The following is a 52,704-nucleotide window of genomic DNA, read 5'->3' as shown; positions in this document are numbered from 1 at the left end:
CAGATCAACAGGCTTTAACTCTCTCAAACGGTCTATCAGCGCATACGTTTGAACTCGTCTGACATTAAGAGAGCGGAAGCCTTTTTTAATATGTCCTTTTCTTGCTCCAAGCGTTTAACCCTGGCTTCCAGTTCCTGGATGCGCTTCTGCTCGGGCGTCATAGCTTTGCTTGCGGGCGTTTCCCCGTCACGTTCGGCACGTAACTGATCCACCCACCGACGCAGTGCGGTATCACCGATACCAAGTGACCGGCAGGCCTCAGCGATGGAATAGCCCTGATCCAGTACAAGACTAGCGGCTTCCAGCTTGAACTCGGGCGTAAAGGAACGACGTTGTTTTTTCATTGAACACCTCTTGGGTGGCAAGGTTACCACCTATCTGGGTGTCCGGAATCATTGAACCACTACAACCACTACAAGCATCGCAGACTTAAAGAAAAATAAGGGACAGGTTGTTTGAGTGACGAAGGAGCGAGTTTCCTGTCCCGCTCTTTCGGTCGAGAAGCACAGGGGAATCGGCGTAGCCGATCAAACTGAGGGGCGGTTTGGGATTGTTAAGGGACTTGTCCGCACAAGTCCCTTAACTCGCCACCCGGCGAAATGAGGGCCGACGAGCACCACGCCCGCCGGCGGAACAACAAAAAATCACTCCGTTGGGCAGCTTCCACTCAGCTCAAGCGCTCGCGCATACACTTCACGTCCCGGCAGGCCTTTCTCTTCCAGGCTATCCAGATAGGCTTCGGTGGCCTGATCCAGTACCGGTTTCCAGGCCGGGTTTTCGGCGCCGTTTTCCACTACGTAGATCTCATCCCCGGCGTCGATCGCCTGCTGGCGGCCGATTTTATCGGAGTTGTCGTAGTTAACACCGGCAATCTTCGCCCAGGTCTGACCGGAGGCGTTGTCGATAACGGCCTTGAGGTCTTCAGGCATCTGCTCGTATACGTCTTTGTTCATGGTGGTGATGAACGACAGCGAATAGAGGCCGCCGACTTCGGTATGATAAGGCGTCAGCTCGTTCAGGCGGAAGGAGAGTTGCCCCTCCCAGGGGAACATGATGCCGTTGATTACACCGCGCTGGGCCGAGGTGTAGGTCTCCGGTGCAGGCATACCCACCGGCTGGGCACCCAGGCGAGAGAGCATATCGCCCACCACGGTGGTGGGGCGGCGAATGCGCATGCCGGAGAGGTCTTCCGGGGTTTTCACCAGTTTGTCGGTGGAGTGCAGGTGGCCCTGACCGTGGGTGAAGAAAAACAACGGGTGGGTGTCTTCATATTCTGAGGCGATCAGGCCTTCATCATAGAGGCCCTGGATAACGCAGGAGCCTTGCACTGCTGTTTTGACAACGCCCGGTAGCTCGACCACCTGAGTCAGTGGGAAGCGGTTGGCGGAGTAGCCCTGAACGGTGGCGGTTACATCCATGATGCGGTTCTTGACCGCTTCATACTGAGCCGGCGGCTTTGACAGGGTGCCGGATGGATAGAGCTCCACTGCAATGCGGCCTCCCGACTCCTTCTCCACCTGGTCAGCCCAGGGCTGGAAGATATTTTTGTGGGTGCCGGCAACAGCGGGCCAGATATGACCAAAGCGTAGTGTGTACTCCGCTGCATTGGCTATGGGTTGGGCGCCGATCATCAGTGCGGCGGAGGTGGCGATTACACCGGTCAGCTTTTTAATCTTCATTGGGTTTTCCTGTCTTATTGTTATGGGTTGGTTTGAAGGTGTTGCTCAGATATCCAATACCAGTCGTTTACTTTTTGCGCGCGAACAGCAGGGTGCGAACTCATTGTTGGAGGCGTGCTCGTCCGGGGTCATGAACACATCGCGATGATCGGGTTCCCCCTCCAGTACGCGGGTCGCGCAGCTGCCACACACGCCCTCTTCACAGGCGAAGGGGATATCGATGTCATGATCCAGCAGCACCTCTAGCGCGGAGCGGTCAGCCGGGATTTCGATTACATCACCACTGCTGGCAAGCTGGATTTCGAAGCTGCTGTTTTCGCCTTCGCCGCTGTGGTCGGCGGCAAAGTACTCGCGGTGCAGGCGCTCCTCGGCCCAGCCTGCAGCTCGGGCGGTCTCCAGCACGTGGTCCATGAACGGGTTGGGTCCACAGACATACAGGTGCGTCCCAGCGGGCTGTTCAGCCAGTAAGGCGGCTGTGTCCATACGTGATGCAGGTTCGGTACGGCTGTAATGGAACTGGACCCGGTCACTGAATTCACTGGCGCTAATGCGGTTGCGAAAGGCGGTTTGCTCGGGCGTGCGCGCGCAGTAATGCATCTGAAAAGCAGCGCTCTGATGGCTGAGCCGCTCGGCCATGCACAGTATCGGGGTAATGCCGATACCGCCCGCGATCAGCAGGTGGTTCTGGGCGCTATGCTCCAGCGGGAACAGGTTACGGGGCTCGCTGATGGTGATCTGGTCACCCACGTTGAGCTGATCATGGATGGCGATGGAGCCGCCGCGGGAGTCGGGGTCGCGCAGCACGCCAATTTCGTAGGCGTGGGTATCGCCCGGATGGTTGCAGAGGGAGTATTGGCGTATCAGGCCACCGGGCAGGTGCAGGTCGATATGGGCTCCGGCACTGAAGGCCGGTAATGCACCGCCATCGGTTCGAACCAGCTCCAACAGGCAGATATCTTCGGTTTCGTACTCTTTGCGTACGATCTTTACGTCGATCACAGCATAGTCTCCCGGCCCCCACAGCGGGCCGTGTTGTTATTATTCGGCACATCCGTGTCACCCAACCCGGATGTGCCGATTGTTCAATCAGGGCGTTGATCAGGCGCTGACGCTTTTCAGGCTGATCTCCCCCGCTTCCTCTTTGAGAAGCTTGTCGATCATGCGCCGTGCCTGGACGCCGCCGGCGTCGATATCCAGCTTGAGCAGTTTACGCTCGGGGAACCGGGTCAGATTGGCCTGCTGGCACTCCAGCATCTCCAGATCCTCGGCAAAGATGCCCCCCTGACCTTCGCGAATTGCATCGGTCAGTGCTTCGTCTTGCGGATTGAAGTTTCGGGCCATACCCCAGAAATACCAGTGGCTGGTTTCGGTTTCCGGCGTAATAAAGTCCACCACGATACTGTTAACCCGCTTGTCGGCCGGGGCTTCGCGTCCGCCATGACCGGCGAGGGCGACACCCACATCGATCAGTACATGGCTGGGCGGTGTGAAACGGCAGATCTGCCACCGATCCACGGGCTGGTCATCCGGCAAGCCTTTGGTGCGCAGGTTGCCCTGCCAGAATGGCGGCGCGGTGACGTTATCCATAAAGCGCGAGGTGCGAACTTCGCCATCGACCACCTTGGTGCTGACCGGAGCTTCATCGATCTCTTTCTGGCCGATGCTGGTGGAGTGCACGTAGGTTTCATGGGTCAGGTCCATGAGGTTATCGATCATCAGCTTGTAGTCGCAATTGATGTGATACAGGCCACCACCGTAGGCCCATTCATCACTGACGGCCCACTCCAGATGGGGGATATCGTCCGGGTTGGCTTTTTCTGCATCGCCGGTCCATATCCAGACAAAGCCATAGCGCTCCGCCACCGGGTAGCTTTTCACGCAGGGGAAGCCACCAACACGCTGTTTGGGCATGGACGTGGTTTTGCCATCACGGCCCATTTTAAGGCCGTGGTAACCGCATACGAGCTGACCGTCTTCAACGTAACCCAGAGAAAGCGGAGCCCCGCGATGCGGGCAGAAATCTTCCACTGCGGCGACTTTGCCATCCTGGTCTCGGTAGAAGGCGATCTGCTCGCCGCAGATTTGGCGGCCCAAGGGCTTTTCGGCGAACTCATCGGGGGTGCAGGCGACGTACCAGCAGTTTTTCGGAAACATCTCAGACTCCTTGGCTTAAAATTCTTATTAATGGATCCAATTTGATATAAATATTGCCCTATATGGTCTTTAAAACTCCATACTGGATCCATTGTATTTTTTGACTGTCTTATGTGTGTCTGATTGGTATTGCCTATCAATTATGTATAAAGTCTTTTTAGAACAAAGATTTAATGATTGGGTGGGCTTGCGATTTTTCAGTCTGATGGTGCTGTGCCGAGATTGAACAGTCCTGAATCATTCCAATTGGATCCAATTTGGTACAATCTGCCGGAAACTGAATCCAATACGGTGAGCGGGTCATGAGCAAAGCGGGTCAGCGGGTACTGAGCACATTAAGGCAGATGATCATCTCCGGTGAGCTGGCAGCAGGGGAGCGTATCGCCGAGATACCGACCGCTGAGCGGCTGGGTGTTTCGCGCACACCGGTACGGATTGCGTTTCGGGCACTTGAGCAGGAGGGGTTGCTGATCAAGCTTGAGCGACGCGGCTACCGCGTGCGTCAGGTGACCCGGGAGGAGATCAGCGGGGCTGTTGAGGTGCGGGGGGCGTTAGAGGGGCTGGCCGCGCGCCAGGCCGCCGAGAACGGCTTAACCGAAGCGCAGCGTCAGGGCCTGGTCGAGTGTCTGGCGTGGGGGGATGAGCTGTTTGATAAAGGCTATGTCACCGAAGAGGATCTGGAGGCCTATCATGATCTTAACCGCCGTTTTCATTCGATTGTGATTGAGGCGAGTCGCAACCCGGCGATCAGTTCGGCCATGCAGCGCAATGAGCATATGCCGTTCGCGTCGGTCAGCTCGCTGGCGATCGACCGTACTCAGCTCAAGCAGGAGTACCGGCGTTTTAACTTCGCCCATATGCAGCATCATGCGGTTTTTGATGCAATCACCCGCCGCCAGGGCGCCCGTGCGGAATCGATCATGCGTGAACACGCCAACGCCACGCTGCGCTATGCCGAGATCTTCAATGAAAAGGGGATGCCGGATGACTGCGAGTCGTTACGGGTGATCGGTGTCGAGGATCTGTAAGGCGAATGCTTTTTAATCTGATAACTCAGGATAATCCATGAATCCCGATATCTTGCTTTTACCCGGTCTATTGTGTGATGCGGCGGTTTGGGAGCCGGTGATTCCGGGGCTCCCGGCGCAGCGCTGTCGTGTTGTGGATTATGGCGCTGCCGATTCTATCGAAGCGATGGCCCGGGCTGTTCTGAAAGACACGCCTGACTCATTCACGCTGATCGGGCACTCCATGGGAGGACGCGTGGCGATGGAAGTCTGTCGATACGCGCCGGAGCGGGTGCAAAGGCTTGTTCTGATGGATACCGGCTATACGGCGAGAGCGCCGGGAGACGCCGGTGACAGCGAGCGAGAGAAAAGGATGGCGTTGTTGTCGCTGGCCCGTGAACAGGGGATGCGTGCCATGGGGTGGACCTGGCTGCAGGGGATGGTCCATCCGGACCGGCTGGAAGATGCCCCGTTGGTCGAGTCGATTCTGCAGATGATCGAACGCAAAACGCCCGAGATATTCGAAGCGCAGATTCGTGCGCTGCTGAGCCGCCCGGATGCCACTCCGGTACTCGAAACGCTCCAATGTCCCACATTACTGGTCTGCGGACGTGAGGATGCCTGGAGCCCGGTTTCCCAGCATGAAGCGATGCAGGTGTTGGCACCGCAGGCGCAGCTGAGCGTGATTGAACAGTCCGGCCATATGAGCACCATGGAACAGCCGGAATCAGTGGCGACGGTGATCGGTTCCTGGTTGCAGGACAACAAGCAGGGGCAGGTTCAGACAGGGGTAGGTCCAGACGAAAAAAAGCCGACATCCTGTCGGCCTGAGTAGAGCAGGTCAGCCGACTCCACCTGAAGGGGGAAGGGGAGTCGGCTGGGCATCATTAGAACTTGATGCGCATACCGGCCAGGTAACCCATGTCAGAGTCGTCTTCGTCGGTATCGGCGATTTCAGCGATCAGGCTGACGTTCTTCTGGGTCGGGAACTTGTAAGTCACGTTGGCGTACCACTCGGTCACGTCATCACCGCTTTCCGGCTCGATGTTGGTCATACCCAGTGCAACTTTGGTGGTCTTGGCAGCAGCGAAGGTGGCAGCCAGGTTGTACTGGTCAGCGATATCTTCGGTGGTGCTGAAGTCAGCGGCGATGGTGGCGACACCGGCGTCGTAGGACGCGCTCACACCCCAGGTTTCTTCGGAGTCAGCACCGACAGACGGAGTCATGTCCTGGTAGGCTGCAGCCAGAGTCAGGCCAGAGATCTCGGTGGATGCGAACAGGTCGAAGTATTCGCCGTTTTCGCTCGCTTCACCTTCAGCTTCCATTTCGTAAGAAGCGACCAGGTAAACATTGCTCAGCTCAACGTCAACACGGATGGTGTCGTCACCGTCGGTGCCCATGGCGTCGAAGCGGTCTTCGTCCAGGGTGTTTTCGTACGCTTCTTCGATACCGAACTCGTCAGAAGCGAAGTTCTGCTTACCGAAAGACACAGATGTGTTGCCGAAAGCCAGACCCAGGTACGCTTCTTCCAGGTCGCTTCCGTCCTGCTTGTCTTCCGCAGCGTCTTTGAAGCCAAAGTCGACACGGCCGAAAGCGGTCAGAGTGTCGGACAGCTCGTAGCTCACGTAGTTTTTCAGTTCCAGGTCATCAAACTCGATTTCCGGGTTCTGGTCGTTACCCACGTCCTGACGCAGCTGAACCTGCAGGTCGCCGTTCAGTTTGTAGGTGAAGCCTTTACCTTCGTAGATGGTAGCAGCGCTGGCAGAACCGGCGGCAACGGAGATGGCTACGGCCAAAGTAAGCTTTTTCATGAATCGAACTCCATATTGGGACGCAATGATTGCAGGATTAATGAGTCTGATTTATCCAGGATTTAAAACGTTGCTGAGTCTGCTCGTCAGCTTTTTGATACCAGTATTCCAGCATCTGGCTGACGATTTTTTGATCAGCTTTTTCTTGTTGAACTATCTGACCATTAACAGATGACCCCTTATTACTTTCATTAAAGGTATAAGCGGGTTCTGATTGGTTTTCTTCGAGAGCAGCTTTCGATTCGGTTTGGTTATACGCTTGGATCTCTGCTATATAATTCCGGTCCAGCTGAAAGCCTTCCTTAATAAGCGTATCGATTTTAAGGTCTTTTTTATTGCCGTTGGCATCCAGTAGGTAAGCCTTTGGTTTACGATTGAACGTTTTAAGTTCATACCGGGTATCAACGGCTGGGGTTTCCAGGGTGAGCTGCTCATCGCTTGCATTAAACAGCAGGATCAACGCGTCGCTGCTATCCAGAAAAGATTCGTCCGCCGCATCGCGAAGACGCACAACCTTCTCGATAACCAGCTGATGCTCACCATTCGGGAGCTCAAGGCGTGCCTGCTGGGCGGACAGATACTGCTCTGCCGGCGCTTCATTCACCACATGAACCTTGATGGTCGGGTCCAGTTTAATTTGTACCTGAGCCTGCCCGATAACGGGGGTCATAACAGCCAGGAAAAAAAATACTAAACTTTTAGTCGACATTACCTGTCCAAACCGTTTCGTGTTTGATTTCGGGCGCATGTTAGTTTCGCTTTATGACATTCCTGTTTCGAAGCGATTAAATTTGTGACTACTTTCTGTAACAGGAATTTAACGTGGGTGTGGTAGTGCAGATTTGTTGGTTTATGTGATGAAAATTAGAGATGGGCGGTAGGTTTTTTATGAATATTCTCATAGCAATTTCCGTTTTTATTGTTTTGGATAGCAAGCCGGATTGGTGATGTTTTTAAATTCAGGTCACCTCAGCTGGTAATGACTTCATGCTAAAGACGTCATTTTCTATTCTGAAGTTTAAAGTCATTAATACCTTTAAAAATTTAACGCGCTTTTTGTGCGTTTTGATCATGAGGAGCGTTTTTCGATCGAAGAGTCAGAAAAGGTGTCAGAGAATGTAAGTCGATTTCGCATCTACAGGCGTCGCTGTACGACATGTGGTTTGCCCCGGTCACCCTGATAATCCCTGCAGTGTTTTTCCAGCAAAGGCCGGTTCGGTCGAGGTGTGTCATGGGTATTAGTGTTTTTGATCTGTTCAAGATTGGGGTGGGGCCTTCAAGTTCACATACAGTTGGCCCGATGCGTGCGGCTAACAGGTTCCTGGAGGAACTCGACGAAGCCGGCGTTACTGCATCCGTTACCCGTATCTCGATTGAACTGTTCGGATCACTCAGTGCCACGGGCGTAGGCCACGGCACCGATCTGGCCACGCTGGTGGGCTTGATGGGCGAGTCGCCCGAAACAGTGGATCCTCGCTCGGTCGGGCCCGCTGTTAAAGCGGTGATGGAGTCAGGCTACCTGCCGCTGCGCGGCGATATGGGCGTTGAATTCGACTGGGATCGCGACATGCTGTTCCTGGATGAAGTCTTGCCTTACCACCCCAATGCGATGACGCTGACGGCATGGGTGAGTGAAGAGATCGGCCTGAAACAGACCTACTACTCAATTGGCGGGGGGTTTGTTCTTAATGAAAGTGAAGCGACCAGCGAAGCACATCTGGTGCCTCAGGTTAAATTGCCTTACGACTTTAACAGTGCCCGTGAGCTGCTCGAAATCTGTCTCCGTGAAGGTTTTTCGATCAGTGAGTTGATGCTTGAGAACGAAAAAGTCTGGCGCCAGGAGTCTGAAATCAGAGCGGGTATCGATTCGCTCTGGAAAGCGATGCAGGAGTGTATCGCCAACGGGTTGGAAAACGAGGGGGTTCTTCCAGGCGGTCTGAATGTGCGCCGTCGTGCGCCCTCGCTGTATAAGTCTCTGAACCAGGCCTCTAACGCCAATGTGATCAGCTCCACGTTAAGTGCCATGGATTGGGTGAACCTCTATGCGCTTGCGGTGAATGAAGAGAATGCGGCCGGTGGTCGTATGGTTACTGCGCCCACTAATGGTGCGGCAGGCATTGTTCCGGCGGTATTGATGTATTACATGCGCTTCAAGGATCAGGCGTCCGACGACGATGTGATGCGCTTCCTGTTGGCAGCTGCGGCTATTGGTGCGCTGTGTAAGAAAAACGCTTCGATCTCAGGGGCCGAAGTAGGCTGCCAGGGTGAGGTGGGTTCTGCCTGTGCAATGGCGGCAGCGGGTCTGGCTGAGGTACTTGGTGGTACGCCAGCGCAGGTGGAAAACGCCGCAGAGATAGCCTTGGAGCACAACCTGGGGCTGACCTGTGATCCGGTTGCGGGTCTGGTTCAGGTGCCCTGCATCGAGCGTAATGCCATTGCCGCCATGAAGGCGATTAACGCCGCTCAGATGGCCCTGCGGGGTGATGGTGAGCATTTCATCTCGCTCGACAAGGTGATCCGTACCATGCGCGACACTGGCCGAGACATGCAGGACAAATATAAAGAGACTTCTCGGGGTGGTCTTGCGGTCAATGATATCGAGATTGCTGTTAACGCCGTTGAGTGTTGATTATACAGTTTTATTTCAAAATACCTGATCAAATGGTCCAGATGAGGCGCCCTCATTTGGACCGTTTGTGTAAAAAAAAGGTGCAAAAAACGACATCAGGGGGGTCGCTTTTAATACAGATTCAACTATAGTGCGCATGTCTGTAGTGCCCGTGAGAGCTGCTTTTCGCGTGATTTGGAGCTAATTGGGTCTAACCCGGCATCCGCATATCTATTTGCGACACGCCGACTCAGATACGACCAAATATAAATATAAAAGGCACAGCGGTTGCTAGTGCCCCAATAGGTAAACATGGGGTTAGCGTAAAATGTCTGAGAACAACTCTTCTTCTTTTCAGGGCTCAACTGCAAAGAACAAAACCCGCAGCATCGGTTTTCTGTTGCTGAACAACTTCACCATGATCGCTTTGGCGTCGGCGGTGGAGCCGTTGCGTATGGCGAATCAGCTAAGCGGGCAGGAGCTCTATAACTGGCACACCCTCACCGAAGACGGTGAAGCGGTTATGGCCAGTGACGGTATCCGGATCACACCGGATAGCTCAATGACCGAGTCTCCCGAGTTGGACACACTGATCGTTGTCGGCGGTGTTAACATCACACGTAGCTTTACCCGCCGTCAGGTCTCCTGGCTACAGGCGATGGCGCGCAAGCACATCCTGATTGGTGGTGTTTGTACAGGTCCCTACCTGTTGGCAGAAGCGGGCCTGCTGAACGGCTATGACTGCAGTGCGCACTGGGAGTGTATCGCGTCTCTGCAGGAAGCTTACCCCAAGGTTAACTGCACCAATCACCTGTTCGTGATCGATCGTGACCGTATGACCAGCAGCGGCGGCACCGTACCGATGGACATGATGCTGAACATGATCCGCCGTGACTTCGGTTACCAGCTGACTGCCGGTATCTCCGAGATGTTTATCTGTGATCGCGTTCGTAATGAATCCGATTACCAGCGTATTCCGCTGCGTCATGTACTGGGTACCACTCAGCCCAAACTGGTTGAAGCGGTTTCTTTGATGGAATCCAACATTGAGGAAGCGATCGAGCTGGATGAGCTGGCCGGGTATGTGGGGCTTTCGCGCCGTCAGCTGGAGCGTCTGTTCCAGAAGTATCTGCAGTGCTCACCGTCGAAGTACTACCTGAAGCTGCGCCTGTTCCGTGCGCGTCAGCTGCTTAAGCAGACCTCCATGTCGATCATCGAGATCGCGGCGGCCTGTGGCTTTGTCTCCACACCGCACTTCAGCAAATGCTACCGCGAACATATCGGTATTCCGCCACGTGAAGAGCGCAGTGGCATGCGTAGTCAGGAGCGGACACAGACGCTGACACCGCTGGTAACGACAGCTTTGCCGGGGCTCAACCAGAAGGGCGAGCGTCGCTCCAGCGAGCTGGCGATGCGCGCACTGAGCGAAGCGCAGTTTGAGCCGACTTACGGATCCGTAACCCTTCAGTAAGCGGGTTTAAAGGTCTTTCGAAACCGCCGTTACCCAGAGGTAGCGGCGGTTTTTTGCGTTATAGGATCCGGTCTTTTTCTGCTCTACCGTGACTAAATCCTGCCGGCTGTGGAAAACCTTTTTTGACGTCGCGAATCACTACGCTTTACGCCAGTCGAGTGACGCTTTCAGAACAATTCCCCGTGATCTTTCCCCCTATTCTGAGCGCTACTGAAAGCACCCGTTGAATAGGTGGAAAAATGAGCGCAGCAGAACTGCACAAAGATGCCATCGTGATCGATGGTCTTGTGATCGCAAAGTGGGATCGTGAGCTTTTCGAAGACATGAGCCGTGGTGGTCTGACGGCTGCAAACTGCACCGTGTCGGTGTGGGAAGGCTTCCAGGCTACGGTCAACAACATCGTTGAAATGAATGGCCTGATCGAGCAGAACTCTGACCTGGTGCTGAAAGTACGCACCACCGACGATATCCGTCGCGCCAAGGCAGAAGGTAAGACCGGTATCATCATGGGCTTCCAGAACGCCCATGCGTTCGAAGACCAGATCGGTTACGTGCAGACCTTTAAGGATCTGGGCGTGGGCGTGGTACAGATGTGCTACAACACCCAGAACCTGATCGGTACCGGCTGCTACGAGCGGGACGGTGGTCTGTCCGGTTTCGGCCGTGAGATCGTGGCTGAGATGAACCGTGTCGGCGTTATGTGCGACCTGTCTCACGTCGGCGCGAAAACCTCTGAAGAGGTTATTCTCGAGTCCAAAAAACCGGTCTGCTACTCCCACTGCCTGCCCTCCGGGCTGAAAGAGCATCCGCGCAACAAGTCCGATGAAGAGCTGAAGTTCATCGCCGATCACGGCGGTTTCGTCGGCGTCACCATGTTCGCGCCCTTCCTCAAGAACGGCATCAACTCCACCATCGAAGATTACGTTGAGGCGATCGAGTATGTCTTCAATATCGTTGGTGAAGATCAGATCGGTATCGGTACCGACTTCACTCAGGGACATGGCCAGCCGTTCTTCGAGTGGCTGACCCACGACAAGGGCTACGCCCGTCGTCTGACCCAGTTCGGCAAGATCGTGAACCCGGAAGGTATCCGTACTCTGGGTGAGTTCCCGAACCTGACCGAAGCACTGCTGCGTCGTGGTTTCACCGAAACCCAGGTACGCAAAATCATGGGTGAGAACTGGGTTCGGGTCCTGGCAGACGTCTGGGGCGAATAACGATCAGAGGCTGCGGCGCTCATGACGTTTCAACGCGGTTATTAACAGAGACAAATACTTTTAGTTGGAGTTTGAAGTAATGGGTACTCATGCACCTGAAATGCCGATCCTCGTCGATGACGAAACCGGCGTATGGACCACCGATGCACTGCCGATGCTGTATGTGCCGCGCCACTTCTTTGTTAACAACCACATGGGTATCGAAGAAGAGATCGGTGCAGAGCGTTATGCCGAGATCCTCTACAAGGCCGGTTACAAATCCGCCTACTACTGGTGTGAAAAAGAAGCCGAAGCCCACGGTATTTCAGGTCGTGATGTATGGGATCACTACATGAAGCGCCTGTCTCAGCGTGGCTGGGGGTTCTTCATCACTGAAGAGCTGGATCTGGAAAAGGGTACTGCCCGCGTACGTCTGGAAAACTCCGCGTTCGTTTACCAGTACGGCAAAGTAAACCGCAAGGTTGATTACATGTTCACCGGCTGGTTTGCCGGTGCCATGGATCAGATCGCCGAGAGCCTAGGTTACCCGGTCCGCACCGTTGCAGAACAGACGCAGAGTGCGGCTGAAGAAGGCTGCGACTACGGCATTTTCGAAGTCCTTCCGCTCGGCTAATCGAGTAAAACAAAAGAGTACAAAAACCTGCGCCGTCGAGAGCCGGTGCAGGCCCTTAGAAAAGTTGGGGTGAACCATGTCGCAGTTCGATGCACTGTTCCAGCCGTTGAACATCAACAAGCTGACCATCCGTAACCGTATCGTCAGTACCGCTCATGCCGAGGTGTATGCCACCGATGGCGGTATGACCACCGATCGTTACGTCAAGTATTATGAAGAGAAGGCCAAGGGCGGCTGTGGCCTCTGTATCTGCGGCGGTTCCAGTGTGGTGTCGATCGACAGCCCACAAAGCTGGTGGAGCTCGGTAAACCTGTCCACCGACCGTATCATCCCCCATTTTCAGAATCTTGCCGATGCTGTGCACAAGCACGGCGGCAAGATCATGATTCAGATTACCCACATGGGGCGCCGTTCCCGCTGGGACGGTGAGAACTGGCCCAATCTGATGTCTCCTTCAGGTATTCGTGAGCCGGTACACCGTGCGACCTGTAAGACCATCGAAGAGGAAGAGATCTGGCGCGTTATCGGCGACTTCGCGAAAGCGGCCGTGCGTGCGAAAGAGGGCGGCCTCGACGGTGTTGAACTCTCTGCCGTGCACCAGCATATGGTCGACCAGTTCTGGTCTCCGCGTGTTAACAAGCGTACCGACCAGTGGGGCGGCAGCTTTGAAAACCGTATGCGTTTCGGTCTGGAAGTCGCCAAAGCCGTGCGTGAAGCGGTGGGCCCAGACTTTGTCGTCGGCATGCGTATCACCGGTGATGAGTTCCATCCGGATGGTCTGAACCACGAAGATATGAAGCAGATCGCGGCGTACTACGACGCGACCGGCCTGATCGATTACTTCGGTGTGGTTGGCTCCGGTTGTGATACCCACAACACCCTGGCCAACGTCATCCCGAACATGAGCTACCCGCCGGAGCCGTTCCTGCACCTGGCGGCGGGTATCAAGGAAGTGGTTTCCGTACCGGTTATCCACGCGCAGAACATCAAGGATCCGAACCAGGCCAAGCGTATCCTGGAAGCCGGTTATGTCGACTTTGTCGGTATGACCCGTGCACATATCGCTGACCCGCACTTCATTGCCAAGATCAAGATGGATCAGGTTGACCAGATTCGTCAGTGCGTGGGCGCCAACTACTGTATCGACCGTCAGTACATGGGTCTGGACGTACTCTGCATCCAGAACGCGGCGACGTCCCGTGAATACATGGGTCTGCCGCACATCATTGAGAAGACGACTGGCCCTGTGCGCAAGGTCGTTGTTGTGGGTGGTGGCCCCGGTGGTATGGAAGCGGCCCGCGTTGCTGCTGAACGTGGACACAACGTAACCCTGGTTGAGAAGGCTGAAGAACTGGGTGGTCAGATCACCATCGCCGCTAAAGCACCGCAGCGTGATCAGATGGCCGGTATCACCCGCTGGATGGTAATGGAGCTTGAGCGTCTGGGCGTTGATATCCGTTTGGGTACCGAAGCCAGCGCTGACATGATCCGTGACCTCAAGCCGGATGTCTGCATCCTGGCAACCGGCGGTACGCCGTTCCTGGAGCAGAACCCGCACTGGGGTGCCGAGGAAGGTCTGGTTGTATCCAGCTGGGACATTCTCAGCGGCAAAGTCGAACCGGGCAAAAACGTCCTGATCTACGACACCATCTGTGAATTCTCCGGGATGTCCGCGGCTGACTACCTGGCCTCCAAAGGGTCCATGGTCGAGCTGGTTACCGACGATATCAAGCCGGGTGTCGGCATCGGTGGTACCACCTTCCCGACCTACTACCGCAGCCTGTATGAGAAGGAGGTGATCATGACCTCCGACCTGATGCTGGAGAAGGTATACCGCGAAGGTGACAAGCTGGTTGCGCTGCTGGAAAACGAGTACACCGGTCAGCAGGAAGAGCGTGTTGTCGATCAGATCGTGGTCGAGAACGGTATTCGTCCCAACGAAGCGCTGTACTACGAACTCAAGGGTGAGTCGCGCAACAAGGGTCAGATCGACGTTGAAGCACTGTTCGATATCAAGCCTCAGCCCATTCTTGGTGAAGAGCTATCCGAATCTGGCGACGGCATGATCCTGTGGCGTCTGGGGGACTGTGTGTCCCAGCGCAACACACATGCGGCGATCTACGACGCACTGCGACTCTGCAAGGATCTGTAAGCGTCTGGCGGCAGCCTGGGCGGTTTGGCAACAAGCAGGTGGTCACGTGCTGACACGCCGTGAACCCATCCCTGGGGGCTCCACGCCGGCATCCTTGCCGGCGAGGGCCAGCCCGCTACCACCTGCTTGCCGCTCCTTGCAGTTCACTGCCACGTACAAGCCTAGGTTAATTCAAGAGGGCTCATCATGATCCTCGATTGGTTACTCCCCGTTCTTCTCTCTGTTGCGCTGCTGCTGGCTGTGGCCGGTATGCTCAAGCGGATCAGTCTCTGGCGTGCCGGTCAGCCGGAAAAGGTTAATCTCTTCTCCGGACTGATGGCGATGCCGCGTCGCTACCTGGTGGATCTGCACCATGTGGTTGAGCGCGATAAGTATATGTCCAAGACTCACGTGGCGACTGCCGGTGGCTTCGTGCTGTCGATGGTGCTGATCCTCGCGGTGCACCTGTTCGGTGTTGAAAGCCGCTGGCTCAGCTATGCCCTGCTGGGCGCTCTGGTGCTGATGTTTGTCGGTGCGCTGTTCGTATTCAAGCGTCGTCTTAACCCGCCGTCGCGCCTGTCAAAGGGCCCTTGGATGCGTCTGCCCAAGAGCCTGCTGATGTTTGCTGTCAGCTTCTTTATCGCGACCCTGCCCGCCGCCGGTATCCTGCCTGAAAACTTTGGAGGCTGGGTGCTGGCTGTGGTGCTGGCTGCCGGTATCGTTTGGGGGCTGGGTGAGCTGGTGTTCGGCATGGGCTGGGGCGGTCCGATGAAGCACGCCTTTGCCGGTTCCCTGCACCTGGCCTTTCACCGTCGTCCCGAGCGTTTTGGGGGTGGTCGCTCCACCGGCCTCAAGGCTGTGGATCTGACTGCGTCCAAGCTGGGTGTGGAAAAGCCCACTGACTTTAAATGGAATCAGCTGCTGGGTTTCGACGCCTGCGTTCAGTGCGGTAAGTGTGAAGCGATGTGTCCGGCGTTTGCAGCCGGTCAGCCGCTGAACCCGAAAAAACTGATCCAGGATATGGTGGTTGGTCTGGCCGGTGGCTCCGATGCCAAGTTCGCCGGCAGCCCTTACCCGGGTATCGAAGTCGGCAAGGCTGAAGGCGGCCCGAACAAAACCATCACCGAAGGTCTGGTCAGCCCGGATACACTCTGGTCCTGCACCACCTGCCGCGCCTGTGTGGAAGAGTGCCCGATGATGATCGAGCACGTGGACGCCATCGTCGATATGCGCCGCTTCCTGACGCTGGAGAAGGGTAATACCCCGAACAAAGGCGCTGAAGTGCTGGATAACCTGATCGCCACCGATAACCCCAACGGTTTCAATCCGGGCAGCCGCATGAACTGGGCGGCGGATCAGAATCTGCGTGTGCTTAAAGACGTGAAAGAAGTGGACGTGGTGTTTTGGGTGTCCGACGGTGCCTTTGACATGCGTAGCCAACGTATTCTGCGTGCCTTCGTGAAAGTACTGAAAGCAGCAAACGTCGACTTTGCAGTGCTGGGCGATGAAGAGCGCGACTCCGGCGACGTGGCCCGTCGTCTGGGTGATGATGCCACCTTCCAGAGCCTGGCCAAGCGTAATATCGCGGCGCTCAGTCAGTACAAGTTCAACCGTATCGTGACGACTGACCCGCACGCCTTCCACTGCCTGAAGAACGAGTATCCGGAGCTGTATCCGGCCGGTCAGAAGCCGGACTACGACGTTCTGCACCACACCACGTTCATCAACGAGCTGGTTAAAGCGGGTCTGTTGAATCTGGAAGAGTTCAAGGGCGGTACCGTGACCTATCACGACCCCTGCTACCTGGGTCGCTACAACGGTGAATATGACTCGCCGCGTGAGCTGCTCGGTGAGCTGGGGATCAAACTGGCCGAAATGGAACGCTCCGGTTTCCGCTCCCGCTGCTGCGGTGGGGGTGGTGGTGCTCCGATCACCGATATTCCGGGTGAGCGCCGTATCGCCGATATGCGTATGGCCGAAATCAAGGAAGTGGGCGCCGAGCTGGTCGCAGTAGGCTGTCAGCAGTGTACCGCGATGCTGGAAGGCGTGGTGGAGCCCCGTGCCGAAGTGAAGGATATCGCCGAGCTGGTGGCCGATGCGTTGATCGAGGATGACGCGCCGGTATCCGGTAAGCAGAGTGCTAACAAGTCTGCTGCGAAACAGAAGCAGGCTGGGGAGGTGGCTGTATGAGCGAAGATATTATTCGCCGCGACCCGCGGGCGGAATGGATCGCACGCAACCGTCTGCATCCGCTGCATGACTCCATGCAGTCCGCAGCCGCAGAGGTTCGCGGTCCATCTGGCCTGATCCGTCGTAACCCGCATGCGGTTGGTTTTATAGGTCCTAACGGCATCAAGCGCATTGACCGGATGAACGGCAACGGTCTGGCAAGCCTCGGTGGTCGCCGTTCCGCTTCCGGTGCCAAAGAGGTGGTGCTGCCGCTGCATAAGGTGGATAACCCGGATTACTACATCGCCGTGGTGCCCGATATGGTCGGTGGCCGTTTGAGCGGTCATGACCGTGATGTGCTCGGCCAGGCCCACAAACTGATCCGCGAAATTGGCGGTGCCGGCGCGGTGATGGCGGTTGTCTTCGGTGAGTATCGCGAAGAGGCCTTTGATAAAGCGGGCGTTGATCGCCTGCTGCACCTTGATGGTGATGAATACGAGGGCTACTCGCCGGAGCGTCGTGTGGCGGCGCTGGCGCAGGTTGAAAAAGAGTTTGCCCCGCGTCACTGGCTGCTGCCCGACAGTGTTGCCGCCGGGTTTGAGTTGGGCTGTCGCCTGGGGGCTCGCATTGGCGAGCGTCCGGCAACACAGGCCTGGCAGGTGGATGCTCAGCAGAGTATCTGCCGTGGGGCGGGCGGTACGCTGGATATCACCCGTGAGACCCCGCGTCTTGTTCTACTGGCTGAAGAGTGTGCAGAGCCCATCGACGAAACCCGTCATGAAGTCCTGCCGGTGGCGCTGGAAGGTGCTGTTGAAGCCCGTGTCCAGATTGCCGATTGCGGCCAGGTGGCTGTTGACCCGAATGCGATTCCGCTGGGTGAAGCTGAGTTCATTCTCTCTGCCGGTAACGGCGTGAAGGATTGGGATCAGTTCCACCAGGCAGCCGAGCTGCTGGGGGCTACCGAAGGTGCCAGCCGTGTGGCGGTGGACGATGGCTACATGCCGCGTTTCCGTCAGGTCGGTGCGACCGGTACCTGGGTGACCGCACGCGTGTACGTGGCGGTGGGTATCTCCGGTGCGATCCAGCATCTGCAGGGTATTGGTCAGTGCGACAAGGTTATCGCCATCAATACCGATGTGGGATGTGACATGGTCAAACGTGCCGCACTCAGTGTGATTGCCGATAGTGGTGATGTGCTCCAGGAGCTGATTCGTCTGGCTAAGGCTTATCGTCAGGGGGAGATTGAACATGCAGCCTGATAAGAAATTCCCGGATCTTCGCATCAAAGCGCTGATCTCGGTGGGTAAGCATCCGGGTTCCGGCCGTGCTCGCCGTGCCGAAACCGATGCCCGCGCCGTGGAAATGGGCCTTAAGCTCGCTCCCAAGGGGCTGGAGGTTCTGCACGCCGGTAATCCGGAAGAGGATTCCCTGCGGGCCTACGCCGGTATGGGATTACAAAAGCTGCGTATTATTGCCCAAGGCGATAATGCCGATGCGGTGCCGGCTTTGAGCCAGTATCTGCGTGGCGAAACGCCGGATATCGTTCTGACGGGCGTGCGTGCTGAAAGCGGGGAGTCATCCGGTATGGTTCCCTACCTCTTGGGCGAGGCCCTCGGCTGGCCGGTGGTGACCCGTCTGGCGGAGATCGTTGCTATCGAGAACGGTCAGGCAGAGGTGTTGCAGGCATTGCCCCGTGGTCAGCGCCGCTCGCTGAAGGTGCCCCTGCCCTTTGTGGCCAGTGTGGATATGGCCGCCGAAGCGCCGCGTCAGAGCGCCTTTGGCCCAGCCAGCCGTGCCGAATTGGCGGCGGTGAATGCGCAAGCTGAGGTGACTGATGCCGTCAAAGCGGGGTGGAGCGAGGCGCCTGCCCGTAAGCGTCCGAAACGACTCAAGGTTGTTAAGGCGAAAACGGCCGCGGATCGATTCAAGGCGGCAACCGCAAAATCCTCCGGCGACGGCGGTAAAGTACTTCGCGATCAGCCCGCCACCGAAATGGCTCAGGCGGTGTTTGATCTGCTGCTCGAAGAGGGCGTTATCCGTTAACTGGGTATTGCTTAGCGCCCACGTTCAGGAAAGCCAGCGTCGATACCGCTGGCTTTTTTGTGGGCGATGGAAACTCGTTTCAACCGTGTCGTTTATGGCAATGCGCGGTTCGATCATGAACAGGTGTTAGACGTTTGTTCAGTAGACAATGGACACATATTCCAACTGAAGCCAGACAGCCTCACCTCTGTGCGCCGATTGCGGAATATATCCCCTGCAAGTTGCTGGTATCGGTTTACCCTCTGATATCGGTTTTACCTCAAGTCTCCGGTGCACCCCCGGAGCATTCACGGTTCTAATCCTTGTAGCCCCCTCTCCCCAGAGGGGCTTTTTTCGCCCGTCGTTTCTGTCGCCGGTTTTGTTCGGGTGGTCTTCGTGAGCTAGACGGCTGCACAAAAAAAAGACCCCCACCGATGCCTCGGCGGGGGTCAATCTCCATTGCAACCAAGTTGCTCTTTTTAGGCTTCAATCTCCACCAGTACCTCACCCGGGGTAACACGGTCGCCCTTGTCGACGTGTACGCCTGTTACGGTACCGGAGATCGGTGCCTGAATTTCGGTTTCCATCTTCATCGCTTCGGTGATCAACACCGCCTGGCCAGCCTCGACCTTGTCGCCGACGGCTACCAGCACATCGACAATATTGCCAGGCATGCCGGTGGTAACATGTCCTGGAGACGACGCCTGGCGACGGCCGCTCGCCGTGGTGCCGGTAAAGCTGTTGAGAGATTCAAACAGCACCTCTTCGGGCATACCATCCAGCGTCAGGTAGATGTGGCGCTTGCCACTCTCATGACCGCCGACACCGGTAATGGCGACCTCGTAGGTCTCCCCGTGTACGTCGATCTTGAACTCGGTAGCCACGCCTTCATCGACCGAGCGTCCGGCTTTCTCGATGGGTAGCAGCGCCTCTGGCTGCAGCGTGCCGGCGGCGCGCTCCTCCAGAAACTGGCGGCCGATATCCTGGAACATGGCAAAGGTCAGCACGTCTTCATCGCTCTGGGCCAGTTCGCCAATCTCTTTGCGCAGGCGTGCCATTTCCGGTTTGAGCAGGTCCGCCGGGCGCCCGTCGATCAGTTCCTCTTTGCCCACCGCTTTGGTCCGCAGTGCGGCATTCACGTCAGCAGGTGGGTGGCCGTACCCGCCTTGAAGGTAACGTTTGACCTCATTGGTGATCGTCTTGTAGCGCTCGCCGGTCAGTACATTCAGCACCGCCTGGGTCCCGACAATCTGTGAAGTGGGGGTTACCAGAGGTGGGTAGCCCAGATCCTTGCGGACAGCGGGAATCTCCGCGAACACCTCTCGGATCCGGCTCAGCGCATTCTGCTCTTTGAGCTGATTCGCCAGGTTGGACATCATCCCGCCCGGTACCTGGTTGATCTGTACCGAGACATCCTCGCGGGTGAACTCGGATTCGAACTGGTGGTACTTCTTGCGCACGTCGCGGAAGTAATCGGCGATCTCGCCCAGCAGTTCCAGATCCAGACCGGTATCCCATTTAGTGCCGCGTAACGCTGCGACCTGAGACTCGGTGGCCGGATGGCTGGTGCCCCAGGCGAAGGCGGAGATAGCGGTATCGATATGCTCGGCACCGGCTTCAATTGCTTTCAGCTGGCATTGGGCGGCGAGACCGGCGGTGGCGTGGCTGTGGATAAAAACCGGCAGATCCACGGCACCCTTGATCGCTTTGATCAGGTCGTAGGTGGCGTAGGGTGTCAGCAGACCGGCCATATCCTTGATCGCGATGGAGTCGGCGCCCATCTTTTTCAGAGCCTTGGCCTGCTTCACGAACAGCTTTTCGGTATGAACCGGGCTGGTGGTGTAACAGATGGTGCCCTGGGCGTGTTTGCCGGCTTTCTTGACCGCCTTGATCGCCACCTCTAGGTTACGCAGATCGTTCAGCGCATCGAATACCCGGAATACATCGATACCGTTGTCGGCGGCTTTTGCGACAAAGGCTTCCACCACATCATCAGCGTAGTGGCGGTAGCCCAGCAGGTTCTGTCCGCGCAGTAACATCTGCAGGCGCGTGTTGGGCAGCGCTTTACGCAGTTGGCGCAGACGCTCCCAGGGGTCCTCTTTCAGGAAACGCACGCAGGCATCGAAGGTGGCGCCGCCCCAGACTTCCAGCGACCAGAAACCAACCCGATCCAGCTTGTCACAGATCGGCAGCATATCTTCGGTACGCATGCGGGTCGCGATCAGGGACTGGTGGGCATCGCGCAGAATGACATCAGTAACGTTTATCTTGCTCATCGAATCTCTCCTTATCGCGACGGTTTATACGCCGGCATGGGCCGCAATGGCGGCGGCTATGGCCAGGGCGATCTCGCTGGGGTCCCGCTTTTCCGAATAGTTCTGCAGTTGCGGATGATTGGGGACGAAGCTGGTGTTGAACTCACCGCTGCGAAAATCGGGATCGTTGAGGATCTCCTGGTAATAGCGCGCAGTGGTTTTGACCCCCTGTACCCGCATGTCGGACAGTGCCCGGGCGCCCCGATCCAATGCCTCTTCCCAGTTCAGTGCCCAGACAATCAGCTTCAGGCACATGGAGTCAAAGTAGGGCGGGATAGTGTAACCGGTATAGATCGCCGTATCGGTGCGCACGCCCGGGCCACCGGGCGCGTAATAACGGGTGATACGGCCGAAACTGGGCAGGAAGTTGTTTTTCGGGTCCTCGGCATTAATACGGAACTGCAGGGCAAAGCCGCGATGGCTGATATCGTCCTGGCGGTAACTCAGCGGCAAACCGGAGGCGATGCGGATCTGCTCACGGACGATATCTACGCCGGTGATCTGTTCGGAAATGGTGTGCTCCACCTGAACCCGGGTGTTCATCTCCATGAAGTAGATTTCATTGCCGGTGACCAGGAACTCAACCGTACCCGCATTTTCGTACCCGACGGCCTTGGCTGCACGCACGGCCAGGTCACCCACGTAATTGCGCTGCTCCGGTGTCAGCTGAGGGCTGGGAGCGATCTCGATCAGCTTCTGGTTGCGGCGCTGAATTGAGCAGTCACGTTCATAGAGGTGAATCGCGCTGCCCTGGCTGTCAGCCAGAATCTGCACTTCGATATGTTTGGGATCGACAATGCACTTCTCCAGGAAGACTTCGGCTGAGCCGAACGCCTTGGTTGCTTCGGAGATAACCCGCGGGTACTGAGTTTTGAGTTCGGCAGCACTGTCGCAGCGACGGATACCGCGCCCGCCGCCGCCGGATGTGGCTTTGAGCATGACCGGATAACCGATGGAGTCGGCTACTCTTAGCGCTTCATCAAGGTCCGCCAGGTTACCTTCGGAACCGGGCGTTACCGGTACCCCGGCTGCGATCATGCTGGCGCGAGCCGCGGTTTTATCACCCATCCGGGCGATAACATCGGCTTTGGGGCCGATAAAGGTGATGCCGCGCTCGGCGCAGATGCGAGCAAATTCGCTGTTTTCGGATAAGAAGCCATAACCGGGATGGATGGCGTCGCAACCGGTTTCCACCGCCAGATTGACGATTCGGCGCGGGTCCAGATAACCCGCCAGCGGATCTTCTCCCATGTAGTGCGCTTCATCGGCGCGCTTTACATGCAGCGAGTAGCGATCCGGTTCGGTATAGATTGCCACCGACCGAATGCCCATTTCGGCACAGGCGCGCACGATGCGCACGGCGATTTCGCCGCGGTTGGCAATCAGGATCTTTTTCAGCATGGATCTTCTCCCTGAAGCGTGGATCGATCAGATCAATCCACAGTAGTACAGTCGGAGAAAAAGGATAAATTGATATTTTTTCTATGTGTCATAAGGTCTACCTTATGATTGGTGCGTTACAAACCCCGAGTAGCGAGCAGAGCCATGGCTTACACCCTTAACCAGTTGCTAAATCGTCTCTCTTTTCGCCAGCTTCAGGTGTTCAAGGCGGTTTATCAGCAGCAGAGCTATAGCCGGGCGGCTGACGAGCTGGGACTCACCCAGCCCGCTGTCAGCGCGCAGATCCGCCAGTTGGAGCAGGCGCTGGGGCAACCGGTGTTCGAATATGTGGGCAAAAGTCTTTACGTCACCGCTGCAGGCGAGCAGGTGATCGGCGTTGTTCGCTCAATGTTCGGTGACCTTGAGCGACTGCAGATGGAGCTCGATGAACTTCAGGGGCAGGTGCGGGGTGAATTAAGGCTTGCAGCCGTCAGTACCGCCCAGTACGTCGTGCCCTATCTGCTGGAGGGTTTTCTCAAGGAGTACACCCAGGTGGATGTGCGGCTGCGGGTGGTCAATCGCGCACAAGCCGTGGAGCGCTTGAATGAAAACCGCGACGATCTGGTAATCATGGGGATGGTGCCGGACTCCCGTTCGCTGGCCAGTATGCCGTTTCTGGATAATGAGCTGGTGCCGGTGGTTCGTGCTGACGATCCTCTGCTGAATGATAGCCAGCTGACTGCGCAGGACTTCTTTGATGCGGGATTGTTAATTCGGGAGCCCGGATCCGGTACCCGGCATGCGCTTGAGGATTGGTGTCGCAGCCGACGTCTGACACTTAACCCCAGAATGGAGCTGGGTTCCAATGCCGCGATCAAACACGGTGTGCTGGCAGGGCTTGGGGTCGCTGTACTGCCCCGGCTGAGCATTGCCGCAGAGCTGAGACTGGATGAGCTGAAGGTGCTCTCTCTGGATGGCCTTCCGCTGCGTCGCTCCTGGTGTACCGTTCACCCGGCAGGCAAACATCCCACGCCGGTGATGCAGGCTTTTCTCGACTACATCCGGGCTAATCTCAATAGCTTTTATGCGCTGGTGTATGGAAGCACCTCGGAGAAGCCGTAGAAGCGTTGAAATAGCGCTGTTTTGGCATGACGCTGTCGACTATATGCGGCGCCAAACCTGGCTTCACTTTGGCTGGCCACACCAGTCGCCAAGCGCTTTAGCCATCCAGTGGATGCAGCTAAACCCTTCCTGCGTCTTGGCATGAAATTCACTGCTTGAAGATCGCCGAGTGCCCGTAAAATCCGGCTTCCCGACCCGGCGGTCAGGTTTTTGACTTGGTTTTTATGCGTATTTTCGAGTGCGCTACTCCAGATCTGTGACAATCCCGTTTTATCGCTCGCTGACGGTTTTTAACGTGTCGCAAACAGATAAGTGGTTCACGCCATGTCGCAATAAGTAGCTATTCCACCAGTTGGCTGTCGCTAAGGGGACAACAGTTAATTCACGCATTCGTAGTATGGATGAGGCTTGGCAGCCGGGTGTGGCCGGTCCGAATTTTCGGACGGAAAGTTCCTCTCGCTTTCTGCGGTCATTTTGATCAGCACCACCCCGAGACTGCACAAAATAAAAAGAAAGAATATCCGTGACGGAATAGGTTCCGCGCGATAAGACAGTCCGAAGGAGAGCTTCATGAAAGGTGTGAATCAACAGGGAGCTAGAGCGGAAGCGATAGCGATAACTGCTGCATACGACACCGACTACCAAGTCGGTCAGGACAACGTCAAGCTCATGGGGCTTGATGTGCATAACCCGGTATTTGGTATCAGTGCTGGTCTGATACTGATGTTCATTATTGCAACGCTTCTGTTCCCGAGCGGTGCAAAGGAGGCGCTGACAGGCGCACGCGGCTGGTCAATCGAGAATTTTGACTGGCTGTTTATGATCGGCTGTAACCTGTTTGTTGTTTTCTGTCTGGCATTGATTTTCCTGCCGGTGGGTCGTGTGCGTCTGGGTGGCGTTAACGCCAAGCCCGAATTCTCTACGCTCTCCTGGTTCTCCATGCTTTTTGCTGCGGGTATGGGTATTGGGCTGATGTTCTGGAGTGTGGCTGAGCCGGTGGCTTACTACACCAACTGGTACGGTACACCGCTGAACGCACCGGCCAACACCCCCGAGGGTGCCTCAATGGCCCTGGGTGCCACTATGTTCCATTGGGGGCTTCATCCCTGGGCAATTTATGGCGTGGTAGCGCTGGCGCTGGCGTTCTTTGCCTACAACAAGGGCCTGCCGCTGACCATCCGTTCCGCTTTCTATCCGCTGCTGGGACGTCACACCTGGGGCCCGATCGGTCACCTGATCGACATTCTGGCGGTTCTTGCCACGATCTTTGGTCTGGCTACGTCGCTGGGCCTGGGTGCCCAGCAGGCTGCAGGTGGTCTGAACTACCTTTTCGGTATCGCCAATGACCTCTCCACGCAGGTCGCGGTGATCATTATCGTTACCGGTGTTGCCCTGTTCTCCGTCGCTCGCGGTCTGGACGGCGGCGTCAAACTGCTTAGCAACATCAACATGATTATCGCCGCAGCCCTGATTGCCGTGATTATCGTGGTCGGCCCGACGCTGGCGATTTTCAAGACCATGGGCACTGTGGTCAGCAGCTACGCAGGTAATGTGGTTGCGCTCTCCGGCTGGATCGATCGTGAAGATACTACCTGGTTCCACGGCTGGACTGTCTTCTACTGGGCATGGTGGATCTCCTGGTCACCGTTTGTCGGCATGTTCATCGCGCGTGTATCCAAAGGGCGTACTGTGCGTGAGTTCATCACTGCCGTGCTGCTGATCCCGACACTGGTGACCGTGCTGTGGATGAGTGTAATGGGTGGTACCGCGATTGAGCAGGCTTCAAATGGCGTCGGTGCGCTGGCCAACGGTATCGGTGATGTGTCACAGGCGATGTTCCAGATGTTTGAGAACCTGCCCATGACCGGTTTGCTGTCCATCGTGGGTATCGTGCTGGTGTTGGTTTTCTTCATCACCTCGTCTGACTCCGGTTCTCTGGTTATCGACAGCATCACTGCCGGCGGAAAAACCGATGCGCCCATGCCGCAGCGCCTGTTCTGGGCGACTCTGGTGGGCATCATCGCTGGAACCCTGCTTGTGGGCGGCGGCTCCGATGCGCTGGTCGCACTGCAGGCCGGTGCCGTGACTACCGGGCTGCCGTTCACCGTCGTCCTGATTCTGATGTGTCTGAGTCTGTATCGCGGGCTGAAGTCCGAAGTGCACCTGCACTGATACAGCGTTGTTCGAGAGAGGCGAAATAAACGAAATGATGTTTGCAGATCTGATCGACCTTGAGGATTTTGCGAACCGCTTGCGGGAGCTCGGGCTGGCACTGCCGGTCGGAGCCGACGCAGCGCTGATTGAAAACGAGCTGCAGGATTGGCTCGAAGGGGCGCCGCAGGACGGACTCGCTGCTGTAAAGCAGATGGTGTCTGAGCTGGAGCGCGAATCGAGGGGGCTGATGCTCCCCAGCGTGGCGGCGATGGTCGAAAACGTACGCGCGCGAATTCACTAAGGGGACGGGTGGCTATCGCGGTTGCCCGGATCCAAGAGATCGACGACAAACCAAGGGGTATTTAAAGCAATGAAAGCAACAGGATTGAAATTGAAAACCCTGCTGGCGACTGCTGTAACCGCAGCCTGCCTGGCGACCACCAGCGCTCACGCTCTGACTCTGAAGCTGGCTACGGACTCCGGTACCAAGGGATCTCCTGCCGGTAACGCTCTGGAAAAATGGGGCAAACTGATCGAAGAGAAGTCCGGTGGCGATATCGAAGCGCGCGTTTACTACCAGAACGAACTGGGTGGCCAGCAGGAAGTTTTCGACCTTCACGTGGCGGGCGACGTCGACGTGATGCTGAACTGGCCGATGACGTCCTATGACAAGCGTATCGGCGTTATCTATACCCCTTACATGACCATGTCCTGGGATGAAGCGCTGAACGCATACAGCCCGGGCGGCTGGGTTAACAACATGCTGGGCGGCATCTATCAGGATATCGGCCTGAAGTTCTTCGGCCCCTGGCCAGAAGGTTTTAACGGTGTGGGTTCCCGCGGCAAGTACGCGCTCAACATTGCTGATGCGGATGGTCTGAAAGTACGTACCATGACCGTATTCCCGGCTCCGCAGACCATGCAGGCGCTGGGTTACCAGACCGCTGCTATCGACTGGGGCGAAGTTTACACCGCGCTGCAGACCGGTGTTGTCGACGGTGAAGCCGGTAACGTGATCTATTGGGATTACGAGTACTTCCGTGACTCCCTGGATTACTACGTTCAGACCAAGCACTTCTTCATGACCGGTGTTCTTTCCATGAACCTGGACTCCTGGGAGAGCATGTCCGAAGAGCAGCAGAAAGTGGTCAGCGAAGCTGCAATCGAAATCATGAACGACCAGTTCAAGGCTGCCAAAGAGCAGGATGAATACTACATTGCCAAGGCTCAGGAAGCCGGTATGGAGTACTTCGAACCGTCCGAAGAGCAGATCCGTGAGTTTGCCAAGGCGGCTCGTGAGCAGGTATGGCCGCTGATGGAAGAAGAGATCGGCTCGGAAATCATGGAAACGATCCGCTCTAACGCTACTCCGCTGTAAGCAAGTAGTCTTTTGTTTCACCTCAACCGGCCCGCTCTGCGGGCTGGTTTGTTAAAAGGCTGGATAAAAAATGGTCAGCAAGCTTTTTTCCGGACTGGATCACCGCGTAGGCTGGCTGCTGGAAGCGGCCGCGTTTGTCGCCAGCATGTTAGTGGTTGGTCTGATGTTATTTCTGGTACTGGCACGTTACGTGTTCGGCTGGTCGGTGGTCGGCCTGCTGGAGCTGATCATGCTGTTCGGGATGTGGCTCTACATGCTCGGGGGGCTGATTGCCAGTCGCCGTAACGAACACCTGGTGGTGGATTTCGTGGAGCTGCAGATTACCGATCGCCGGTTCCAGCTAATGCATAAGATACTGATTTCTGTGATTACCTTTCTAATTTGTGTGTTCTTTGTCGTCCTGGCCTACCGCATGTTGGCCTGGGGTATGCGCCGGCCTCAGTCTACGCCGGGTATGGGAATTCCGCTTTGGTTGCCGCAGGCCTCGATTATGTTGGCCGCCGTTGGATGCAGCTGTTATGCGCTGCGAGATGTTATTTGTGCGCTGATCGGTCTCAAGCGCCTGAAAGGGGAGCAGTGAAATGGAAGGTTTTATTGCCATTGGACTGCTGATGTTGCTGATGATCATCGGCGTCCCCGTTGCGTGGTCATTTGCCGGTGTGTTGGCCTACATGGTGTACGCCTATGATGCCAACCTGAACACGCTGATGTTGCAGGGGTATCGGTCGGTAGACTCGGTTATTCTGATCGCGCTGCCACTGTTTGTACTGACGGGTTACCTGATGCAAAGCGGCGGTATCGCCCGGCGTCTGGTGGACTTCATAGAGGTCATGATCGGAAAACGTCGTGGGGGTATGGGTGCCTCCATGGTGATGGCGTCCGGTATCTTTGGTGCTATCGCCGGTACGGCTACGGCAGCCGTGGCTTCCATCGGTACGATTATGATCGGGCCGCTGGAGCAACGTGGTTACCCGCGCAGTTACTCTTCAGCGTTGTTGGGTATCTCGTCGCTGTTGGGGATTCTAATCCCACCGTCGATCACTATGATTCTGTTTGCGGTGGTAACCCGACAGTCGGTGGCCGCCTGCTTTGCGGCGTCCGTTGGCCCCGCTATTTTGCTGATTATCGGGCTCATACTGGCTAACCGCTTCAGCGTTGGGCGTTTCTTTGACGAAGTCAGCAGCGCTGCCAACGATGGTCTTGAAAAACTGCCGAGCAAGGGGATGGCGACCTTCAGGGCATTTCCGGCATTGTCGCTGCCTATCATTATTCTCGGTGGCATTTACGGCGGTGTTTTCACGCCAACCGAGGCGGCGGCTGTTGCTGCGTTTGCCGCTATGATGATCGGGTTTTTCGTCTACAAGGACCTGAACCTGAAGCGTTTTGCGCGCAGTGTGGTTTCTGCGGCTGAAACCACCGGTACTGTCATCCTGATTCTGCTGTTCAGCTTTATGATCGGCCGTATTCTTGCGTCTGAGCGTATTCCACAGGATCTGACCGAGCTGGTCAGCACACTGATCCAGAATCCGCTGTTGATTTTGATCGTGGTGAATATCTTCCTGATCGTCGCCGGCATGATCATGGATGATGTGTCTGTGACCGTTGTGGTTGCGCCGCTGTTCCTGCCGCTGATGGTGGAAAGTGGTGTGCACCCGGTGCATTTTGCATCCATCGTCGCATGTTCTGTGGTTATCGGTGCGAACAGTCCACCAGTGGCGCCAATACTCTATATGGCATGTCGTATCGGCAAGGTATCCATCCATAAAACCGTGATGCCGGCGCTTGGTCTGATGGCCTTTGTCGGGCTGCCGGTGATGATGGTCACCACGTTTGTACCGGAACTGTCTCTGTTCCTACCACGTCTGCTCGGATTCGTCTGAGTGTAACTGCCGGGAAGGGATTCCCGGCATCCGCTTTTGGCTTCTGCCGGGTTAGTATTCGCTGCACGGGATGCTTGATCTCCTTCCTTTTGCCATCAATTATCTGGCACCACGCGTTTCGACCCTTTAGGATATTTGCCTCGTTCACCGGGGGATCCTATGCAGGGCATCAAACGTAAACTGGTCTATGTAACGGTATTTGAGGTTGGGGGGATCGGCCTGAGTATGGTGCTTGTCACCCTGCTGGGTCACGATCCGGCCCTTGCCGGTGGCGTGGCTGTGGGCGCGTCGGTTATCGCCATGCTCTGGAATCTGGTCTGGAATACCGGGTTTGAATTCTGGGAGGCGAGGCAGATTGTCCGCGGGCGCAGTTTCAAACGGCGAGCGCTGCATGCATTGGGGTTTGAGCTGGGCTTGACGATTATGCTGGTGCCGGCAATCGCCTGGTGGCTTGCCATAAGTTGGTGGGAGGCGTTGTTGCTGGATATCGGTTTGACGCTGGTATTTGTCGTTTACACCTTTGTTTTCAATCTTGGCTTTGATCGGGTATTTGGTTTGCCGGCGTCGGCATTGCCGCTGAAGCAAGAAGCGGGAGAGGCTGGTTAGCCTGCTCCCGCTTAGGGTGTTCTATTCCCGGTGAGGGTCAGCTCTTAGCCGAGGTTTTTCAGCACAGTGTCGCTGTACCAATCCAGGAAGTTGATAACGCCAAACTCAAACGTCTTGGAGTAGGGCCCCGGCTCGTAACCGACCGAGTTGATACCCAGCTGGTTCTCTTCACCCAGGCGACGGTCCTGGTCGTTGGTGGCATCCCAGACCTGGCGCAGGCGCTCCGGGTTGTAATCCACGCCTTCAACAGCGTCCTTGTGTACAAACCACTTGGTGGTAACCAGTGATTCCTGGGGAGAGATCGGCAGCACGCGGAACACGATGAAGTGGTCGCTCTGCATGTGGTTCCAGGAGTTCGGCAGGTGCAGGATACGCATGGAGCCCAGCTGGCGGTTTTTAATTCGTCCCAGTAGCTTGCTGCAGCCTTCCTGACCGTCGATGGTCATGACCTGCGTGCCTTCTTTCAGCGGCATACGAACGATACGGTTGCGCACGCCGAAGCTCTTGTGCTCGTGCGGAATGCCTTCTGCGTCCCACTCGGCGGCCATGCGCGCGTAGTGGTCCAGGAAGGACTGGGGTGCGCGGGGGTCGTTGGTGTCATCCCACTCCAGGATGGTGTTGAGCAGTTCCGGGTGGCTGCCTTCACAGTGGTAGCACTCACGGTTGTTCTCAATGACCAGCTTCCAGTTGGCTTTCTCGTACATGTTGGATTCGACGGCGAGCTTGGTGTTCTCCACGTCGTACGGCTCCATGTACTCTTCCAGCGTGGCCAGGAACTCATCGAAGTCGCCTTCCGGCTCCTCTTTACCCAGGCATACGAAGATAAAGCCGCCTGCCGTTTTGCAGTGTGCCTTTTTCAGGCCGTGCTGCTTCATATCGAACTCTTCGCCCATCTCGGTACCGGCGTACAGCAGGTTGCCTTTCAGGTCGTATGTCCACTGGTGGTAAGGGCAAACCAGGTTAGCCACTTTGCCGCGATGCTCTGAGCAGATGCGCGAGCCGCGGTGACGGCAGCTGTTGTGGAATGCGCTGACGGTGCCGTCGGTACCGCGAACCACCAGTACCGGGTTCTGGCCAATCTCGACCGTGAAGTAGTCACCCTTGGTCGGGATTTCACTGGTCATACCCACGAAAAGCCACTCCTTCTGGAAGATCTCTTCCATGTCGATCCGGAACATGTGCGGATCGTTGTAGAGGGGTTGCGGCAGCGAGTAGTCGCGACGACGCTCGTTGAGCATGCCGGTCATCTCTTCACGGGCCTGATCCAGGCTGTTATAGCTGAGGTTAAGCAGATCGTTCTGTGTCATGGGTTGAGTCATCTCATTGCAAGTGGGTGTGTGCCCTTTTAAGGGGCTTCGCTTAACCGACCCGATACCCCGCTCGCGTCTGCTGAGACCATGGGGTGGTGTCTTGCGGGCAATGCTGCCCCTGAGTTTGTAGGGGCAATATTCTGTTCGCGACATGAATCAATTCTGTTTAAGACAGGGGGGGTAGCGAAAAGGCCCATTTGGTTGTTTTGAGACAATTTCGCGTCGCTCAGGAATAAGTGGTTCAGAGGTGTTGCTCAGAAAATGGCCTCCACAACGCAACCCCCTAAAGAGGGGTGAACCCAACACCCGTTTCAGGATGTCAACGCCATGAACAACCCGAGTGTATCGATCGTCAATGCAGATGCGTTCATACCGGTTACAACCCAGACCTGGAGCAACGGCCGCCATGCGGTTCGCTGTGTCAAGGTCATTCAGGAAACCTGGGATGTAAACACCTACTGCTTCATGGCTGAGCAGCCGGTCATGTTCTTCTTCAAGCCAGGGCAGTTTGTGACTCTGGAGCTGGAGATTGAGGGTGAGCAGATCTTCCGCTCCTATACCATCTCGAGCTCGCCATCCGTGCCTTACAGTTTCTCCATTACCGTGAAGCGGGTGCCGGGTGGTCTGGTGTCCAACTGGCTGCACGATAATATGGTGGAAGGCACCGAGCTGGCGGTTCACGGTCCGGTCGGGGCGTTCAACAGCATCGATTTCCCATCCCAGAAGGTACTGTTCCTCTCGGGCGGTGTGGGTATCACGCCGGTCATGTCGATGACCCGCTGGGCGTTCGACACCAACGCGGATATCGATATGGTGTTCGTACACAGTGCACGCACGCCAAAGGACATTATCTATCAGCGCGAGCTGGAGACGATCTCTTCACGCATCGGTAACTTTGATCTCCACCTGATCTGCGAGAAGGTAGAACCGGGTCAGACCTGGTCGGGTTACCGTGGTTTTCTGGATCGGATCAAGCTCGATATGATCGCTCCGGATTTCATGGAGCGTGAGGTGTTCTGCTGTGGCCCGACGCCCTACATGAAGGCGATTCGCCGCATGCTGGAAGACGCCGGCTTCGATATGAAGCACTACCACGAGGAGTCCTTTGGTGCGACGCCTGAAACCGTCGAAGAGCAGGCGGTTCAGGACGCCGAGCAGGCGGCGGAAGACCTGGATGCAATCGCAGCCAGCGATATGTTCAACGTGGAGTTTTCCAAGACCGGCAAGAGCGTGCGTATCGCACCGGGGGAAACCGTTCATGCAGCCGCTGCCAAGCTGGGTATGCATATTCCCAAGGCCTGCGGTATGGGGATCTGCGGTACCTGTAAGGTGAAGCGCATTGACGGTGAAATCGAAATGTCCCACAACGGCGGTATCACCGATGAAGATGTGGCGGAAGGTTACTTCCTCTCCTGCTGCAGTGTGCCGCAGGGTGACGTGGTCGTCGAATACTGATCAGGAGGTCTGCCTGGCTGATCGCTTAGCCGGGCAGACCGTCCATCAGCTCCTCAACGGTTATGACACTGCCACAGGCTTCGGCGTCATATCCCGGTAGCTTGTGCACCGCTTCGCGAAATGTATTGCTGCTCAGTAAATCGATTAAATTGCGACAGGCGGGCTGTTCCAGGGTGCGATGATGGCAGACGAACAGATAGTGCTCCCGGGCCAAGGGGATAAACGCCAGACCAAACTGGCTGGCTGCCGCCTGAACGCCAAACCCCGCATCGGCCATCGCCGAGGCCACGTGAGCGGCGACAGCGGAATGAGTAAACTCCGTGCCACCGCCCTCAAGCTGTTCACTGTTTTCCAGTCCCTCCTGAGCCAGCAGTGCATCCAGCAGCAAGCGGGTGCCCGAATTGGGTTCCCTGTTGATAAACCGAACACCGCGACCGAACAGGTCATGCAGGTTGCTCACACCGAGCGGGTTGCCCGGTGCCACCATCAGCCCCTGCTGGCGCGTGATAAAGCGAATGATCCTATGAGCCCGTGGCTTCAGAAAGCGAAAGTGGGTTTCGGACATCTGTCTGCCAATCTGACCCAGCGGCAGGTGAAAGCCGGCCAGGTCACATTGTTCCCGGGTAAGGGAAGCCAGCGCGTCCCTGGCGTTTTTGTATTGCAGGTCCAGCTCGAAATCCTGGACATGTTGAGGCAGCAGCTCGACCGCGTAGCCGTGGCTGGCATGCATACGCAGGCTCGGCCGCACTCCGGAGAGCAAGCGAGAAAGGTCTATATTGAGTTCGGAGGTAATGTTGTCGAGCTGAGGCTCCAGCCGGGCGATGACACGCTTTTCAGCCCAAAGCAGTTTGTCGCCCAGGGGGGTGAGCTTTGCGCCGCGGCCTTTTTCAAGCTCCACCAGTGGCGAACCGAAAAAATCCGCCCATTTGTTGAGTTGGTTCCAGGCGTGCCGATAGGAGATACCGGCCGTTTTGGCCGCGGCAGTCAGTTTGCCCTGAGCTTCAATCTGGCGCAAAAGCATAAACAGTTGGGGGTCCAGCTCGCGGCCATTCTGATCGCGAAAGGACCAGGTCGGAACAATACTGATCTTATGAATAGGCATTTTATTTCATATTTGTAATAGACGCGTCTAATGGTAATTTGACGCCCAATATAATAGCAATGCTTCCATTTAAATATGTAGTTTTGTGCATATTTGTGGCAGGAGGTTGAATAATGAGTACCCCCGGTAGCGCACCCTGGGATCCGCAAGTGGCTGGCGCCATTATTGATGAGCTGAAATCCAAGCCCGGCGCCCTGCTTCCAATACTGCACGCGATTCAGAATCGATTTGCCTATATACCCGAAGCGGCGGTTGCGCTTATAGCGCCGGCATTGCGTTTGTCTCGCGCTGAAGTCCATGGCGTGATCAGCTTTTATCACCACTTCCGCACTCAGCAGCCCGGTCGTCATGTGGTTGAAATCTGCCGGGCTGAAGCCTGTCAGGCGCAGGGTGCCCGTGCACTTGAGGCCCATGCCAAGGCCTCTCTTGGAGTGGATTACCACGGCACGACCGCAGACCGCGCCGTAACGCTGGAACCGGTCTACTGCCTCGGCAACTGCTCCTGTGGCGCATCTGTACGTGTGGGGGACGAGATTTACGCCCGCATGACGCCGGAGAGCTTTGATGAGCTGGTCGACAGCCTGCGTACCGAACGGCTGGAGGTGCAGTAATGGCTACCCGTATTTATATTCCCTCCGACACCACTGCCAAGGCACTGGGGGCGGACCGCGTTGCCCGCTTGATCGAGACGAAAGCTAAAGAGCAGGGAGTCGAGCTGAACATCGTTCGCAACGGCACCCGTGCACTCTACTGGCTGGATCCTCTGATCGAAGTGGATACGCCGGACGGTCGCTTCGGCTACGGCCCGGTCACCGTGAAGGATGTGGATTCCCTGTTCGAAGCCGAGTTCTTCAATGGTGAAACCGCGCACCCGCTGGCGCTGGGACTGGTTGAAGAGATCCCGTATCTGAAGCGTCAGCAGCGTCTGACCTTTGCTCGTGCCGGTGTGACCGATCCGCTGTCGCTGGAAGACTATCAGGCCCACGATGGCTATAAGGGACTGCGTAACGCGCTGAACCTAGATGCTCAGAGCATCGTTGATGCGGTAAAAGCATCCGGCCTGCGCGGTCGCGGTGGTGCAGCCTTTCCCACCGGGATCAAGTGGCAGACGGTTCTGGATGCGGGCTCCGAAGGCGAGCAGAAATATATCGTCTGTAACGCCGACGAAGGTGACTCCGGTACCTTCGCCGACCGTCTGGTGATGGAGTGCGATCCGTTCATGCTGATCGAAGGCATGACCATCGCCGGCCTTGCTGTCGGTGCGACCCAGGGGTACATCTATCTGCGCTCCGAATACCCGCTGGCGGACAAGAACCTGAACGCAGCCATCGAAACCGCCTACGCCAACAACCTGCTGGGTGAAGATATCCTCGGCAGCGGCCGCCACTTCGATCTGGAAGTGCGCATCGGCGCTGGCGCTTACATCTGCGGTGAAGAGACCTCGCTGCTGGAAAGCCTTGAAGGCAAGCGCGGCCTGGTCCGTGCCAAGCCGCCGCTGCCGGCCATAGTCGGTCTGTTCGGTCAGCCCACGGTCGTTAACAACGTACTCTCGCTGGCGGCTGTGCCGTTTATCCTCGATAAGGGCGCACAGGCCTATGCCGACTGCGGTATGGGTCGGTCACGCGGCACACTGCCGTTTCAGGTCGCTGGCAATGTGAAGCAGGGCGGTCTGGTGGAACTGGCGTTCGGCCCGACGCTGCGTGAGCTGATGTTCGAGTTTGGTGGTGGTACCCGTAACGGGCGTCCGCTGCGTGCGGTTCAGGTGGGTGGCCCGCTGGGTGCTTACCTGCCCGAAAGTCAGTGGGATACGCCGCTGGACTATGAAGCGTTTTCCAAGGTCGGTGCGGTGCTGGGGCATGGTGGCGTGGTGATGTTCGACGATACCGTCGACATGGGCGAGCAGGCGCGCTTCTCGATGGAGTTCTGTGTTGCCGAGTCCTGCGGCAAGTGCACGCCTTGCCGTATCGGTTCCACTCGCGGTGTCGAGGTGATCGACCGTATTCGCTCGGGTCAGAATGTGGATGCTAACCTTGAACTGCTTTCCGACCTGTGTGAAACCATGCTGGATGGCTCTTTGTGTGCCATGGGCGGCATGACTCCTTTCCCGGTACAGAGCGCGATGAAGTACTTCGGGGAAGATTTTGTGAAAAACGCGTCTGACGCTCAAGCGTTGGCGGAGGAGGCCTGATCATGTTGCAGCATTTTGATCCTACTCTCGATCACAACCGGGATTACGGTACTCCGGCGTCACTGAGCGAAAAACTGGTGACGCTGGAGATCGACGGCGTCGAAATCAGTGTGCCGGAAGGCACCTCCGTCATGCGTGCCGCAGCGCTGGCCGATATCAATATTCCGAAACTCTGCGCCACCGACAACCTGGACGCTTTCGGTTCCTGCCGTATCTGTGCGGTACAGATCGAGGGTCGCCGTGGCTTGCCCGCTTCCTGCACCACGCCGGCGGAAGCCGGGATGAAGGTGACCACCCAGAACGACAAGCTGGCCAAGCTGCGTCGCAACATCATGGAGCTGTATATCTCCGACCATCCGCTGGACTGTCTGACCTGTCCGGCGAACGGTGACTGCGAGCTGCAGGATATGGCAGGCGCCGTGGGTCTGCGTGAAGTGCGTTACGGCTTCGATGGCGAGAACCATCTGGACGCACCGAAAGACACCTCCAACCCCTACTTCACCTTCGATGCCAGCAAGTGCATCGTCTGCTCACGCTGCGTGCGTGCCTGCTCGGAAGTGCAGGGCACCTTTGCACTGACCATCGACGGCCGCGGTTTCGACTCCAAGGTCGTGGCGGGTCAGGATGAAGACTTCCTCGACTCCGAGTGTGTCTCCTGCGGTGCCTGCGTTCAGGCCTGCCCGACAGCGACCCTGATGGAAAACTCCGTCATCGAAATGGGTCAGCCTGAGCACAGCGTCGTGACCACCTGTGCCTACTGTGGTGTCGGTTGCTCCTTCAAGGCTGACATGAAGGGCGATCAGGTCGTGCGTATGGTGCCGTACAAAGGCGGTGAAGCAAACCACGGTCACTCCTGTGTGAAGGGCCGTTTCGCCTTCGGTTACGCCACGCACAAAGACCGCATCCGCGCGCCGATGATCCGCGACGCCATTGATCAGCCGTGGAAAGAGGTGAGCTGGGAGGAGGCGATCGGCTTTGCTGCCAAGCGCCTGAAAGAGATCCAGGCTGAACACGGTCGCGAAAGTGTGGGTGGTATCACCTCTTCACGCTGCACCAATGAAGAGACCTATCTGGTACAGAAGCTGATCCGCACCGCGTTTGGTAATAACAACACTGACACCTGTGCTCGTGTCTGCCACAGTCCCACCGGTTTCGGCCTTAAGCAGACACTGGGCGAATCCGCCGGCACCCAGACATTCGATTCCGTTATGAAGGCGGATTGTGTACTGGTGATCGGCGCCAACCCCACCGATGCCCACCCGGTATTCGGCTCGCTCTTGCGCCGTCGTCTGCGCGAAGGTGCCAGCCTGATCGTGGCCGACCCGCGTTATATCGATCTGTTGGATACGCCGCATCTGGGTGATTCCATGCACCTGCCGCTGCGCCCCGGTTCCAACGTGGCGATGGTCAACGCGCTGGCGCATGTGATCGTCACCGAAGGCCTGGAAGATGGCGAGTTTATCGCCAGCCGTTGTGATGATGGTGCCTACGCCAAGTGGCGCGAGTTTATTCTCGATCCGCGTCACGCGCCGGAAGCGGTGGAAGAGATTACCGGCGTTTCGGCTGAGGCCGTCCGTGCAGCGGCGCGGGCCTATGCCAAGGCACCCAATGGAGCGATCTACTACGGCCTGGGTGTTACCGAGCACAGCCAGGGTTCCACCACCGTGATGGGTATTGCCAACCTTGCCCTGGCCACCGGCAACATCGGTCGTGACGGTGTCGGCGTTAACCCGCTGCGCGGTCAGAACAACGTGCAGGGCTCCTGCGATATGGGCTCGTTCCCGCACGAGTTGCCGGGCTACCAGCATGTTTCCGATGCCGCAGCACGGGGCCGTTTTGAAGCCGCCTGGGGTGTGCAGATCGACGATGAGCCGGGACTGCGTATCCCCAACATGTTCGATGCCGCGATCTCCGGACATTTCCGCGCCATGTACGTACAGGGTGAGGATATCGCACAATCCGATCCGAACACTCAGCATGTGGAGGAAGCGCTACGCTCCCTGGACTGCCTGATCGTGCAGGATATCTTCCTCAACGAAACGGCCAAGTTCGCCCATGTGCTGCTGCCGGGTTCCACCTTCCTGGAGAAGAACGGGACCTTCACCAACGCCGAGCGCCGTATCAACCGTGTACGCAAGGTGATGCTGCCGATCGCCGGCAAAGAGGACTGGGAAGTGACCGTCGAGCTGTCCAATGCGCTGGGCTACCCGATGAACTACAGCCATCCGTCCGAGATCATGGATGAGATCGCAGCCCTGACCCCGAGCTTTGCCGGTGTCAGCTATGACAAGCTGGAGCAGCACGGCAGCCTGCAGTGGCCGTGTAACGCTGAAAACCCGATCGGTATGCCGATCATGCACGTGGAGAGCTTCCCGATCGGCAAGGCGCAGTTCGCCATCACCGAGTTTGTGGCAACTACCGAGCGTGCCAACCGCCGCTTCCCGCTGCTGTTGACCACCGGTCGTATTCTCAGCCAGTACAACGTGGGCGCCCAGACACGCCGTACCGACAACCAGGTATGGCATGACGAAGATATCCTGGAGGTCCATCCGCACGATGCCGAAGAGCGCGGTATCAACGACGGCGACTGGCTCGGTATCACCAGTCGCGCCGGCCAGACCGTACTGCGTGCACGCATCAGCGAACGGATGCAGCCGGGTGTGGTTTACACCACTTTCCACCATCCGGGCAGCGGTGCCAACGTGATCACCACCGACAACTCCGACTGGGCGACCAACTGCCCTGAGTACAAGGTGACAGCGGTTCAGGTCGAGAAGGTGAGCCAACCTTCCCAGTGGCAGAAAAGCTTCCAGGACAACAACCAGCGTCAGCAGAAGTTCCTGCGTGAAGCTGGCACGGTTGTGGAAGGCGGAAAGTGAAAGCGCAAAAGGGCTGCAAGGCCTTTCCGGTACAGCGCCGATTCGACGCTGTACCGGAAACCGGGTTGGAAACAACCCGGGATCTGTTGGCGGAAGAGGTCGCGGTAGCACTGGTTTACAACGGCCTCTCCCACGTGGTGATGATGGCAAGCCCAATCTGGCTCGAGGAGTTTGCGGTTGGGTTCAGTCTCTCTGAAGGGATTATCGAACGCCCGGACCAACTCTATGACATCGAGGTGGAGGAGCATGCGCTGGGCATCGAGCTCCATATCGAGATCGCCAGCGAGTGTTTCGCTAAACTCAAGGCGCATCGCCGCAACCTGACCGGTCGCACCGGCTGTGGACTCTGCGGTGCAGAGTCGCTGCAGCAGGCTGTAAATGCACCTAAACCGGTCGAGGCGGTTGCGCTGCCCCAGAGTCAGGCCATCGAGTTTGCGTTGTCCGGGCTGAAAGCGAACCAGCCGCTGCAATCCGTCACCGGAGCAGTGCATGGTGCCGCCCTGTGTGACCTGAGCGGCAAGATTCTGCTGCTCAGGGAGGATGTGGGTCGGCATAATGCGCTCGACAAATTGATCGGTGCCCGTGCCGAGAACCGCAATGAGTATCCTGCAAACAGCGAGAGCTTTGTGCTGATCTCAAGCCGTGCCAGCTACGAGATGGTCAACAAGTGCAATGCAGCCGGTATCTCGAGCCTGGTTGCCGTATCCGCGCCGACAGCATTGGCCGTAGAGCACGCATCTAGCGCAGGCATGAACCTGATCGGATTTGCACGCCCAGGCCGTCATGTGATCTACGCCGGTCGCTTGGACAGTGAAACAGAAAAAGAACCCCGTTTAGTGAGAGCCGAACATGTTTCAGAGTGAACAGGAACATCTGATTCAGATGATCAATCAGATCGCCCTCAACAACATCAGCGCCGGCGATGAATCAGCCGTTGCGGATATTGTGGCAGGCCATGTGAAGAAGTTCTGGTCGCGCCGGATGAAGGGCCAGTTGTTTGACTGCCTCGCAGCAGGGGGCGAACAGCTGCATCCTGCGGCGAAACTGGCCGGGGAGAAACTGCGCGCTCAGGTTAGCTGAGCGTGCTTCATCGTAACGGCCAAAAGGCCGCTCTCGCGGTCTTTTGGCCGTGTGACGTCCAGCCGCCTCAATGCCAGCATTGCTTGCTTGATTCGGCTCTGTCGCTTGGTGTTAATCTCATGCGGTGCTTTTATTTTAACTTAGCGGCCAAGTTAAAATAATAAACGCTGCTTATTTAATTTGATGCTTCTATTTACGTGAAGCCTGCACAGCAACGGCGTTGCAATTCCCGCTGTTTGCGTCTGTACTGTTAGCTGAAGGCGTATTCAAGCTCATTCAGGGACGGGCAGAGCAGAGGGGTTCAGGTGCAACACCGCGACTCGATCTATCAACTGGGGCTGCTTCTGTTGATTGCAGTTGCCGGTGGATTCGGTGCCTGGCAGGCTTACAGCGTATCCAGTCTTCTGGAGCAGAATCGCCAGGATGCAAACCTGCGTAAGCTGGCTCAGGTTCAGGCGTTCCGGGCACAGGATCTGCTGGGCGACGCCGAGCAGGTGCTGGAGGCCTACACCGCGTTTTTTCAGGCCTCCGAACATGTCACCGATATCGAATATCGTCAGTTCTCCAGTACCTTGTTACCCCAGCGTATTGACGTCTATGCCGTGCATTGGGCTCCGAAGGTAGGCGCCGCTCAGCGCCCGGCCCACGAGGCGGACCTTCAGGCCCGGGGCTTGGCAGCCGACGGTATTTTTGAACTGGATAACGCGTCTCTTTCTTCACAACCGGCACAGGCCCGGCCCACCTATTTTCCCATAACGTACAGTGAACCGTTGAACCTCAATCGCCGGGCGATCGGGTTGGATGTCACCTGGCGTTTTATCGGTGAGTCGGGGCCGATTCAGCGCGCCCTGGCGGGGCAAAGGTACACGACGCCCCCCTTTCCAATTGTTCAGGACGGTGATGGCCCCTGGGCGGTGGCGATCTTTCAGCCGGTTTTCGAGGCTGGGGGGGAACCCTTTACACTGGAGCGTTTGAGAGGATTTCTGGTGCTGCTTTTGCGCCCGGAAATTCTGCTTACCGAGCGGTTGAACCCGATTCTGGAGCAGCCGTACCAGATGCGGCTTGTGGATATCAGCGAACCGCAGGCAGTCCAGATCTACCCGCGGCAGGCGACTGTCTGGCCCAGCGGGCAAGAGTATCGCTTTGATCTTGAGTTGGGCGGGCACAACTGGGAGTTTGAGATCGCGTTTGAGGAGCAGCCGCATCTGGGCGTAATGCCCGCGTTGCTTGCCGGGTTGGTGGTCGCTCTGACTCTGGTGATTGTGCTGGCTGTAGGACGCAGCTTCCGACAGTCCACAGCTTTGCGCCTGGCTAACACAGAGTTGTCGCGGCTGGCGCATATTGATCCTTTGACCGGGCTCGCCAATCGACGGCGCATTGAAGAGATGGCGGAGCAGATTTTCGCTTTGGAAGCACGGCAGAAGAGTTTCAGTGCGGTCTGCGTGGTGGATCTGGATAACTTTAAACAGGTCAACGACCGGTTTGGTCACCAATGTGGGGATAACCTGCTGATCGAGCTGGCAGAGGTACTCCGTTGTGGTCTGCGCAGTGCGGACGTGGCCGCCCGTATTGGCGGTGATGAGTTCGTGCTGCTGATGCCGCAGCTGCACTCGGTGGATGACGTTACCGGGGTGCTCGTGCGGCTGCTGGAAGCGATCAGCGATGCGACCTGGGGCCAGGATCAGGTCGATCAGGTCTCCGCCAGTATCGGTGTGGCTTTGTCCGGGCCTGAATGCCGTGACTTCTCCGTGTTGCAGCAGCGGGCCGATAGGGCCATGTATGCCGCCAAACGGGCCGGTAAGAACCGCTATATGATCTGGTCTGATACGCTCTGAACTGGGCTGCTTGGTTGCATCTGAGGTTTTATCTTGTAACCACTTTATATCGTTATTTTTCGAAACCTCGCCCTCCTGGTCTGGTAAGGAGTGGGAAAGTCGGGCAGTTGTTTGGATCGGTCTCTCAAGGGCTTGAGGGAAACGAGGGGAAAGCAGGGGGCGGGTCTCTACGCCCCTTTTTTGCGGAGCTTTGCGAGTTCGCAGCGCTTAACGATCATTGTCAGATCCAGCGTTCGACTCGCTCAACCGTTGATTGGCGGAAGCGGAATCCTCTTGTTCGCAGAGCTGATCCAGCTCGTCGATGCAGGACTGCAAAAAGTTTTGGAAATCCCGGAACAGCGGGCTCATGGGGCCGGTCGCACTACAGGCTTCGTGGCTGCACTTCATATCGTAGTACCTTGGTTAATCTGTGATCAATGCGTGCATTTTAAGTCTGTGATGTGCTGCGATAATTTATTCAAGCGTCTTTTAGAATACTCAATGCGACACATCTTTAGGTTGCTCGTCATAATCCCTTTGTAGCCGCCACATCTGGGCATAGCGGCCATTCAATGCGAGCAACTGAAGGTGTGTTCCGCGTTCCACGATCTCTCCCTGATCCATAACAAGGATCTGGTCGGCATCGGCCACGGTGGAGAGACGGTGAGCGATTACCAAGCTGGTATGATGCTTTGCCAGGTTATTCAGGGCTCCCAGGATCGCTTGTTCGGTGGCGCTGTCCAGCGCGGATGTGGCTTCGTCGAATAGAAGTATGGGGGGCCTTTTAAGAATGACCCGGGCGATGGCGACACGCTGCTTTTCCCCGCCGGAAACCTTGAGTCCCCGCTCTCCCACACGGGTTTGGTTGCCTTCGGGTAATGCGCGGATAAATGCGTCTAAGTTGGCCATCTGAATCGCTTCTTCGACCTCCTCGGGTTCCGCCTCGGGCCTGCCATACGCCACGTTACTGAATAAGGTGTCGTTAAACAGCACGGTGTCCTGGGGCACGACGCCGATTGCTTTGCGCAGACTTAGCTGAGTTACCGCGCTAATCGGTTGTCCATCGATCAGGATCTCGCCGCTGTTCAGATCGTAGAAACGGAATAGCAGACGAGCCAGCGTGGATTTGCCTGCACCGCTGGGCCCGACGATGGCAACTTTCTGGCCTGGTTCTACCCGGAAACTGAGATCACGAATAATGGGGCGTTCCGGATGGTAGCTGAAATTTACGTTACGAAACTCGATCGCCCCCTGGCTGACTTTGAGCGGTTGTGCACCGGGCGGGTCGCTGACGCCCGGGCTTTTTTTCAGCAGGGCAAACATATTTTCGATGTCGGTTAACGCCCGGCGTACTTCCCGATACACCATGCCTAAGAAATTCAGGGGCATGAACAGCTGAAGAATGTAGGCATTGATCATCACCAGCGAGCCCAGTGTCATCTCACCGCTGACCACATCCGATGCGGCCAGCCAGAGCAACAGCACCATGCCTGCCGCGATAATCAGTGCCTGGCCGCTATTTAGTAGCATCAAGGTGAGCCGGGTTTTCAGTCGGGCCGACTCCCAGCGCGCCAGGTTCTGGTCATACTGCTCGGCTTCAAAGGCTTCGTTATTGAAGTATTTGACCGTTTCGTAGTTGAGCAGGCTGTCGATGGCGCGGGTGTTGGTTGCCGAGTCAAGCTGGTTCATCTCGCGCACAAAGCGGTTACGCCACTCGGTGGTGACTACGGTGAAGTAGATATAGGTACCAACGCTGAACAGGATAATCAGTGCATACCAGGCGCTGAAGTTAATCAGCAGAATCCCGGCTACCAACGCCAGCTCGATCAGCGTGGGGACGATGTTGAATACCAACATTCGCATCAGGAAGCCGAAACCGTTTCCGCCCCGGTCAATATCGCGTGAGATACCGCCGGTCTGACGTGACAGGTGGAACTCCAGTTCGAGCGCATGCAGGTGACGGAAGACACGTAGCACCATCCGCCGCATGGCGCGCTCTGTCACCCGACTAAAGACGGCGTCCCGCGCCTCACTGAAGAAGACGGCGCTAAACCTCAATACACCGTAAAACACCAGCATCAGCACAGGGACCGCAATGAGCTGCTGCTGGGTGCGATCCAGCCCATCGACGATATGCTTCAGTGCCCAGGGCATGGTGACTGTCGCCAGCTTGGCCATCACCAGCAGGATAAAGGCAAACCCCATGCGAGCCCGAAACTCCCACAGGTACGGCCAGATGGTTTTGAAAACCTCCCAGGCCCCCGTCAGGTTAACGGGCTGTTTGGTTGACGGGCCGTGATGGCCACGACGGGAGCCGCGGGGCATGAGGCGCTCCTACTCGTTGATGAGCCTAAAAGTCGGACGCAGAATGGCGCTCCGGCAGCTGTTCAGATGGGTCTCCCCAGGTGCGGTTAACCCGGCGCCCGCGTTTAACAGCGGGGCGCTCATCGATCTCCTTGGCCCAGCGCTGCAGGTGCGGGTAGTCCTGAACGCTTAGAAACTCGCCGGCACCATAGAGCCGACCCAGTACCAGGGCTCCATACCAGGGCCAGATCGCCATATCAGCAATGGTGTACTCTTCGCCGGCGACGTAGCGACACTCAGCAAGCTGCCTGTTCAGTACATCCAACTGACGCTTTACCTCCATCGTGAAGCGGTTAATCGGGTACTCGTACTTTTCCGGCGCGTAGTTATAAAAATGACCGAAACCGCCACCCAGGAAGGGGCCGCTGCCCATCTGCCAGAACAGCCAGTTCAGGGTTTCTGTGCGCTTTGCCGGATTGTCCGGCAGGAAGGCACCGAACTTTTCAGCCAGATAAAGCAGGATCGAGCCGGACTCGAACACCCGCTGTGCCGGTTCAATGCTGGTATCCAGCATGGCGGGGATTTTGGAGTTCGGATTGATCTCCACAAACCCGCTACCAAACTGGTCGCCTTCAGTGATGCGGATCGGCCAGGCGTCGTATTCCGCTTCCTGATGACCAAGTGCCAGCAACTCCTCGAGCATAATGGTTACTTTGACGCCGTTTGGTGTTGCCAGAGAGTAAAGTTGAATCGGATGATCCCCACGGGGCAGAGTGTGCTCGTGCGTAGCGCCCGCAACCGGCCGGTTGATGCTGGCGAACTCGCCCCCGCTGGCAGAGTCCCATGTCCAGATCTTTGGCGGGGTGTATGTTGGATCACTCATTGAAACCTCCCGTTATCTTCCTTTAGAAGTGGATTTGTCCTGATGCCGATTTTCGTGTCGCAATTCGACATTACCGGGGCGTTGGGAAACATCATACGCTGGCACGCGCCCTATACCATCCCTCAGAACTAAACGTGCCTTCCGGCAGTGCCGGAATGACTTGCCTGACCTGCGGGTCCGGCCTTCGAGGAGATGAAGATGTTTTCGAAAAAAGAAGTAATTCAAGACTTCGACGAAGCGCTGTGGGCTGCGATGAGCCGCGAGACCCTGCGCCAGGAAGAGCATATTGAACTGATCGCGTCGGAAAACTACACCAGCCCGCGCGTGATGCAGGCGCAGGGTAGCGCACTGACCAACAAATACGCTGAAGGTTACCCGGGCAAGCGTTACTACGGCGGTTGCGAATACGTTGACGAAGTCGAGCAGCTGGCGATCGATCGCGCCTGTGAACTGTTCGGTTCTGATTACGCCAACGTTCAGCCGCACTCCGGTTCTCAGGCTAACGCCGCAGTCTACATGGCGCTGTGCGAGCCGGGCGATACTGTTCTGGGCATGAGCCTCGCTCACGGTGGTCACCTGACCCACGGTGCGCACGTTAACTTCTCCGGCAAGATCTACAAAGCCGTACAGTACGGTCTGAATGCCGAAACCGGCGAAATCGATTACGAGCAGGTTGAGGCGCTGGCCGTTGAACACAAGCCGAAAATGATTGTGGCTGGCTTCTCTGCATACTCCCGCATCGTTGACTGGGCCAAGTTCCGCGAAATCGCTGACAAGGTCGGTGCATACCTGTTCGTCGATATGGCGCACGTGGCCGGTCTCGTTGCTGCCGGTCAGTACCCGAATCCGGTGCCGTTCGCTGACGTCGTTACCACCACTACACACAAAACCCTGCGCGGTCCGCGTGGTGGTTTGATCCTGTGCAAGTCCAACCCGGATCTGGAAAAGAAACTGAACTCCGCGGTATTTCCGGGCGGACAGGGTGGCCCGCTGATGCACGTGATCGCAGCCAAGGCGGTGGCATTCAAGGAAGCACTGGATCCCCAGTTCACTGAATACCAGGCTCAGGTTGTGAAGAATGCGCAGGCGATGGCTGATGTATTCATCCAGCGTGGCTATGACGTGGTTTCCGGCGGCACCGATAACCACCTGTTCCTGCTCAGTCTGATCAAGCAGGGGCTGACCGGTAAAGCGGCTGATGCTGCTCTGGGTCGCGCCAATATCACCGTAAATAAGAACGCTGTACCGAATGATCCGCAGTCTCCGTTCGTGACTTCCGGTCTGCGTATCGGCTCTCCGGTGGTGACTACTCGTGGCTTCAAGGAAACCCACTGCCGCAGCCTGGCAGGCTGGATCGCCGACATTCTCGACGTGCTGGAAAACGAGAAGAAGCTGGAAAGCAAAATCTCCGAAGTGAAAGAGCAGGTGCTGGCTCTCTGTGCTGACTTCCCGGTCTATCGCTAAGAAGCCTTCTGCGCAGCCTAAGGGCCGCTCGCAATGGTCGATATAAGTGCCATAGGTAGTAACAAATTAAATGTGGAGCTGACGTTATGCAGCGTTATTCAGGATTTGGACTGTTAAAGCACAGTCTGAGCTATCACGAAAACTGGCAGCGGGCTTGGCGCAATCCGAAGCCGAAGAAGAAGTATGACGTCATCATCGTAGGTGGTGGTGGTCACGGTCTTGCGACCGCGTACTACCTGGCCAAAGAGCACGGCATCACTAACGTGGCTGTGATCGAGAAAGGTCATCTGGGCGGCGGTAACACGGCCCGTAACACCACGATCGTGCGCTCCAACTATCTGTGGGACGAAGCAGCTCACCTGTATGAGCATGCGATGAAACTCTGGGAAGGCCTGTCTCAGGACCTGAACTACAACGTCATGTTCTCCCAGCGTGGTGTACTCAACCTGGGTCACACGCTGCAGGATATGCGTGATATTCAGCGTCGCGTTAACGCCAACCGCCTGAACGGTATCGACGGTGAAGTACTGGACACCAAAGGTGTACAGGAGATCGTGCCGAACATGGATTGCTCCGCGAACCGTCGTTACCCGGTACTGGGTGCGTCCTGGCAGCCGCGTGCCGGTGTTGCACGTCACGATGCCGTGGCCTGGGGCTTCGCCCGCGGTGCTGACAGCTATGGCGTGGATCTGATCCAGCAGTGCGAAGTCGTCGATATGATTATCGAAGATGGCGCGATCGTAGGCGTGAAAACCAATCGCCACGGCGACATCATGGCTGACCGGGTTGGTTGTGTGACTGCCGGTAACTCCGGTGTGATGGCCAAGATGGCGGGCTTTGAGCTGCCGCTGGAATCGCACCCGCTGCAGGCGTTGGTGTCTGAGCCGATCAAGCCGTGCCTCGACACTGTAGTTATGTCCAACCACGTACACGGTTACGTCAGCCAGTCCGATAAAGGCGACCTGGTCATCGGTGCCGGTATTGATGGTTACAACGGCTATGGCCAGCGCGGTTCCTACCCGACGATCGAGCATACGCTGCAGGCGATCGTGGAGCTGTTCCCGCAGTTCAGCCGCGTGCGCATGAACCGTCAGTGGGGTGGTATCGTCGACACCTGCCCGGATGCGTGCCCGATTATCTCCGATACGCCGGTTGAGAACCTGTTCTTCAACTGCGGTTGGGGTACCGGTGGTTTCAAGGCGACTCCGGGGTCCGGCAACGTCTTCGCCGCCACGTTGGCGAAAGGTGAGGCGCACCCGCTGGCCAAGCCGTTCTCCATGTTCCGTTTCCACAACGGCGCGCTGATCGATGAACACGGCGCCGCCGGCGTTGCTCACTGAGGGGGTAACAGATGTTTTATATCTACTGTCCGCACTGCCGCGAGCATCGCGAAGAAGAAGAGTTCCACGCCAAGGGACAGGCGCACATCGCCCGTCCGGCGGATCCGGATAACTGCACCGATGAAGAGTGGGGCAACTACGTCTTCTTCCGCAAGAACCCACGCGGTCTGCATCACGAGCTTTGGTATCACAGCACCGGCTGTCGCAAGTTTTTCAATGTGACCCGCGACACGGTCAGCTACGAGATCAAAGAAGTTTACAAGATCGGCGAGCAGCCCCAAGTGGTTGCCAAGGGTTAAGGAGCGGAAAGAATGAGCCAGAAAAACCGCCTCCAGTCAGGAGGCCGCATCGACCGTTCCAAGGCGTTGACCTTTACCTATAACGGTCGTCAGTACAAAGGCTACAAAGGCGACAGCGTTGCATCTGCACTGCTGGCCAACGGCGTTGATATCGTCGGTCGTAGTTTCAAATACAGCCGTCCGCGCGGTATCGTCGCTGCCGGTGCTGAAGAGCCAAACGCAGTTCTGCAGGTGGGTGCGACCGAAGCGACCCAGGTGCCGAACGTGCGCGCAACTCAGCAGGAGCTGTTCGACGGACTGGTGTGCAGCGCGACCAACGGCTGGCCCAGCGCCGAGTCCGACATGATGGCCGCGTTTGGCAAGGTCGGTGGTAAAATGATGCCTCCGGGCTTCTACTACAAGACCTTCATGTTCCCGCAATCCATGTGGGAAACCTATGAGAAATTTATTCGCAAGGCAGCTGGCCTCGGTCGTGCTCCGCTGGTCAATGACCCGGACGAATACGACAACATGAACCAGCACTGCGACGTTCTCGTTGTGGGCGGTGGTGCCGCGGGCCTGATGGCTGCGCTGACGGCCGCCCGCAGCGGCGCGCGCGTTATTATTGCTGATGAACAGGACGAGTTTGGTGGTCACCTGCTCTCCAGTCGTGAGCGTATCGGTGGTAAGCCGGCGGCTGACTGGGCGGCGGAGATCGTTGACGAGCTGGCTAAGATGCCGGACGTGATGATGCTGCCGCGTTCCACCGTGAACGGCTACCATGATCACAACTTCCTGACCATTCATGAACGTCGTACCGATCACATCGCTGATAAAGCGCCGGAAGGCCAGATCCGTCAGCGGATGCATCGTGTACGTGCGCACTGGGTTGTTCTGGCTACCGGCGCGCACGAGCGTCCGCTGGTATTCGGTAACAACGATGTGCCGGGCTGCATGGTCGCAGGCGCTGTTTCGACCTATATCAATCGCTATGGCGTGGTACCGGGTAACAAGCTGGTTCTGATGACCACCAACGATACCGCGTACCAGACCGCTCTGGACTGGGCGGATACCGGTCGTGAAGTGGTGGCCGTGGTCGATACCCGTGCTAACCCGCAGGGCGAGCGTATCGAAGCGGTACGCAAGCGCGGTATCAAGGTTGTCACCGGCAGTGCCGTGATCGACGTTCAAGGCAAGAAGCGTGTCAGCGGTGTTTCCGTTGGTTCCATCGACGCCAAGGGCGAGAAGGTCACCGGCAAAGTACAGCATCTGAGCTGCGATACCGTGGCCAGTTCCGGTGGTTGGAGCCCGGTTGTACACCTGTCCTGCCATACCGGCAGCCGTCCGGTCTGGAACGACGAAATTATCGGTTTCGTACCGGGTGCGACAGTTCAGAAACAGCTTACAGCCGGTGGTATCAACGGTACCTACGCGCTGGATAAAGTGCTGGCTGAGGGCGTTAAGGCCGGTAAAGAGGCTGCAAGCCGTTTGGGCTTGACCGCTGCCGACACCCAGTTGCCGAATGTGCGCACTGTGCGTGAAGGAACGCCGATGGCGCTGTTCCATATCCCGCATACCAAGCCGACCAGCCGTGCGCCGAAGCAGTTTGTGGACTACCAGAACGACGTAACCGCAGCCGGTATTGAGCTGGCGACCCGTGAAGGTTTCGAGTCCATCGAACACGTTAAGCGTTACACCGCCATGGGCTTCGGTACCGATCAGGGTAAGCTGGGTAACATCAACGGCATGGCGATCACCGCCAAAGTGCTGGGCAAGACCATACCGGATACCGGCACAACCGTGTTCCGTCCCAACTACACGCCGATCAGCTTCGGTGCCATTGTGGGCCGAAACTGCAACGAACTGTTTGATCCGAAGCGTTACTCCGCCATGCACAAGTGGCACCTGGAGAACGGCGCCAAGTTTGAGGACGTGGGTCAGTGGAAGCGTCCCTGGTACTTCCCGAAAGCGGGCGAGACCATGCAGCAGGCACTGGATCGTGAATGCACCGCAACCCGCGAGAGCGTCGGGATCCTCGATGCGTCTACCCTGGGTAAGATCGACATTCAGGGTAAGGATGCGCGTGAGTTCCTGGGCCGTGTTTACACCAATGCCTGGGCCAAACTGGCTGTTGGCAAGTGCCGTTACGGCCTGATGTGTAAAGAAGATGGCATGGTGTTCGATGACGGTGTGACCTCATGCCTGGGCGAAAACCACTTCGTCATGACCACCACCACCGGCGGTGCTGCTGGCGTTCTGGAGTGGCTGGAGCTTTATCATCAGACCGAATGGCCGGAGCTGGAGGTGTACTTCACCAGCGTCACCGATCACTGGGCGACCATGACGATCTCCGGACCGAACAGCCGCAAGCTGCTGTCCGAGCTGTGTGATGATATCGATCTGGACAAGGATAGCTTCAAGTTCATGGACTGGCGTGAAGGCACCGTGGCTGGCGTCCCGGCCCGCGTCTTCCGTATCTCCTTCACCGGTGAGCTGTCTTACGAGATCAACGTTCAGGCCAACTACGGCATGCACGTTTGGGAAAAACTGTTCGAGCACGGCGCCAAGTACAACCTGACGCCGTACGGCACTGAAACCATGCACATTCTGCGTGCCGAGAAAGGTTTCATCATCGCCGGTCAGGATACCGACGGCTCCGTGACGCCGATCGACCTGGGCATGAGCTGGTGTGTTTCCAACAACAAGCCGTTCAGCTACATCGGTAAGCGCGGCATGGTTCGTGAGGACTGTGTTCGCAAGGATCGCAAGCAGCTGGTGGGCCTCAAGCCGAAGGATCCAAAGGCGGTACTGCCGGAAGGAGCCCAGGCTGTTGATGATCCGAATCAGCCGATTCCGATGAAGATGCTGGGCCATGTTACATCCAGTTACTGGAGTGCCAACCTGGGCCGCAGTATCGCACTGGGCGTCATTAAAGGCGGTCACGACCGCATGGGCGAATCCGTTTACTACCCGCTGGCCGACGGCCGCGTGATCGAAGCTGAAATCTGCAGCCCGATCTTCCTCGATCCGAAAGGGGAGCGTCAGAATGTCTGAGACACTTGCACCGGAAAACGAAGTCGCCACTGTGGCGGTTATGAACCAGCTGCCGGGACGCGACGTGCGCGCCGAGTCCCCGCTGTACCATGCGGAAATGGACAAGCTGGCGGCGCGCAACCCGCGCGCCGGCGGTGTCCTGCTGCGTGAACTCAAGCTGCTGGGCCACCTGACACTGCGTGGATCCCAGGACAACCAGAGCTTCATGAGCGGCTGTGAAGCGGTACTTGGGGTGGCGCTGCCGACCCAACCGCTGACGTCGGTTGAGAAGGGCAGTGTGTCCGTTCGCTGGATCAGCCCGGATGAGTGGCTGGTCGTGCTGCCGGGTGATCAGGCGTTTGAAGTGGAGCGCGGTCTGCGCGCTGCAATCGAAGGCCACTATTCGGTGGTCAACGTCAGCGGTGGACAGACTATATTGGAACTGTCCGGACCCAACGCCATTGATGTGCTTAAAAAGAGCACCGCGCTGGATGTTCATCCGAGTCAGTTCCCGGTCGGTAAAGTGGCCGGTTCCGTGTTTGCCAAGAGCACCGCGCTGGTCCGCCGTAGCAGCGAAGATACCTGGGAACTGGTTATTCGTCGTAGCTTTGCCGATTACCTGTGGCTCTGGCTGCAGGATGCCAGCCGTGAATACGGGCTGGTAATCAAAAGCTAAGCGTTTTAGGCGAGCCGGGTTAAGAGCCTGAGTTTTACCGGCCCGGCTTGCCCTTTTCCCAAAGGAGATAGCGATGAGTTCTCTGCCTGATTCCTGGATTTTTACTGCGCACTGTCCAAGCCGTCTTGGTACTGTGGATGTGGTCACCCGCTTTATGGCGGAGTCGAAGAACTACATCGACGAAATCCACTCGTTCGATGATCGAGTCAGCGAACGGTTTTTTATCCGTATCGAGTTTCAGCCGCAGGGTGAGGACTTTACACCGTCCCATTTTGACGAGTGTTTTGCACCACGGGCTGCTGAGTTCGACATGGAGTGGAGCCTCACCGCACCGGGGCATCGCGAACGCGTTGCGATCCTGGTTTCCAAATTCGACCACTGCCTGAATGACCTGCTGTTCCGCCACCGTACCGGGCAGCTCGATATCGAAATTCCCGTGATCATATCCAATCACCCGGATCTGAGATCTCTGGCTGAATGGCATGGAATTCCCTACTACCATCTCCCGATCACTCCGGAAACCAAGCCGAAGCAGGAAGCACAGATCCTCGATCTGCTTGACCAGTACGATATCGATCTGGTCGTGCTTGCCCGCTACATGCAGGTACTTTCACCGGAGATGTGTGAAAAGCTCGATGGCTGGGCGATTAATATTCACCACTCCCTGTTGCCGGGCTTCAAGGGCGCGCGCCCTTATCATCAGGCCTGGGAGAAGGGTGTAAAAATGGTGGGTGCTACAGCGCACTACGTCAACAACGATCTGGACGAAGGGCCAATTATCACCCAGGGGATCCAGCCCGTGGACCACGCCCACTACCCGGAAGACCTGGTTTCGAAAGGGCAGGATATCGAGCGCATCACCCTGTTTAACGCAGTGCGCTACCACGTCGAAAAGCGTGTCTTCCTCAGCGGTAAACGCACCGTTGTCTTTAGTAACTGATGACTGATCGTCGTTTTGTTGTTTTTGGCCGGGCTTTTTAGCCCGGCTTTTTGTTGGTGCGCCAGGCATGGCGCGTAGCGCCTTGACGGGCGCTGTTCCGACGCGCGTGGTGGCGGTCGGATGATTTGGAGGTGCAAGTCCTCTGTGGGCCCGGCAAGGGGAACCACTAGCCGAACGGCAAGGGTGTCCATCGCGAGGTGGAATCTGAAGGAAGCCGAAGGCAAAGCACTGGCCTGACGAA

The 52,704-nt window shown here is 57.0% G+C and carries 42 protein-coding genes and 1 pseudogene; 30 read left to right on the top strand and 13 right to left on the bottom strand.

Annotated elements, in window-relative coordinates; genetic code table 11:
* The 4 genes and pseudogenes from G403_RS0117180 to G403_RS0117165 form a co-directional block, all read right to left on the bottom strand.
* A pseudogene (locus tag G403_RS0117180) lies at positions 1 to 344 on the bottom strand (transposase); the annotation flags it as partial.
* Between the two features lie 300 nt (positions 345 to 644).
* Positions 645 to 1,679: a TRAP transporter substrate-binding protein gene (locus tag G403_RS0117175; RefSeq protein ID WP_036234340.1), complete on the bottom strand. Its 1,035-nt coding sequence runs from the start codon at positions 1,677 to 1,679 to the stop codon at positions 645 to 647.
* Positions 1,680 to 1,724: 45 nt separating this feature from the next.
* Entirely contained in the window at positions 1,725 to 2,678 is a 954-nt protein-coding gene (locus tag G403_RS0117170; RefSeq protein WP_027855077.1) for a PDR/VanB family oxidoreductase, read from the bottom strand.
* Between the two features lie 99 nt (positions 2,679 to 2,777).
* On the bottom strand, positions 2,778 to 3,833 hold the full coding sequence (locus tag G403_RS0117165) for an aromatic ring-hydroxylating dioxygenase subunit alpha (protein ID WP_027855076.1): 1,056 nt from the start codon (positions 3,831 to 3,833) through the stop codon (positions 2,778 to 2,780).
* A 302-nt stretch (positions 3,834 to 4,135) separates the two neighbouring features.
* Here G403_RS0117165 and G403_RS0117160 point away from each other — a divergent pair, with 302 nt between their 5' ends.
* Together G403_RS0117160 and G403_RS0117155 are read left to right on the top strand one after the other, a co-directional pair.
* Positions 4,136 to 4,861, top strand: a complete 726-nt coding sequence (locus tag G403_RS0117160; RefSeq protein ID WP_027855075.1) for a GntR family transcriptional regulator — start codon at positions 4,136 to 4,138, stop codon at positions 4,859 to 4,861.
* Between the two features lie 37 nt (positions 4,862 to 4,898).
* Positions 4,899 to 5,675: an alpha/beta fold hydrolase gene (locus G403_RS0117155; RefSeq protein WP_027855074.1), complete on the top strand. Its 777-nt coding sequence runs from the start codon at positions 4,899 to 4,901 to the stop codon at positions 5,673 to 5,675.
* A 52-nt stretch (positions 5,676 to 5,727) separates the two neighbouring features.
* Here the strand turns inward: G403_RS0117155 and G403_RS0117150 are convergent, their stop codons facing one another.
* Positions 5,728 to 6,651: a porin gene (locus G403_RS0117150; RefSeq protein WP_027855073.1), complete on the bottom strand. Its 924-nt coding sequence runs from the start codon at positions 6,649 to 6,651 to the stop codon at positions 5,728 to 5,730.
* A 37-nt stretch (positions 6,652 to 6,688) separates the two neighbouring features.
* Positions 6,689 to 7,360: a YccT family protein gene (locus G403_RS0117145; RefSeq protein WP_027855072.1), complete on the bottom strand. Its 672-nt coding sequence runs from the start codon at positions 7,358 to 7,360 to the stop codon at positions 6,689 to 6,691.
* 522 nt (positions 7,361 to 7,882) lie between these two features.
* Here G403_RS0117145 and G403_RS0117140 point away from each other — a divergent pair.
* The 8 genes from G403_RS0117140 to etfB all read left to right on the top strand — a co-directional run bounded on the left by G403_RS0117140 (position 7,883) and on the right by etfB (position 18,903).
* The gene (locus tag G403_RS0117140; protein ID WP_027855071.1) at positions 7,883 to 9,280 is read left to right on the top strand and encodes an L-serine ammonia-lyase; all 1,398 of its coding nucleotides are present in this window, start codon (positions 7,883 to 7,885) and stop codon (positions 9,278 to 9,280) included.
* A 307-nt stretch (positions 9,281 to 9,587) separates the two neighbouring features.
* Complete coding sequence (gene gbdR / locus G403_RS0117135; RefSeq protein ID WP_027855070.1) at positions 9,588 to 10,730, top strand: choline metabolism transcriptional regulator GbdR; 1,143 nt, start codon at positions 9,588 to 9,590, stop codon at positions 10,728 to 10,730.
* Positions 10,731 to 10,969: 239 nt separating this feature from the next.
* On the top strand, positions 10,970 to 11,947 hold the full coding sequence (locus G403_RS0117130) for a dipeptidase (RefSeq protein ID WP_027855069.1): 978 nt from the start codon (positions 10,970 to 10,972) through the stop codon (positions 11,945 to 11,947).
* 79 nt (positions 11,948 to 12,026) lie between these two features.
* Positions 12,027 to 12,560 carry a 4-vinyl reductase gene (locus G403_RS0117125; protein ID WP_027855068.1) on the top strand — a complete coding sequence of 178 codons (534 nt, stop codon included), beginning with the start codon at positions 12,027 to 12,029 and terminating at the stop codon, positions 12,558 to 12,560.
* A gap of 76 nt (positions 12,561 to 12,636) precedes the next feature.
* Positions 12,637 to 14,712, top strand: a complete 2,076-nt coding sequence (gene dgcA, locus G403_RS0117120) for a dimethylglycine demethylation protein DgcA (RefSeq protein ID WP_027855067.1) — start codon at positions 12,637 to 12,639, stop codon at positions 14,710 to 14,712.
* 189 nt (positions 14,713 to 14,901) lie between these two features.
* Positions 14,902 to 16,881 carry a (Fe-S)-binding protein gene (locus G403_RS0117115; RefSeq protein ID WP_027855066.1) on the top strand — a complete coding sequence of 660 codons (1,980 nt, stop codon included), beginning with the start codon at positions 14,902 to 14,904 and terminating at the stop codon, positions 16,879 to 16,881.
* Positions 16,878 to 18,119 (top strand): electron transfer flavoprotein subunit alpha, encoded by a 1,242-nt coding sequence (gene etfA / locus G403_RS0117110; protein WP_027855065.1) that lies wholly within the window; start codon positions 16,878 to 16,880, stop codon positions 18,117 to 18,119. Before G403_RS0117115 ends, etfA begins: the two co-directional genes overlap by 4 nt.
* Positions 18,109 to 18,903 carry an electron transfer flavoprotein subunit beta gene (gene etfB / locus G403_RS0117105; protein ID WP_027855064.1) on the top strand — a complete coding sequence of 265 codons (795 nt, stop codon included), beginning with the start codon at positions 18,109 to 18,111 and terminating at the stop codon, positions 18,901 to 18,903. The genes etfA and etfB overlap by 11 nt, the downstream gene beginning before the upstream one ends.
* Before the next feature lie 458 nt (positions 18,904 to 19,361).
* Here the strand turns inward: etfB and oadA are convergent, their stop codons facing one another.
* A complete protein-coding gene (gene oadA, locus G403_RS0117100) occupies positions 19,362 to 21,158 on the bottom strand; it encodes a sodium-extruding oxaloacetate decarboxylase subunit alpha (protein ID WP_027855063.1) in 1,797 nt (598 codons plus the stop codon).
* A 24-nt stretch (positions 21,159 to 21,182) separates the two neighbouring features.
* Entirely contained in the window at positions 21,183 to 22,598 is a 1,416-nt protein-coding gene (locus G403_RS0117095; RefSeq protein WP_027855062.1) for an acetyl-CoA carboxylase biotin carboxylase subunit, read from the bottom strand.
* Between the two features lie 144 nt (positions 22,599 to 22,742).
* Here G403_RS0117095 and G403_RS0117090 point away from each other — a divergent pair, with 144 nt between their 5' ends.
* The 7 genes from G403_RS0117090 (at position 22,743) to G403_RS0117060 (ending at position 29,717) form a co-directional block, all read left to right on the top strand.
* A complete protein-coding gene (locus G403_RS0117090) occupies positions 22,743 to 23,699 on the top strand; it encodes a LysR family transcriptional regulator (protein WP_027855061.1) in 957 nt (318 codons plus the stop codon).
* 570 nt (positions 23,700 to 24,269) lie between these two features.
* The gene (locus G403_RS0117085) at positions 24,270 to 25,871 is read left to right on the top strand and encodes a BCCT family transporter (RefSeq protein ID WP_027855060.1); all 1,602 of its coding nucleotides are present in this window, start codon (positions 24,270 to 24,272) and stop codon (positions 25,869 to 25,871) included.
* A 34-nt stretch (positions 25,872 to 25,905) separates the two neighbouring features.
* Complete coding sequence (locus tag G403_RS0117080) at positions 25,906 to 26,154, top strand: hypothetical protein (RefSeq protein ID WP_027855059.1); 249 nt, start codon at positions 25,906 to 25,908, stop codon at positions 26,152 to 26,154.
* A gap of 69 nt (positions 26,155 to 26,223) precedes the next feature.
* Positions 26,224 to 27,231, top strand: coding sequence for a TRAP transporter substrate-binding protein DctP (dctP, locus tag G403_RS0117075; protein WP_084404093.1), 1,008 nt, complete (start codon positions 26,224 to 26,226; stop codon positions 27,229 to 27,231).
* Positions 27,232 to 27,301: 70 nt separating this feature from the next.
* On the top strand, positions 27,302 to 27,811 hold the full coding sequence (locus G403_RS0117070; RefSeq protein WP_027855057.1) for a TRAP transporter small permease: 510 nt from the start codon (positions 27,302 to 27,304) through the stop codon (positions 27,809 to 27,811).
* A 1-nt stretch (position 27,812) separates the two neighbouring features.
* A complete protein-coding gene (locus G403_RS0117065) occupies positions 27,813 to 29,111 on the top strand; it encodes a TRAP transporter large permease (RefSeq protein WP_027855056.1) in 1,299 nt (432 codons plus the stop codon).
* Positions 29,112 to 29,270: 159 nt separating this feature from the next.
* Complete coding sequence (locus tag G403_RS0117060; protein WP_027855055.1) at positions 29,271 to 29,717, top strand: PACE efflux transporter; 447 nt, start codon at positions 29,271 to 29,273, stop codon at positions 29,715 to 29,717.
* Positions 29,718 to 29,761: 44 nt separating this feature from the next.
* Here G403_RS0117060 and G403_RS0117055 read toward each other — a convergent pair whose 3' ends face one another.
* Positions 29,762 to 31,024 carry an aromatic ring-hydroxylating oxygenase subunit alpha gene (locus G403_RS0117055; RefSeq protein WP_027855054.1) on the bottom strand — a complete coding sequence of 421 codons (1,263 nt, stop codon included), beginning with the start codon at positions 31,022 to 31,024 and terminating at the stop codon, positions 29,762 to 29,764.
* 330 nt (positions 31,025 to 31,354) lie between these two features.
* Here G403_RS0117055 and G403_RS0117050 point away from each other — a divergent pair, with 330 nt between their 5' ends.
* Entirely contained in the window at positions 31,355 to 32,482 is a 1,128-nt protein-coding gene (locus G403_RS0117050) for a 2Fe-2S iron-sulfur cluster-binding protein (protein WP_027855053.1), read from the top strand.
* 25 nt (positions 32,483 to 32,507) lie between these two features.
* Here the strand turns inward: G403_RS0117050 and G403_RS0117045 are convergent, their stop codons facing one another.
* Positions 32,508 to 33,584: a substrate-binding domain-containing protein gene (locus tag G403_RS0117045; protein ID WP_027855052.1), complete on the bottom strand. Its 1,077-nt coding sequence runs from the start codon at positions 33,582 to 33,584 to the stop codon at positions 32,508 to 32,510.
* Positions 33,585 to 33,697: 113 nt separating this feature from the next.
* Between G403_RS0117045 and G403_RS0117040 the strand changes: the two genes are divergently transcribed.
* The 6 genes from G403_RS0117040 to G403_RS0117015 all read left to right on the top strand — a co-directional run bounded on the left by G403_RS0117040 (position 33,698) and on the right by G403_RS0117015 (position 41,566).
* Positions 33,698 to 34,195: a formate dehydrogenase subunit gamma gene (locus G403_RS0117040; protein WP_027855051.1), complete on the top strand. Its 498-nt coding sequence runs from the start codon at positions 33,698 to 33,700 to the stop codon at positions 34,193 to 34,195.
* Entirely contained in the window at positions 34,195 to 35,772 is a 1,578-nt protein-coding gene (locus G403_RS0117035) for a formate dehydrogenase beta subunit (RefSeq protein WP_027855050.1), read from the top strand. Before G403_RS0117040 ends, G403_RS0117035 begins: the two co-directional genes overlap by 1 nt.
* A gap of 2 nt (positions 35,773 to 35,774) precedes the next feature.
* Positions 35,775 to 38,651 (top strand): formate dehydrogenase subunit alpha, encoded by a 2,877-nt coding sequence (fdhF, locus tag G403_RS0117030; protein ID WP_027855049.1) that lies wholly within the window; start codon positions 35,775 to 35,777, stop codon positions 38,649 to 38,651.
* Positions 38,648 to 39,514: a formate dehydrogenase accessory sulfurtransferase FdhD gene (gene fdhD, locus G403_RS23770; protein ID WP_051299204.1), complete on the top strand. Its 867-nt coding sequence runs from the start codon at positions 38,648 to 38,650 to the stop codon at positions 39,512 to 39,514. Before fdhF ends, fdhD begins: the two co-directional genes overlap by 4 nt.
* Positions 39,501 to 39,731, top strand: coding sequence for a formate dehydrogenase subunit delta (locus tag G403_RS0117020; protein ID WP_027855048.1), 231 nt, complete (start codon positions 39,501 to 39,503; stop codon positions 39,729 to 39,731). The genes fdhD and G403_RS0117020 overlap by 14 nt, the downstream gene beginning before the upstream one ends.
* Before the next feature lie 305 nt (positions 39,732 to 40,036).
* Entirely contained in the window at positions 40,037 to 41,566 is a 1,530-nt protein-coding gene (locus tag G403_RS0117015) for a GGDEF domain-containing protein (protein ID WP_027855047.1), read from the top strand.
* Positions 41,567 to 41,773: 207 nt separating this feature from the next.
* Here the strand turns inward: G403_RS0117015 and G403_RS0117010 are convergent, their stop codons facing one another.
* The 3 genes from G403_RS0117010 to yghU form a co-directional block, all read right to left on the bottom strand.
* Positions 41,774 to 41,953: a hypothetical protein gene (locus G403_RS0117010; RefSeq protein WP_027855046.1), complete on the bottom strand. Its 180-nt coding sequence runs from the start codon at positions 41,951 to 41,953 to the stop codon at positions 41,774 to 41,776.
* 90 nt (positions 41,954 to 42,043) lie between these two features.
* Positions 42,044 to 43,870 (bottom strand): ABCB family ABC transporter ATP-binding protein/permease, encoded by a 1,827-nt coding sequence (locus G403_RS23765; protein ID WP_051299203.1) that lies wholly within the window; start codon positions 43,868 to 43,870, stop codon positions 42,044 to 42,046.
* Between the two features lie 25 nt (positions 43,871 to 43,895).
* On the bottom strand, positions 43,896 to 44,732 hold the full coding sequence (gene yghU / locus G403_RS0117000) for a glutathione-dependent disulfide-bond oxidoreductase (protein WP_027855045.1): 837 nt from the start codon (positions 44,730 to 44,732) through the stop codon (positions 43,896 to 43,898).
* Positions 44,733 to 44,930: 198 nt separating this feature from the next.
* On the opposite strand from yghU, the gene glyA reads away from it, so the two are divergent.
* From glyA to purU, 6 genes are all read left to right on the top strand, one after another.
* Positions 44,931 to 46,196 (top strand): serine hydroxymethyltransferase, encoded by a 1,266-nt coding sequence (gene glyA / locus G403_RS0116995; RefSeq protein ID WP_027855044.1) that lies wholly within the window; start codon positions 44,931 to 44,933, stop codon positions 46,194 to 46,196.
* A gap of 86 nt (positions 46,197 to 46,282) precedes the next feature.
* Positions 46,283 to 47,536, top strand: coding sequence for a sarcosine oxidase subunit beta family protein (locus tag G403_RS0116990; protein WP_027855043.1), 1,254 nt, complete (start codon positions 46,283 to 46,285; stop codon positions 47,534 to 47,536).
* 11 nt (positions 47,537 to 47,547) lie between these two features.
* A complete protein-coding gene (locus G403_RS0116985) occupies positions 47,548 to 47,835 on the top strand; it encodes a sarcosine oxidase subunit delta (RefSeq protein ID WP_027855042.1) in 288 nt (95 codons plus the stop codon).
* A gap of 12 nt (positions 47,836 to 47,847) precedes the next feature.
* Positions 47,848 to 50,868 carry a sarcosine oxidase subunit alpha gene (locus G403_RS0116980; RefSeq protein ID WP_027855041.1) on the top strand — a complete coding sequence of 1,007 codons (3,021 nt, stop codon included), beginning with the start codon at positions 47,848 to 47,850 and terminating at the stop codon, positions 50,866 to 50,868.
* The gene (locus tag G403_RS0116975; protein ID WP_084404092.1) at positions 50,861 to 51,523 is read left to right on the top strand and encodes a sarcosine oxidase subunit gamma; all 663 of its coding nucleotides are present in this window, start codon (positions 50,861 to 50,863) and stop codon (positions 51,521 to 51,523) included. The genes G403_RS0116980 and G403_RS0116975 overlap by 8 nt, the downstream gene beginning before the upstream one ends.
* 73 nt (positions 51,524 to 51,596) lie before the next feature.
* Complete coding sequence (gene purU, locus G403_RS0116970; protein ID WP_027855039.1) at positions 51,597 to 52,463, top strand: formyltetrahydrofolate deformylase; 867 nt, start codon at positions 51,597 to 51,599, stop codon at positions 52,461 to 52,463.
* Positions 52,464 to 52,704: the final 241 nt, after the last annotated feature.

Origin of the sequence: Marinobacterium litorale DSM 23545 (genome assembly GCF_000428985.1) — a bacterium.
Taxonomy (GTDB): domain Bacteria; phylum Pseudomonadota; class Gammaproteobacteria; order Pseudomonadales; family Balneatricaceae; genus Marinobacterium_D; species Marinobacterium_D litorale.
Note: the sequence above shows the minus strand (reverse complement) of the source record. Positions and strands in the feature narration are given on the sequence as shown.

What these genes read in the sequence shown, in the direction of transcription:
- G403_RS0117175 (WP_036234340.1), bottom strand. Translation starts at nt 1,679, where the DNA reads ATGAAGATTAAAAAGCTGACCGGTGTAATCGCCACCTCCGCCGCACTG.
- G403_RS0117165 (WP_027855076.1), bottom strand. Translation starts at nt 3,833, where the DNA reads ATGTTTCCGAAAAACTGCTGGTACGTCGCCTGCACCCCCGATGAGTTC.
- G403_RS0117160 (WP_027855075.1), top strand. Translation starts at nt 4,136, where the DNA reads ATGAGCAAAGCGGGTCAGCGGGTACTGAGCACATTAAGGCAGATGATC.
- G403_RS0117155 (WP_027855074.1), top strand. Translation starts at nt 4,899, where the DNA reads ATGAATCCCGATATCTTGCTTTTACCCGGTCTATTGTGTGATGCGGCG.
- G403_RS0117150 (WP_027855073.1), bottom strand. Translation starts at nt 6,651, where the DNA reads ATGAAAAAGCTTACTTTGGCCGTAGCCATCTCCGTTGCCGCCGGTTCT.
- G403_RS0117145 (WP_027855072.1), bottom strand. Translation starts at nt 7,360, where the DNA reads ATGTCGACTAAAAGTTTAGTATTTTTTTTCCTGGCTGTTATGACCCCC.
- G403_RS0117140 (WP_027855071.1), top strand. Translation starts at nt 7,883, where the DNA reads ATGGGTATTAGTGTTTTTGATCTGTTCAAGATTGGGGTGGGGCCTTCA.
- gbdR (WP_027855070.1), top strand. Translation starts at nt 9,588, where the DNA reads ATGTCTGAGAACAACTCTTCTTCTTTTCAGGGCTCAACTGCAAAGAAC.
- G403_RS0117130 (WP_027855069.1), top strand. Translation starts at nt 10,970, where the DNA reads ATGAGCGCAGCAGAACTGCACAAAGATGCCATCGTGATCGATGGTCTT.
- G403_RS0117125 (WP_027855068.1), top strand. Translation starts at nt 12,027, where the DNA reads ATGGGTACTCATGCACCTGAAATGCCGATCCTCGTCGATGACGAAACC.
- dgcA (WP_027855067.1), top strand. Translation starts at nt 12,637, where the DNA reads ATGTCGCAGTTCGATGCACTGTTCCAGCCGTTGAACATCAACAAGCTG.
- etfA (WP_027855065.1), top strand. Translation starts at nt 16,878, where the DNA reads ATGAGCGAAGATATTATTCGCCGCGACCCGCGGGCGGAATGGATCGCA.
- etfB (WP_027855064.1), top strand. Translation starts at nt 18,109, where the DNA reads ATGCAGCCTGATAAGAAATTCCCGGATCTTCGCATCAAAGCGCTGATC.
- oadA (WP_027855063.1), bottom strand. Translation starts at nt 21,158, where the DNA reads ATGAGCAAGATAAACGTTACTGATGTCATTCTGCGCGATGCCCACCAG.
- G403_RS0117095 (WP_027855062.1), bottom strand. Translation starts at nt 22,598, where the DNA reads ATGCTGAAAAAGATCCTGATTGCCAACCGCGGCGAAATCGCCGTGCGC.
- G403_RS0117090 (WP_027855061.1), top strand. Translation starts at nt 22,743, where the DNA reads ATGGCTTACACCCTTAACCAGTTGCTAAATCGTCTCTCTTTTCGCCAG.
- G403_RS0117085 (WP_027855060.1), top strand. Translation starts at nt 24,270, where the DNA reads ATGAAAGGTGTGAATCAACAGGGAGCTAGAGCGGAAGCGATAGCGATA.
- G403_RS0117080 (WP_027855059.1), top strand. Translation starts at nt 25,906, where the DNA reads ATGATGTTTGCAGATCTGATCGACCTTGAGGATTTTGCGAACCGCTTG.
- dctP (WP_084404093.1), top strand. Translation starts at nt 26,224, where the DNA reads ATGAAAGCAACAGGATTGAAATTGAAAACCCTGCTGGCGACTGCTGTA.
- G403_RS0117070 (WP_027855057.1), top strand. Translation starts at nt 27,302, where the DNA reads ATGGTCAGCAAGCTTTTTTCCGGACTGGATCACCGCGTAGGCTGGCTG.
- G403_RS0117065 (WP_027855056.1), top strand. Translation starts at nt 27,813, where the DNA reads ATGGAAGGTTTTATTGCCATTGGACTGCTGATGTTGCTGATGATCATC.
- G403_RS0117060 (WP_027855055.1), top strand. Translation starts at nt 29,271, where the DNA reads ATGCAGGGCATCAAACGTAAACTGGTCTATGTAACGGTATTTGAGGTT.
- G403_RS0117055 (WP_027855054.1), bottom strand. Translation starts at nt 31,024, where the DNA reads ATGACACAGAACGATCTGCTTAACCTCAGCTATAACAGCCTGGATCAG.
- G403_RS0117050 (WP_027855053.1), top strand. Translation starts at nt 31,355, where the DNA reads ATGAACAACCCGAGTGTATCGATCGTCAATGCAGATGCGTTCATACCG.
- G403_RS0117045 (WP_027855052.1), bottom strand. Translation starts at nt 33,584, where the DNA reads ATGCCTATTCATAAGATCAGTATTGTTCCGACCTGGTCCTTTCGCGAT.
- G403_RS0117040 (WP_027855051.1), top strand. Translation starts at nt 33,698, where the DNA reads ATGAGTACCCCCGGTAGCGCACCCTGGGATCCGCAAGTGGCTGGCGCC.
- G403_RS0117035 (WP_027855050.1), top strand. Translation starts at nt 34,195, where the DNA reads ATGGCTACCCGTATTTATATTCCCTCCGACACCACTGCCAAGGCACTG.
- fdhF (WP_027855049.1), top strand. Translation starts at nt 35,775, where the DNA reads ATGTTGCAGCATTTTGATCCTACTCTCGATCACAACCGGGATTACGGT.
- G403_RS0117020 (WP_027855048.1), top strand. Translation starts at nt 39,501, where the DNA reads ATGTTTCAGAGTGAACAGGAACATCTGATTCAGATGATCAATCAGATC.
- G403_RS0117010 (WP_027855046.1), bottom strand. Translation starts at nt 41,953, where the DNA reads ATGAAGTGCAGCCACGAAGCCTGTAGTGCGACCGGCCCCATGAGCCCG.
- G403_RS23765 (WP_051299203.1), bottom strand. Translation starts at nt 43,870, where the DNA reads ATGCCCCGCGGCTCCCGTCGTGGCCATCACGGCCCGTCAACCAAACAG.
- yghU (WP_027855045.1), bottom strand. Translation starts at nt 44,732, where the DNA reads ATGAGTGATCCAACATACACCCCGCCAAAGATCTGGACATGGGACTCT.
- glyA (WP_027855044.1), top strand. Translation starts at nt 44,931, where the DNA reads ATGTTTTCGAAAAAAGAAGTAATTCAAGACTTCGACGAAGCGCTGTGG.
- G403_RS0116990 (WP_027855043.1), top strand. Translation starts at nt 46,283, where the DNA reads ATGCAGCGTTATTCAGGATTTGGACTGTTAAAGCACAGTCTGAGCTAT.
- G403_RS0116985 (WP_027855042.1), top strand. Translation starts at nt 47,548, where the DNA reads ATGTTTTATATCTACTGTCCGCACTGCCGCGAGCATCGCGAAGAAGAA.
- G403_RS0116980 (WP_027855041.1), top strand. Translation starts at nt 47,848, where the DNA reads ATGAGCCAGAAAAACCGCCTCCAGTCAGGAGGCCGCATCGACCGTTCC.
- G403_RS0116975 (WP_084404092.1), top strand. Translation starts at nt 50,861, where the DNA reads ATGTCTGAGACACTTGCACCGGAAAACGAAGTCGCCACTGTGGCGGTT.
- purU (WP_027855039.1), top strand. Translation starts at nt 51,597, where the DNA reads ATGAGTTCTCTGCCTGATTCCTGGATTTTTACTGCGCACTGTCCAAGC.